The 56,142-nt window shown below is 65.6% G+C and carries 58 protein-coding genes and 3 pseudogenes (1 of these 61 only partly in view); 27 read left to right on the top strand and 34 right to left on the bottom strand.

The window, feature by feature from the left end; all coding sequences use genetic code 11:
- The 21 genes and pseudogenes from fliM to G582_RS15920 all read left to right on the top strand — a co-directional run.
- Positions 1-191, top strand: partial view of a flagellar motor switch protein FliM gene (gene fliM / locus G582_RS0107595; protein WP_028839324.1) — the final stretch only. 805 nt of this gene lie to the left of the window's left edge; only the last 191 of its 996 coding nucleotides appear in the window; its start codon lies beyond the left edge, outside the window; its stop codon occupies positions 189-191.
- The gene (fliN, locus tag G582_RS0107590; RefSeq protein WP_028839323.1) at positions 188-544 is read left to right on the top strand and encodes a flagellar motor switch protein FliN; all 357 of its coding nucleotides are present in this window, start codon (positions 188-190) and stop codon (positions 542-544) included. The genes fliM and fliN overlap by 4 nt, the downstream gene beginning before the upstream one ends.
- 241 nt (positions 545-785) lie before the next feature.
- Complete coding sequence (gene fliO, locus G582_RS0107585) at positions 786-1,187, top strand: flagellar biosynthetic protein FliO (RefSeq protein ID WP_425476542.1); 402 nt, start codon at positions 786-788, stop codon at positions 1,185-1,187.
- A complete protein-coding gene (fliP, locus tag G582_RS0107580; RefSeq protein WP_028839321.1) occupies positions 1,184-1,981 on the top strand; it encodes a flagellar type III secretion system pore protein FliP in 798 nt (265 codons plus the stop codon). The genes fliO and fliP overlap by 4 nt, the downstream gene beginning before the upstream one ends.
- 13 nt (positions 1,982-1,994) lie before the next feature.
- Positions 1,995-2,264 (top strand): flagellar biosynthetic protein FliQ, encoded by a 270-nt coding sequence (locus G582_RS0107575; protein WP_028839320.1) that lies wholly within the window; start codon positions 1,995-1,997, stop codon positions 2,262-2,264.
- Between the two features lie 10 nt (positions 2,265-2,274).
- Entirely contained in the window at positions 2,275-3,063 is a 789-nt protein-coding gene (gene fliR, locus G582_RS0107570) for a flagellar biosynthetic protein FliR (protein WP_028839319.1), read from the top strand.
- A gap of 6 nt (positions 3,064-3,069) precedes the next feature.
- Positions 3,070-4,212, top strand: coding sequence for a flagellar biosynthesis protein FlhB (gene flhB, locus G582_RS0107565; protein WP_028839318.1), 1,143 nt, complete (start codon positions 3,070-3,072; stop codon positions 4,210-4,212).
- A 59-nt stretch (positions 4,213-4,271) separates the two neighbouring features.
- Positions 4,272-6,299 (top strand): flagellar biosynthesis protein FlhA, encoded by a 2,028-nt coding sequence (flhA, locus tag G582_RS0107560; RefSeq protein WP_425476541.1) that lies wholly within the window; start codon positions 4,272-4,274, stop codon positions 6,297-6,299.
- 37 nt (positions 6,300-6,336) lie between these two features.
- Positions 6,337-7,845, top strand: coding sequence for a flagellar biosynthesis GTPase FlhF (gene flhF, locus G582_RS15945; protein ID WP_083961062.1), 1,509 nt, complete (start codon positions 6,337-6,339; stop codon positions 7,843-7,845).
- Positions 7,832-8,689, top strand: coding sequence for a P-loop NTPase (locus tag G582_RS15940; protein WP_038053333.1), 858 nt, complete (start codon positions 7,832-7,834; stop codon positions 8,687-8,689). Before flhF ends, G582_RS15940 begins: the two co-directional genes overlap by 14 nt.
- The gene (locus G582_RS0107545) at positions 8,686-9,438 is read left to right on the top strand and encodes an RNA polymerase sigma factor FliA (protein ID WP_425476540.1); all 753 of its coding nucleotides are present in this window, start codon (positions 8,686-8,688) and stop codon (positions 9,436-9,438) included. Before G582_RS15940 ends, G582_RS0107545 begins: the two co-directional genes overlap by 4 nt.
- A 98-nt stretch (positions 9,439-9,536) precedes the next feature.
- Complete coding sequence (cheY, locus tag G582_RS0107540; protein ID WP_028839315.1) at positions 9,537-9,929, top strand: chemotaxis response regulator CheY; 393 nt, start codon at positions 9,537-9,539, stop codon at positions 9,927-9,929.
- Entirely contained in the window at positions 9,926-10,543 is a 618-nt protein-coding gene (locus G582_RS0107535) for a protein phosphatase CheZ (protein ID WP_028839314.1), read from the top strand. Before cheY ends, G582_RS0107535 begins: the two co-directional genes overlap by 4 nt.
- 2 nt (positions 10,544-10,545) lie before the next feature.
- A complete protein-coding gene (locus tag G582_RS15935) occupies positions 10,546-12,312 on the top strand; it encodes a chemotaxis protein CheA (protein WP_051246977.1) in 1,767 nt (588 codons plus the stop codon).
- Between the two features lie 9 nt (positions 12,313-12,321).
- Positions 12,322-13,062, top strand: a complete 741-nt coding sequence (locus tag G582_RS0107525; protein ID WP_028839313.1) for a flagellar motor protein — start codon at positions 12,322-12,324, stop codon at positions 13,060-13,062.
- Positions 13,063-13,074: 12 nt separating this feature from the next.
- Positions 13,075-13,897, top strand: a pseudogene (gene motD, locus G582_RS15930) (flagellar motor protein MotD); the annotation flags it as partial.
- A gap of 88 nt (positions 13,898-13,985) precedes the next feature.
- Positions 13,986-14,750, top strand: a complete 765-nt coding sequence (locus G582_RS0107515) for a ParA family protein (protein ID WP_028839312.1) — start codon at positions 13,986-13,988, stop codon at positions 14,748-14,750.
- Positions 14,747-15,619 carry a chemotaxis protein CheW gene (locus G582_RS15925; protein ID WP_051246975.1) on the top strand — a complete coding sequence of 291 codons (873 nt, stop codon included), beginning with the start codon at positions 14,747-14,749 and terminating at the stop codon, positions 15,617-15,619. The genes G582_RS0107515 and G582_RS15925 overlap by 4 nt, the downstream gene beginning before the upstream one ends.
- 110 nt (positions 15,620-15,729) lie before the next feature.
- Complete coding sequence (locus G582_RS0107505) at positions 15,730-16,014, top strand: STAS domain-containing protein (RefSeq protein ID WP_038053331.1); 285 nt, start codon at positions 15,730-15,732, stop codon at positions 16,012-16,014.
- A complete protein-coding gene (locus G582_RS0107500; protein ID WP_028839310.1) occupies positions 16,011-16,376 on the top strand; it encodes a response regulator in 366 nt (121 codons plus the stop codon). Before G582_RS0107505 ends, G582_RS0107500 begins: the two co-directional genes overlap by 4 nt.
- Before the next feature lie 17 nt (positions 16,377-16,393).
- Positions 16,394-18,379 (top strand): annotated as a pseudogene (locus G582_RS15920) (chemotaxis protein CheA); the annotation flags it as partial.
- A 150-nt stretch (positions 18,380-18,529) separates the two neighbouring features.
- On the opposite strand, the gene G582_RS0107490 reads toward G582_RS15920, so the two are convergent.
- From G582_RS0107490 to G582_RS15915, 5 genes are all read right to left on the bottom strand, one after another.
- A complete protein-coding gene (locus G582_RS0107490; RefSeq protein ID WP_028839309.1) occupies positions 18,530-18,850 on the bottom strand; it encodes a DUF3817 domain-containing protein in 321 nt (106 codons plus the stop codon).
- A 523-nt stretch (positions 18,851-19,373) separates the two neighbouring features.
- The gene (gene acnB, locus G582_RS0107485; RefSeq protein WP_028839308.1) at positions 19,374-21,965 is read right to left on the bottom strand and encodes a bifunctional aconitate hydratase 2/2-methylisocitrate dehydratase; all 2,592 of its coding nucleotides are present in this window, start codon (positions 21,963-21,965) and stop codon (positions 19,374-19,376) included.
- Positions 21,966-22,006: 41 nt separating this feature from the next.
- Entirely contained in the window at positions 22,007-22,405 is a 399-nt protein-coding gene (locus tag G582_RS0107480) for a type II toxin-antitoxin system VapC family toxin (protein ID WP_028839307.1), read from the bottom strand.
- Positions 22,402-22,602 (bottom strand): AbrB/MazE/SpoVT family DNA-binding domain-containing protein, encoded by a 201-nt coding sequence (locus G582_RS0107475; protein ID WP_028839306.1) that lies wholly within the window; start codon positions 22,600-22,602, stop codon positions 22,402-22,404. Before G582_RS0107475 ends, G582_RS0107480 begins: the two co-directional genes overlap by 4 nt.
- Before the next feature lie 155 nt (positions 22,603-22,757).
- Entirely contained in the window at positions 22,758-23,582 is an 825-nt protein-coding gene (locus G582_RS15915) for a GGDEF domain-containing protein (RefSeq protein WP_169380585.1), read from the bottom strand.
- A 125-nt stretch (positions 23,583-23,707) separates the two neighbouring features.
- Between G582_RS15915 and acnA the strand changes: the two genes are divergently transcribed.
- Positions 23,708-26,464, top strand: coding sequence for an aconitate hydratase AcnA (acnA, locus tag G582_RS0107465; protein ID WP_028839305.1), 2,757 nt, complete (start codon positions 23,708-23,710; stop codon positions 26,462-26,464).
- Between the two features lie 31 nt (positions 26,465-26,495).
- Here the strand turns inward: acnA and G582_RS0107460 are convergent, their stop codons facing one another.
- Positions 26,496-26,948 carry a DUF4440 domain-containing protein gene (locus tag G582_RS0107460; RefSeq protein ID WP_156880351.1) on the bottom strand — a complete coding sequence of 151 codons (453 nt, stop codon included), beginning with the start codon at positions 26,946-26,948 and terminating at the stop codon, positions 26,496-26,498.
- 132 nt (positions 26,949-27,080) lie between these two features.
- Here G582_RS0107460 and G582_RS0107455 point away from each other — a divergent pair, with 132 nt between their 5' ends.
- The 3 genes from G582_RS0107455 to G582_RS0107445 all read left to right on the top strand — a co-directional run bounded on the left by G582_RS0107455 (position 27,081) and on the right by G582_RS0107445 (position 30,621).
- Positions 27,081-28,760 (top strand): long-chain fatty acid--CoA ligase, encoded by a 1,680-nt coding sequence (locus tag G582_RS0107455; RefSeq protein ID WP_028839303.1) that lies wholly within the window; start codon positions 27,081-27,083, stop codon positions 28,758-28,760.
- Positions 28,761-29,031: 271 nt separating this feature from the next.
- A complete protein-coding gene (locus G582_RS0107450; RefSeq protein WP_028839302.1) occupies positions 29,032-29,331 on the top strand; it encodes a helix-turn-helix transcriptional regulator in 300 nt (99 codons plus the stop codon).
- A gap of 6 nt (positions 29,332-29,337) precedes the next feature.
- Positions 29,338-30,621 (top strand): type II toxin-antitoxin system HipA family toxin, encoded by a 1,284-nt coding sequence (locus tag G582_RS0107445; RefSeq protein WP_028839301.1) that lies wholly within the window; start codon positions 29,338-29,340, stop codon positions 30,619-30,621.
- Positions 30,622-30,627: 6 nt separating this feature from the next.
- On the opposite strand, the gene G582_RS15910 is transcribed toward G582_RS0107445, so the two are convergent.
- Together G582_RS15910 and G582_RS0107435 are read right to left on the bottom strand one after the other, a co-directional pair.
- Entirely contained in the window at positions 30,628-31,902 is a 1,275-nt protein-coding gene (locus tag G582_RS15910; RefSeq protein ID WP_051246970.1) for a type II toxin-antitoxin system HipA family toxin, read from the bottom strand.
- Positions 31,899-32,210, bottom strand: a complete 312-nt coding sequence (locus G582_RS0107435; RefSeq protein ID WP_211219317.1) for a type II toxin-antitoxin system Y4mF family antitoxin — start codon at positions 32,208-32,210, stop codon at positions 31,899-31,901. The genes G582_RS15910 and G582_RS0107435 overlap by 4 nt, the downstream gene beginning before the upstream one ends.
- A 160-nt stretch (positions 32,211-32,370) precedes the next feature.
- Here G582_RS0107435 and G582_RS0107430 point away from each other — a divergent pair, with 160 nt between their 5' ends.
- Positions 32,371-32,637 (top strand): type II toxin-antitoxin system TacA family antitoxin, encoded by a 267-nt coding sequence (locus G582_RS0107430; protein WP_038053325.1) that lies wholly within the window; start codon positions 32,371-32,373, stop codon positions 32,635-32,637.
- Entirely contained in the window at positions 32,634-33,116 is a 483-nt protein-coding gene (locus G582_RS0107425) for a GNAT family N-acetyltransferase (RefSeq protein ID WP_028839298.1), read from the top strand. The genes G582_RS0107430 and G582_RS0107425 overlap by 4 nt, the downstream gene beginning before the upstream one ends.
- Positions 33,117-33,202: 86 nt before the next feature.
- On the opposite strand, the gene G582_RS0107420 is transcribed toward G582_RS0107425, so the two are convergent.
- From G582_RS0107420 to G582_RS18320, 26 genes and pseudogenes are all read right to left on the bottom strand, one after another.
- A complete protein-coding gene (locus tag G582_RS0107420) occupies positions 33,203-33,499 on the bottom strand; it encodes an addiction module antidote protein (RefSeq protein ID WP_028839297.1) in 297 nt (98 codons plus the stop codon).
- Complete coding sequence (locus G582_RS0107415; RefSeq protein WP_028839296.1) at positions 33,496-33,795, bottom strand: type II toxin-antitoxin system RelE/ParE family toxin; 300 nt, start codon at positions 33,793-33,795, stop codon at positions 33,496-33,498. The genes G582_RS0107420 and G582_RS0107415 overlap by 4 nt, the downstream gene beginning before the upstream one ends.
- A 59-nt stretch (positions 33,796-33,854) precedes the next feature.
- Positions 33,855-34,226 carry an HVO_A0114 family putative DNA-binding protein gene (locus tag G582_RS0107410; protein ID WP_028839295.1) on the bottom strand — a complete coding sequence of 124 codons (372 nt, stop codon included), beginning with the start codon at positions 34,224-34,226 and terminating at the stop codon, positions 33,855-33,857.
- Positions 34,223-34,504: a toxin-antitoxin system TumE family protein gene (locus tag G582_RS0107405; RefSeq protein WP_038053322.1), complete on the bottom strand. Its 282-nt coding sequence runs from the start codon at positions 34,502-34,504 to the stop codon at positions 34,223-34,225. The genes G582_RS0107410 and G582_RS0107405 overlap by 4 nt, the downstream gene beginning before the upstream one ends.
- Positions 34,505-34,568: 64 nt before the next feature.
- On the bottom strand, positions 34,569-35,579 hold the full coding sequence (locus tag G582_RS0107400; protein ID WP_028839293.1) for an NAD-dependent epimerase: 1,011 nt from the start codon (positions 35,577-35,579) through the stop codon (positions 34,569-34,571).
- Between the two features lie 13 nt (positions 35,580-35,592).
- Complete coding sequence (locus G582_RS0107395) at positions 35,593-36,246, bottom strand: acyltransferase (protein ID WP_156880349.1); 654 nt, start codon at positions 36,244-36,246, stop codon at positions 35,593-35,595.
- A 149-nt stretch (positions 36,247-36,395) separates the two neighbouring features.
- On the bottom strand, positions 36,396-37,061 hold the full coding sequence (locus G582_RS0107390) for a sugar transferase (protein ID WP_028839291.1): 666 nt from the start codon (positions 37,059-37,061) through the stop codon (positions 36,396-36,398).
- Between the two features lies 1 nt (position 37,062).
- On the bottom strand, positions 37,063-38,250 hold the full coding sequence (locus G582_RS0107385; protein WP_028839290.1) for a UDP-N-acetylglucosamine 4,6-dehydratase: 1,188 nt from the start codon (positions 38,248-38,250) through the stop codon (positions 37,063-37,065).
- On the bottom strand, positions 38,237-38,767 hold the full coding sequence (locus G582_RS0107380) for an RES family NAD+ phosphorylase (protein WP_051246968.1): 531 nt from the start codon (positions 38,765-38,767) through the stop codon (positions 38,237-38,239). The genes G582_RS0107385 and G582_RS0107380 overlap by 14 nt, the downstream gene beginning before the upstream one ends.
- Positions 38,764-39,135: an antitoxin Xre/MbcA/ParS toxin-binding domain-containing protein gene (locus G582_RS0107375; RefSeq protein ID WP_028839288.1), complete on the bottom strand. Its 372-nt coding sequence runs from the start codon at positions 39,133-39,135 to the stop codon at positions 38,764-38,766. The genes G582_RS0107380 and G582_RS0107375 overlap by 4 nt, the downstream gene beginning before the upstream one ends.
- Before the next feature lie 42 nt (positions 39,136-39,177).
- Positions 39,178-40,365, bottom strand: coding sequence for a LegC family aminotransferase (locus G582_RS15905; protein WP_051246966.1), 1,188 nt, complete (start codon positions 40,363-40,365; stop codon positions 39,178-39,180).
- Entirely contained in the window at positions 40,355-41,509 is a 1,155-nt protein-coding gene (locus G582_RS15900) for a glycosyltransferase family 4 protein (RefSeq protein WP_038053319.1), read from the bottom strand. The genes G582_RS15905 and G582_RS15900 overlap by 11 nt, the downstream gene beginning before the upstream one ends.
- The gene (asnB, locus tag G582_RS0107360; protein WP_028839287.1) at positions 41,506-43,434 is read right to left on the bottom strand and encodes an asparagine synthase (glutamine-hydrolyzing); all 1,929 of its coding nucleotides are present in this window, start codon (positions 43,432-43,434) and stop codon (positions 41,506-41,508) included. Before asnB ends, G582_RS15900 begins: the two co-directional genes overlap by 4 nt.
- The gene (locus G582_RS17490) at positions 43,434-44,498 is read right to left on the bottom strand and encodes a glycosyltransferase family 4 protein (RefSeq protein ID WP_083961055.1); all 1,065 of its coding nucleotides are present in this window, start codon (positions 44,496-44,498) and stop codon (positions 43,434-43,436) included. Before G582_RS17490 ends, asnB begins: the two co-directional genes overlap by 1 nt.
- A gap of 8 nt (positions 44,499-44,506) precedes the next feature.
- Complete coding sequence (gene rfbC / locus G582_RS0107355) at positions 44,507-45,073, bottom strand: dTDP-4-dehydrorhamnose 3,5-epimerase (protein ID WP_028839286.1); 567 nt, start codon at positions 45,071-45,073, stop codon at positions 44,507-44,509.
- Between the two features lie 4 nt (positions 45,074-45,077).
- Positions 45,078-45,965, bottom strand: a complete 888-nt coding sequence (gene rfbA, locus G582_RS0107350) for a glucose-1-phosphate thymidylyltransferase RfbA (RefSeq protein ID WP_028839285.1) — start codon at positions 45,963-45,965, stop codon at positions 45,078-45,080.
- Positions 45,962-47,017 (bottom strand): dTDP-glucose 4,6-dehydratase, encoded by a 1,056-nt coding sequence (gene rfbB, locus G582_RS0107345; RefSeq protein WP_028839284.1) that lies wholly within the window; start codon positions 47,015-47,017, stop codon positions 45,962-45,964. The genes rfbA and rfbB overlap by 4 nt, the downstream gene beginning before the upstream one ends.
- Positions 47,018-47,056: 39 nt before the next feature.
- Positions 47,057-48,211, bottom strand: coding sequence for a hypothetical protein (locus G582_RS17895; protein WP_028839283.1), 1,155 nt, complete (start codon positions 48,209-48,211; stop codon positions 47,057-47,059).
- 2 nt (positions 48,212-48,213) lie between these two features.
- A complete protein-coding gene (locus G582_RS18545) occupies positions 48,214-49,122 on the bottom strand; it encodes a glycosyltransferase (RefSeq protein WP_282705139.1) in 909 nt (302 codons plus the stop codon).
- Positions 49,123-49,448: 326 nt separating this feature from the next.
- Entirely contained in the window at positions 49,449-50,414 is a 966-nt protein-coding gene (locus tag G582_RS17485) for a glycosyltransferase (protein WP_169380579.1), read from the bottom strand.
- Position 50,415: 1 nt separating this feature from the next.
- The gene (locus G582_RS15895; protein ID WP_083961051.1) at positions 50,416-51,921 is read right to left on the bottom strand and encodes an O-antigen translocase; all 1,506 of its coding nucleotides are present in this window, start codon (positions 51,919-51,921) and stop codon (positions 50,416-50,418) included.
- Positions 51,922-51,925: 4 nt separating this feature from the next.
- Entirely contained in the window at positions 51,926-53,020 is a 1,095-nt protein-coding gene (locus G582_RS0107330) for a DegT/DnrJ/EryC1/StrS family aminotransferase (RefSeq protein WP_028839282.1), read from the bottom strand.
- Positions 53,017-53,937 carry a WxcM-like domain-containing protein gene (locus tag G582_RS0107325; protein WP_028839281.1) on the bottom strand — a complete coding sequence of 307 codons (921 nt, stop codon included), beginning with the start codon at positions 53,935-53,937 and terminating at the stop codon, positions 53,017-53,019. The genes G582_RS0107330 and G582_RS0107325 overlap by 4 nt, the downstream gene beginning before the upstream one ends.
- A 103-nt stretch (positions 53,938-54,040) precedes the next feature.
- On the bottom strand, positions 54,041-55,342 hold the full coding sequence (tviB, locus tag G582_RS0107320) for a Vi polysaccharide biosynthesis UDP-N-acetylglucosamine C-6 dehydrogenase TviB (protein WP_028839280.1): 1,302 nt from the start codon (positions 55,340-55,342) through the stop codon (positions 54,041-54,043).
- The gene (locus tag G582_RS15890) at positions 55,339-55,740 is read right to left on the bottom strand and encodes a MarR family EPS-associated transcriptional regulator (protein ID WP_051246962.1); all 402 of its coding nucleotides are present in this window, start codon (positions 55,738-55,740) and stop codon (positions 55,339-55,341) included. Before G582_RS15890 ends, tviB begins: the two co-directional genes overlap by 4 nt.
- Positions 55,741-55,866: 126 nt before the next feature.
- Positions 55,867-56,142 (bottom strand): annotated as a pseudogene (locus tag G582_RS18320) (IS1595-like element ISBeb2 family transposase); the annotation flags it as partial.

Here is a 56,142-nt window from a genome sequence, read left to right as displayed (position 1 = left end):
GCCTGCGCGAACTCAGCAAGCTGAAGGTCGGCGACGTGATCCCGATCGACCTCAAGCCCGACATCCCCGTGCACGTCGAACACCTGCCGCTGTTCTCCGGCGAATTCGGCGTCCACAACGGCAAGAACGCGGTGAAGATCACCGAAGTGCACGCCACCCGTTCCCCCCAGAATCCGGTACCGACGCTATGACATCCTCCGACGAAGCCGCCCAACTCGCCGCGTTCGAGGCGTTGACCGCCACCAGCGCCAGCAAGACTTCCAATGCGACCGGCGAGAAGAACGACCTCAACCTAGACGTCATCCTCGACGTGCCGGTGACCCTGTCGCTGGTGGTCGGGCATGCGCGCATCCCGATCCGCAACCTGCTGCAGCTCAACCAGGGCTCGGTGGTGGAGCTGGAACGCGCCGCCGGCGAACCGCTGGACGTGTACGTCAACGACACCCTGATCGCGCAAGGCGAAGTGGTGGTGGTCAACGACCGCTTCGGTGTGCGCCTGACCGACGTGGTCAGCCCCAGCGAGCGCATCAAGCGCCTGCGCTGAGCCGATGGACAACACCGCACTTCCCGGCAGCGCACCTGCGCAGAACGCGCCGCGGCCCGCACCCGCGGGCGCCGCACTCGTGCAGGACGCCAGCACTCCGGCCAATACCGACTCCGCAAGCATGCAACCCGCGCAGCCGCAGGCGCCAGTCGCGGCAGCCGCGACCGATGCGCAGGCCACCCCTGCCACGACCGTTGTCGCGGCGCCGGTCAGCGCACCGCCGGCCACCGCGGCCAGGACCATCGCCGGCATCCCGGCGCGGCCCGCCAAGACCGGCGCGACCGTGCAGCAACCGGCGCATGCGTCCCCGCCCAGCGCGGCCGGCAGCATCGGCGGCACCGTGTTTGCGCTGGCACTGGTGCTGGGGCTGATCTTCGGGCTGGCCTGGCTGGCGCGGCGGATGCCGGGGATGACCGGCCTGCGCGGCAATTCCGGCCTGCGGGTGGTGCGTTCGCTGGGACTGGGCGCGCGCGAGCGGCTGGTGGTGGTGGAAGTGGGCGGTACCCAACTGCTGCTCGGCACCGGCGCCGCCGGCACCCGCCTGCTGCACACCCTGGAAACTCCGCTGCACGACGACGCGCCGGTGCAGCCGACCCCGTTCGCCCAGCTGCTGGCACAGCGCCTCGGGAAAAAACCGGCATGAAGCTGTCCCTGCCCCGCCCGCGCACGCTGCTGATCCTGTGCGCCCTGGCCTGCTGCCTGTTCGCCGGCGACGTGTTCGCGCAAGCCGCGCAAGCTGCACCGGCAGTGGCCCCCGCGTCGCCGTCGCTGCCGGACGTGAACGTCGGCCAGATCGGCAACCAACCGGTCAGCATGCCGATGCAGGTGCTGCTGCTGATGACCAGCATCACCCTGCTGCCGGCGCTGCTGCTGGGGGTGACCGCGTTCACCCGCATCATCATCGTGCTCAGCCTGCTTCGGCAGGCGCTCGGCACCGGCCAGGCGCCGTCCAACCAGGTGCTGCTGGCGCTGGCGCTGTTCCTCACCGTGATGGTGATGCAGCCCGTGTTCGACCAGTCGTGGAACGCCGGCATCGCGCCCTACCTCGACAAGCAGATGGATTTCCGCACCGCCTGGGAGGCGGCATCCGGGCCGTTCCGCGCCTTCATGCTGGCGCAGGTGCGCGAAAACGACCTGATGACCTTCGCCAACCTGTCCAACACCGGCCCTTACGCCACCCCGCAGGACGTGCCGTTCGGGGTGTTGGCCGCGTCCTTCCTCACCAGCGAGCTGAAGACCGCGTTCGAGATCGCGTTCCTGATCTACATCCCGTTCGTCATCATCGACCTGGTGGTGGCCAGCGTGCTGATGTCGATGGGCATGATGATGCTGTCGCCGATGCTGATCTCGGCGCCGTTCAAGATCCTGCTGTTCGTGCTGGTGGACGGCTGGGTGCTGGTGGTCGGCGCGCTGGCCGGCAGTTTCAACACGATCTGACCGGAGCCCGCCGATGAATCCGGAAACCGCCCTCACCCAGCTGTCCCAGGGCCTGTACATGGCCCTGCTGCTGGCCATGCCGCTGCTGTTGGCGGTGCTGGCCACCGGCGTGGTGGTGGGCATCCTGCAGGCCGCCACCTCGATCAACGAGCCCACCGTGGCGTTCGTGGCCAAGGTCATCGCGCTGGTGGCGGTGGTGGCGCTGACCGGCAATTTCCTGCTGGGGCGGCTGGTGTCGTTCACCACCGAGCTGTACCAGCAGATCCCGCACCTGATCGGCTGACGCCGCCGACATGGACGACGTCACCTTCATCAGCGCGCAGGGCGTGAACCTGTTCGCGATGCTGGGCACGGTGCTCTGGCACTCGATCCGGATCGGCGCGGCGCTGCAGGTGCTGCCCTTCGTCGGCGGCCAGGGCATGCCGGCGCGGGCGCGGCTGATCATCACCCTGGCGGTGTCGGCGGCGCTGTCCGGGATGCTGCCGGTGCCGCCGCCGGCGGCGGTGGACGCGCTGACCGCGTTGAACGTGCTGCGCGAGTTCGCCATCGGCATTTCCATCGGCATGGTGCTGCGGCTGGCGTTCGAGGTCGGCATCCTGGCCGGCCAGTTCATCTCGCAAGACATGGCGCTGTCGTTCGCGACCATGGCCGACCCCGCCAACCAGAGCCAGATGTCGGTGCTGTCGGTATGGTTCTACCTGTGCTTCGGCCTGATCTTCTTCACCCTGGACGCCCACCTGGTGCTGTTCCGGTTGCTGGCCAACAGTTACATGATGCAGCCCATAGGTGCGCCATTCGCCGATTTTTTCGCTTTTTTGTCGGTGGTTCCCGACTTTTTCACCACCGTCCTGCGCGCCGCCGTGCTGCTGTCGCTGCCGGTCACGGTGGCGATGCTGGCGGTCAACATCGTGGTGGGCGTGCTGTCCCGCGCCGCGCCGCAGTTCAATCCCATCCAGATCGGCATGCCGCTGGCGCTGCTGGTCGGCCTGACCCTGCTGGTGGTGCTGGTACGCGAATTGCTTCCCCCCGTTGAGGCGTTGTTCGGGCAGGCATTCGAGGCCGCCCGCGCCATCACGGGTTGAGTTGGAATGAGTGAATCGGCGGACCGCGAGGACCGGACAGAAGCCCCCAGCCCCAAACGCCTGCGCGAAGCCCGCGAGCGCGGCGACGTGCCGCGTTCGCGCGAGTTGGCCAACGTGGCGGTGCTGGGTGCCACCGCGGTCGCGATCCTGGCCAGCAGCGGCTACATGGCGCGCACCGCGCTGGGCTGGATGCAGGGCGCACTGAGTTTCGACCCGACGCTGGTTGGCCACCCCGACCGCCTGGCCAAACACGCTGCCCTGCTGGTCGCCGGCGCCACGCTGCCGGTGCTGCCGCTGCTGGCGGTGGCGCTGCTGGCCTGCTTCATCGCGCCGTTGGCGATGGGCGGTATCGTGTTCAGCAACCAGGCGCTGCAGCCCAATTTCGAGCGTCTCAGCCCGATGGCGTGGCTGCGCCGCACCTACGGCCAGGAAGGCGCGGCCGAGCTGGTCCGGCAGATCCTGCGCATCCTGATCATCGGCGCCATTGGCGCGTGGGCGGTGCATCGCGCGCTGCGCTTCATCCCGCAGCTGCAGAAGATGCCGCTGGAAGCGGCGGTGTCCGAGGGCATGGGCTTCATGCTGCACGTGCTGGTGGCGGTGGTCGGCGCGATGGGCCTGCTGGCCGCGGCCGACGTGCCCTACCAGCACTGGAACTGGCGGCAGAAGCTGAAGATGACCAAGCAGGAGCTGCGCGACGAACACAAGGAAAACGAGGGCAACCCGGAGGTCAAGGGCAAGGTCCGCCAGCTGGCCCGGCAGATGTCGCAGCGGCGGATGATGGAAGCGGTGCCCGAGGCCGACGTGATCGTCACCAACCCCACCCACTACGCGGTGGCGCTGAAGTACGAGGCCGGCAGGATGCGCGCGCCCAAGGTGGTGGCGATGGGGGTGGACGAGATCGCGCTGAAGATCCGCGAGATCGGCAATGCGCACCGGGTGGCGACGGTCGCGGCGCCGCCGTTGGCACGCGCCTTGTATCGGAACGCCAAGCTCGATCAGGAAATCCCCGTGCAGCTCTACGCCGCCGTCGCCCAGGTGCTCTCCTACGTGTTCCAGCTGCGCCGCTGGCACCCTTCGCACGGGCCGATGCCGCAGCTGGCCACGGTTGCCGTGGATCCGTCGCTGGATGACGGGAAGTCGCCGCGATGAGCGCCGCCCCCGACAACCGCGCGCAGGGCGCCAGCTCGCTGTCTTCGCTGCTGCAGTCGATGCGCAGCGGCGCCGCCGCGCCGGTGGTGGTGCTGGCGATGCTGTCGATGGTGGTGGTGCCGCTGCCGCCGTTCCTGCTCGACCTCCTGTTCACCGTCAACATCGCGATGTCGCTGATGGTGCTGTTGGCGGTCGTCTACGTGAAGCGCCCGCTGGAGTTCTCGGTATTCCCCAGCGTGCTGCTGATGGTCACCCTGCTGCGGCTGTCGCTGAACGTGGCCTCCACCCGCGTGGTGCTGCTGCACGGCCACCAGGGCGGCGCCGCGGCAGGCCACGTCATCGAATCGTTCGGCAACTTCGTGGTCGGCGGCAGCTATGCGGTCGGCATCGTGGTGTTCGCCATCCTCACCATCGTCAACTTCGTGGTGGTGACCAAGGGCTCCGGGCGCATCTCGGAAGTGTCGGCGCGCTTCATCCTCGACGCCCTGCCCGGCAAGCAGATGGCGATCGACGCCGACCTCAACGCCGGCCTGCTGACCCGCGAAGAAGCCAAGCTGCGCCGCGAGGAAGTGCGCAACGAAGCCGATTTCTACGGCTCCATGGACGGCGCCAGCAAGTTCGTCCGCGGCGACGCCATCGCCGGCCTGCTGATCCTGTTCATCAACCTGATCGGCGGCGTGCTGATCGGCATCCTGCAGCACGACATGGCCTTCGGCGATGCCATGCAGACCTACACCCTGCTGGCGATCGGCGACGGCCTGGTGGCGCAGCTGCCGGCGCTGCTGGTGTCCACCGCGGTGGCGATGCTGGTCACCCGTGCCACCCGCGAACAGGAAATGGGCGCGGCGGTCAGCGCGCAGGTGTTCGGCCAGCGCCGCGCGCTGGTGGTGGCGGCCGCGCTGATGGGCCTGATCGGGATCGTGCCGGGCATGCCCAACCTGCCGTTCCTGCTGTTCGCCGGCATCCTCGGCTATGGCGCCTGGCGGCTGAAGAAACACGAGGACGCCGAGGCGGCGCCCGCCGCTCCGGAATCGGTTGCGCCGGGCTCCAGCGCGGTGGCGGAACTGAGCTGGGACGAAGTGGCGCCGGTGGAGCCGCTGGGCCTGGAAGTGGGCTACAAGCTGATCGCGCTGGTCGACAAGGCACAGGGCGGCGAGCTGTTGACCCGGCTCAAGGGCGTGCGCCGCAAGCTGACCCAGGACCTGGGCTTCCTGATCCCGGCCGTGCATGTGCGCGACAACCTCGAACTGGCGGCCGGCCAGTACCGCGTCCTCGTCCACGGGGTGCCGGTGGCGGGCGGCGACCTGCACCCGGACCGGATGCTGGCGCTGGACCCGGGCCGGGTGTTCGGTCCGCTGGAAGGCATCCCCGGCAAGGACCCGGCCTTCGGGCTGGATGCCACCTGGATCCTGCCCAGCCAGCGCGCCCACGCCGAATCGCTGGGCTACACGGTGGTCGATGCCGGCACCGTGGTCGCCACCCACCTGTCGCATCTGGTGCGCGAACGCGCCGCCGAACTGCTGGGCCATGACGAAGTGCAGCAGCTGCTGGGCAGCGTCGGCAAGGCGTCGCCCAAGCTCGTCGAAGACCTGACGCCGAAGCTGCTGCCGCTGTCGGTGATCGTGCGGGTGCTGCAGTCGTTGCTGACCGAGAAGGTGCCGCTGCGGCAGATGCGCCGGATCGTGGAGGCGCTGCTGGAGCACGGCATCCACACCCAGGACCCGTCGGTGCTGACCGCCGCCGTGCGCACCGCGCTGGGCCCGTTCATCGTCCAGGAGCTCAACGGGATGGCGCCGGAGCTGCCGGTGTTCACCCTTGCCCCGCAATTGGAACGCATATTGCAGGACTCGGTCAGCGGCCAGGGCGCCGCGTTGGAACCCGGACTCGCCGAGCGGCTGCACCAGAACCTCAGCGAGTGCGTGGCCCGGCAGGAACAGCGCGGCGAACCCGCGATCCTGCTGGTCCCCGGCGGGATCCGCGCGGCGATCTCGCGGCTGGTACGCCACAGCGTGCCGCAGCTTTCGGTGCTGGCCTACGGCGAAGTGCCTGAAGACAAGCGGTTGCGGTTGCTGGGGGCGGTTGGCTGAGCTTGGCACTCCACAGACTGGATAGCGGATCGACACCATGAGAATCAAACGCTTCATCGCCCCAGACATGCGCACCGCACTGCGCATGGTGCGCGACGAACAGGGCCCCGACGCGGTGATCCTGTCCAGCCGCCAGGCCGCCGAAGGCGGCGTGGAAGTGGTGGCCGCCACCGATTACGACGAAGCGCTGGTGCAGCAGACCCTGCGTACCATGAACGTGCCCACGCTTGCCGCCGAAGCGCCGGCCCGCACCCCGCCGGCCCGCGCGGTGTTCCGGATCGACGGCGTGGAAGTGGCGGCGCTGGAAAAAGCCGCGCCACCGGAACGCCAGAGCAGCCGGCTGGAACAGATGATGGCCGCGTTCAAGCCCGCCCGCGCGCCGGCTGCCGCCGCGACCAGCCCGGCGCGGGCGCTGCCCGAACCCGCCGCTGCCGCGAAGGCGCCGCGCATCGACGTGCGCATCGACGACGAGCAGACCGACCAGCCCGTCGATTTCGCCCAGGCCCTGCGTCGCGCCACCGCCCCGCCGGCACCGGCCGAGGTGGCGAACGTGCCGATCCAGGCGCCCGTCGCCACCCCCGCACCGCAGGCGCCGGCAACCATCGATGCCTCCCCGACCCTGCGAGTGATCGAAACCGATCCCGCGGTGTCCGCGCTTCGCGCCGAACTGGCGGCGATGCGCAAGGTGATCGAGCGCGAGATGGGCCAGTTCGCCAGCGAACGCCTGCGCGGTTCGCCCGCCCGCGCCGCCGCGCTGGACGCGCTGGCCGCATTCGGATGCGACGATTCGCTGGCGCAGCGGATCGCCCAGCGCCTGGACCCGACCCTGCCGACCGAAGCCATCCTCGCCCCGCTGCGCGAAGCGCTGGCTGCGGAGCTGCCGGTTGCCGCCGAAGAACTGCTGGAGCGCGGCGGCATCGTCGCCCTGCTCGGCCCCACCGGCGCCGGCAAGACCACCACGATTGCCAAACTGGCCGCCCGCTACGCGGCGCGCCACGGCACCCGCGACGTGGCCCTGGTCAGTGCCGACAATGAACGCGCCGGCGCCCGCGAACAGCTGCATGTGCTGGGCCGCCGGCTGGGCGTGACCGTCTGCGATGCCGACGGCCCGGAAGCCCTCGCCCACGCGCTGGAGCAATTGGCGGACTATCCGCTGGTGCTGGTCGATACCGCCGGCTACGGCCTGCGCGACCGCGCCCTGCTGCGGCAGATCCTGTGGGTGCGTGCCGCCAGCAACGTGCGCAGCCTGTTGGTGCTGCCGGCGAACGCGCACCCGGCCGACCTCGGCGAACTGCTGCGCCGCTACCGCCCGGCGGCGCCGGAAGCGGTGATCCTGACCAAGCTGGACGAAAGCATCCGCCCGGGTGCGGCACTCTCGGTACTGGTGCAGCATAATCTGCCTATGGCCTACACCACGTCGGGCCAACGGGTACCCGAGGACATCGAGCTGGCCGACGCGGAACAACTGGCCAGCACCCTGGACTTCCCGCGCCGCGACAGCGCCGCCAGCCCCCACCAAGACGAAGGCCGCCATGCATCCGCTTGAGTCCCACCGCCCCGCGAACGCCAATGCCGCGCCCCGCGTGATCGCCGTGACCGGTGGCAAGGGCGGCGTGGGCAAGACCACCACCTCGATCAACCTCGCCATGGCGCTGGTCAATGCCGGCCAGCGCACCATGCTGCTGGATACCGACCTGGGGCTGGCCAATGTCGACGTGATGCTGGGCCTGTCGCCGCGCTTCACCCTGGCCGACGTGTTCGCCGGCCGCTGCGAGCTGCGCGACACCGTGATCGAAGGCCCGCGCGGCCTGATGGTGGTGCCGGCCGCCTCCGGCAAGCGCCACATGACCGAGCTGCTGCCGCAGCAGCACGTCGGCCTGGTCAACGCCTTCTCACACCTGGACATCCCGCTGGACGTGATGATCGTGGACACGCCCGCCGGCATCAGCGACGGCGTGCTGACCTTCTGCCAGGCCGCGCAGGACGTGATCCTGGTGGTCTGCGACGAGCCCGCCTCGGTCACCGACGCCTACGCGCTCATCAAGGTGCTCAGCCGCGACCGCGGCGTGAACCGCATCCAGGTGCTGGCCAACCAGGTGCCCAACGTCAACGAGGGGCGCGCGGTGTTCGACAAGCTGGAGCGGGTGACCTCGCGCTTCCTCGACGTCACCCTGTCCTACCTCGGCGCCATCCCGCGCGACGAATGGCTGCGGCTGGCGGTGCAGCGGCAGGAATCGGTGGTCGATGCCTTCCCCACCGCGCCCGCATCGCTGGCGTTCCGCGATATCGCCCGCAAGATCGGCCAGTGGCAGGCCCCGCAAGGTCCGCGTGGCCACGTTGAATTCTTCACCGAGCGCCTGGTCGCCGCCCAGGGGAGCGCCTGTGCATGATGAATACCGGGGCCGCCCAGTACCGCGCCCAGCAGACCGGTGACGCTGCCGCCATCGTCGCGCGCCACGCCGAACTGGTGCGCCGGATCGCCCACCACCTGGCGGCGCGGCTGCCCTCCAGCGTCGACATCGACGACCTGATCCAGGCCGGCATGATCGGCCTCATCGAAGCGGCGCGGAACTTCCAGTCCGACCAGGGCGCCACCTTCGAAACCTATGCGTCCATCCGCATCCGCGGCTCGATGATCGACGCGATCCGCGCCGGCGACTGGGTGCCGCGCTCGGTCCACCGCCGCTATCGCAACGTGGTTGCCGCCACCCGCAACGTGGAACAGCGCGAAGGCCGCGCCGCCACCTCGCAGGAAATTGCCGAGGCGCTGGAGATGAGCGTCGACGACTACCACCACGTGCTGCAGGACGCCGCGCGCGGCCAGCTGCTGAGCCTGGACGAATACGCCGAGGAGCACGATGGCGAGCCGCGGCTGGAACAGCAGGACAACATCACCCCCGCCCGCCGCTTCGAGCAGGGCGCGTTCCGCACCGCCCTCGGCGATGCCATCGAAAACCTGCCCGAGCGCGAACAGCTGGTGCTGTCGCTGTACTACGAGCAGGAACTGAACCTGCGCGAAATCGGCGCGGTGCTCAACGTCAGCGAATCGCGGGTCTGCCAGATCCACGGCCAGGCGATGCTGCGGCTGCGCTCGCGGCTGACCGACTGGCGCAGCGAAGTCGACGCCGAAACGGCCTGAGGCGGTGCGTCCCGGGCTGCATCCCCGGCGTGGATGCGGCACCATCAAGATTCCCGGTCGCCGACCGTTACCGTTACCGAATATCCACAGGATCCACTATGGACAAGGGCATCCGCATCCTCATCGTCGACGATTTCTCGACCATGCGCCGCATCGTCAAGAACCTGCTCAACGACCTGGGTTTCACCAATACCGCCGAGGCCGACGACGGCACCACCGCGCTGGTCGAACTGCAGAAGACCAAGTTCGACTTCGTCGTGACCGACTGGAACATGCCCGGCATGGCCGGCATCGACCTGTTGAAGGCGATCCGCGCCGATGAATCGCTGGCCAAGATCCCGGTGCTGATGGTCACCGCCGAGGCCAAGCGCGAACAGATCATCGAAGCGGCGCAGGCCGGCGTGAACGGCTACATCATCAAGCCGTTCACCGCCGCCACGCTGGAAGACAAGCTGGCCAAGATCTTCGAACGGATGGAGAAAGCCGCATGAGCCTGCCGCTGCGACCGCCGTCCGTGCCCGCCGGCGACGCCCAGGTCATCGAGCGCCTGCACGGCGCCATGGCAGCGCTGGAACAAGGCGATGCCGCCGCCTGGAAGCACCATCTGGATTCCCTGCTGGAATGGCGCCGCCAGCCGGTGGTGGAAAGCCTGGTCAAGCTGGCGCGCGAACTGGACGACCTGGAACGCGCCATCGACGTGCGAATCCCTGCCGCCGCCAAGGCGTCCGCCGGCGGCCTGCCGGACGCCTGCAGCCGGCTGGAGCACGTGGTCAAGATGACCGAGGAAGCCAGCATGCGCACCCTCGATCTGGCCGACGAGTGCCGCACCCTGCTCGGCACCATCGGCGCCGAACACGAGGCCACCGTCGATGCGATCCGTTCGCGGCTGTCATCGATGGTCGAGGCGCAGAGCTTCCAGGACCTCACCGGCCAGATCATCCAGCGGGTGATCCAGCTGATCCGCTCGCTGCAGTCCGGCCTGGGCGACATCCAGGCGCTGCATGGCGAGGACAGCAGGGGCAACGGCCCGGCGGTTTCCGGCGTCGACGCGCCGGCGGCCACCCAGGACGAGGCCAACGACCTGCTGGCCGATCTCGGGATCTGACCATGTCGGCGGACGGCTACGACGCCCGCGCGGACTTCCTGGTCGAAGCGCGCGAAATCCTCGATCGCCTCGGCGAGCAGGTCGTGGCGCTGGAGCAGCAGCCCGGCGACCGCGCCACGCTGGACGCCGTGTTCCGCGGTTTCCACACCATCAAGGGCGGCGCGGGCTTCCTCGACCTGCCGCCGATGGTGCATCTGTGCCACGCCTTCGAGGACCGCATCGACGCCGCCCGCAGCGGCACCTGCGAACTCGACGCCGCCGCCTTCGACGGCGCCCAGCGCGCGGTGGACATCCTGCTGGACATGCTCGACGGGCTGTGCCGCGGCGAGGAGCTGGACGAAGTCGATCCCGCTCTGCTGCAGCAGGTGCGGGGCGCCGACGCAGCGGCCGCGCCGGTGGCCGAAGCGGCGTTCGACATGCCGGACGACCTCGACGACCTCGACTTCGACGCCCTGCTGGACAGCCTGCACGGCGAGGGCGCCATCCCCGGCGCCGCGCCGCCGCCACCGCCGAAACCGGCACCGGCGCCCAAACCGGCGCCGGCCAAACCTGCGGCGACGGAAAAACCCGCGCTAGCACCCGCCGAGGCCGAACACACCGTCCGCGTCGACGTGCGCCGGCTGGACGCGCTGGTCAACCTGGTCGGCGAACTGGTGCTGGCGCGCAACCGGCTGAAGACGCTGCGGCCGGATCTGCACGACGAACATCTCGACCGCGCGGTGACTGCGCTCGATACCGTCACCGCGCGCCTGCAGGGCGCGGTGATGTCGGCGCGCATGCAGCCGGTCAGCCGGGTGTTCACCCGTTTCCCCAAGCTCGCCCGCGACGTCGCGCGCCAGCTCGACAAGCAGGTGGAGCTGGTGGTCGAAGGCGGCGACACCGAGCTCGACCGCAATCTGGTTGAAGCACTGGCCGACCCGCTGGTGCACCTGGTGCGCAACGCCATCGACCATGGCATCGAAATGCCCGCGGTACGCCACGCAGTCGGCAAGCCGGAGCAGGGGCGCGTGCGCCTGGCCGCGCAGCAGGAAGGCGACCACGTCGCCATCGAGGTCAGCGACGACGGTGCCGGCATCGACGCCGAGACGATCCGCCGCAGCGCCATCCGCAAGGGCCTGATCGACAGCGAAAGCGCCGGCCGGCTGTCGGAGGACGAGTGCCTTTCGCTGCTGTTCCTGCCGGGTTTCTCCACCCGTACCGAGGTCTCGGACCTGTCCGGGCGCGGGGTCGGCATGGACGTGGTGCAGTCCAAGATCCGCGAGCTGTCCGGCCAGGTGCAGATCCAGTCGGAGCTCGGCCGCGGCTCGCGCTTCATCATTCGCGTGCCGCTGACTCTGGCCATCCTGCCCACCCTGCTGGTGGAACTGGATGACGACGTCTATGCGCTGCCGCTGGTGCGGGTGATCGAAGTGGTCACCCATGACGACAGCCAGGTGATGTGGATGGACGGGCAGAAGATCCTCGACCTGCGCGAACGTCCGCTGCCGGTGCTGTCGCTGCGCGAGTGGCTGGGCAAGGGCAAGGGCGTGACCGATGCCACCCGCGGGGTGGTGCTGCAGGCCGGCGAACAGCGCTTCTGCATGCTGGTGGACCATGTGCTGGGCCGCGAGGAAGTGGTCATCAAGGCGCTGCCGCGCAGCCTGCGCGGACTGCCCGGTTACGCCGGTGCCAGCCTGGTCGGCGACGGCCGCATGGCGTTGATCCTGGATGTGGACGCACTGCTCGAATCCGCGCAGCGCGGCTCAAGCGCCACCGCGCGCAGCCGTTAGCGTGGACATATGGATATCCTCAGTGTCATCGGCGCGATCCTCGGACTGGTCGCCCTTGTAGGCGGCAGCATCCTCAAGGGCGCGGGCCTGTCCGGCCTGTGGTCGCCCGCCGCCTTCATGATCGTCATCGTCGGCACCATCGCCGCGATCCTGCTGCAGACCCCCATGCACACCTTCCGGCGCGCGCTGGGCATCGTGCGCTGGGTGTTCTTCCCGCCGCCGCAGGACCATGCCGGCCTGATCGCGCGGATGGTGGAATGGAGCACCATCTCGCGCAAGCAGGGCCTGCTGGCGCTGGAGCCGGTACTCGACCAGCTGGCCGATCCGTTCCTGCGCAAGGGCCTGCAAATGGTGGTGGACGGGGTGGAGCCGGAAACCATGCGGCAGATGCTGGAGATCGAGGCTCAGGCGCAGCAGCACCGCGACACCGCCGCCGCCAAGGTGTTCGAGGGCATGGGCATCTATTCGCCGACCATGGGCATCATCGGCGCGGTGCTGGGCCTGATGGCGGTGATGAAGAACCTCAGCGACCCCAGCAAGCTCGGTCACGGCATCGCCGCTGCGTTCACCGCCACCATCTACGGCATCGGCGCGGCCAACCTGATGTTCCTGCCGATGTGTTCCAAGCTCAAGGGCGTGATCCATCGCCAGCAGGTCGAGCGTGAAATGCTGATCGAAGGCCTGATCGCGATCGCCGAAGGCGAGAACCCGCGCAACCTCGAAAGCCGCCTCAACGGCTTCCTGCACTGAGGGGCCGCAGCCATGGCCCGCCGCCCCAGCCACCAACACGAAGATCACCTCAACCACGAAGCGTGGGCGATCCCGTATGCCGACCTGCTCACCCTGCTGCTGGCGTTCTTCGTGGTGATGTACGCGATCTCCTCGCTCAACGAGGGCAAGTACCGGGTTGTGGCGGACTCCCTCTCCGCCGCGTTCGGCGGCCCGCCGCGTTCGATCAAGCCGGTCCAGGTTGGCCAGGTGCAGCTGCGCGGCGGCGACTTCGACCATCCTTCGGTGATCGACACCGGCGCGCGCCGCGGCCCGGCCCAGCCCAGCCGCGTCGAGGTTCCGATGCCGGTCAGCCGGCGCGAACAGCAGAACCAGCCGCAGGCCGCCGCCAATGCCCAGGCCAGCCAGGCGCAGCTGCAGGCGCTGGGCGACGAGATCGAAAAGGCCCTGTCCGGCCTGGTCGCCAGCGGCCTGGTACGGGTGCGCCGCGGCGCGAACTTCCTGGCGGTGGAAATCCAGAGCGACCTGCTGTTCGCCAGCGGCGTCGCCACCCCCAGCGCCGCCGCGCTGGGCACCATCCGCCAGCTTGCCGGCGTGCTGCGCAAGGCGCCGAACGCAGTGCGGGTGGAAGGCTATACCGACAACCAGCCGATCCGCACCGCGCAGTTCCGCTCAAACTGGGACCTGTCGGCGGAACGCGCCACCAATGTGGTCTACGAGCTGATCGATTCCGGCATTGCGCCAGAGCGGCTGGCGTCGATGGGCTATGGCGAATACCAGCCGATCGCCGACAATGGCACCGTGGCCGGCCGCAGCGCCAACCGGCGGGTGGAACTGGTGATCCTTGCCAGTTCGCGCGGGGTCGACAGCGTGATGGAAGGCCTGGACATGCGCGGCGCGGCCCAGCCCGCCGGCGCCGCGGCCGCAATCGGGAGCAAGCAGTGATGCGCGTGTGGGCGATCGCCAACCAGAAAGGCGGGGTAGGCAAGACCACCAGCACGCTGTGCCTGGGGCGCAGCCTGGCCGATGCCGGCAACCGCGTGCTGCTGGTGGACCTTGATCCGCACGGCTCGCTGACCCGTGCCTTCGGCGTGCCCACCGAGCCGCCGCCGGTGGGCACCTACGAGCTGTTCAACGACAAGAATATTTCCGAGGTCGCCCGGCCCAGCGGCTACCCGGGCATCGACCTGGTCGCCGCGCAGCCAGCCATGGCCACGCTGGAACGGCGCAGCGCCACCCAGCCCGGCCTCGGCCTTGCGCTGGGACGTGCGCTGCAGGCCGAACCCGACGGCCACGACTACGCCCTGCTGGACTGTCCGCCCACCCTCGGCCTGCTGCTGGTCAACGCGCTGGCCGCCTGCGACCGCCTGATCGTGCCCACCCAGACCGATCCACTGGCGCTGCACGGCCTGGCCGGCATGCTGCACACCGCGGCGATGGTGGAACGTTCGCGCGCGCGCCCGCTGCTGCGGCAGATCCTGCCCACCCTGTTCGACAAGCGCACGCGCACCGGCCAGCAGACCCTGGAACAGCTACAGTCGCACCCCGGTGCCGGCGCCTGTCCGCACCCGATCCCGGTCGACACGCGCCTGCGCGACGCCGACGCGTTGGGCAGCCGCGAACACATGTACGGGCGCGGCCTGATCGCCTACGAACACGCCATGCAATGGCTGCTGGACACCGCCCCCGCCGAACAGGAGGCCGCATGAGCGCGCAGGCAACCATCCTGGCCAGCCAGCAGGACGACGGCGCGATGGTCGATGCCTACGTCGACTCGCTGCTGGCGATGCCGCTGTCGCCGCCATCGCCCGCGGTCGAAGCACCCACCGCGCTGGCCGAACCGGAACCTGAAGTATTGCCGGCGTCGGACGCCGGGTGCGCGGACGCACCGCAACGCCCCGTCGCGATGGAAGCCGAGGCCGCCATCGACGTCGATGCGCTGCCCGAAGCCGATGCGCGCGATCTTCCCGAGCCGGACGTCGACGCCTGGCCAGACGACGACGTGGTGTTCGATTGCGTGCAGCCGTCGCCCGCCGTCGCCGCGATCTCCGCCGGCCCCGAGGCGGCATCGCAGCCCCTGCAGCAGGCCATCCCCGCCGCGCGTGCGCCAACGCCCATGCCACCGATGGCCGAGCCCGAGGAGGACCGGGTGGCGGTCGCCGCGCCGGTCGGCCAGCGCTGGCTGCGGGTGGCGGTGGGCGACGACCGCTATGCGGTCGAGCTGCTGCGGGTGCAGGAAGTGGTGCGGCTGGCGCCGGTGATCGCGGTGCGCGGCGCGGTGCCGTCGCTGCTGGGGGTCATGAACCTGCGCGGCCGGGTGGTGCCGGTGCATGACCTTGGCCGCTGGCTGCGCCGCAGGCCGGTCGAGCCCGACGAACGCGCCCGCATCGTGGTGCTGGAACACCAGGACGAGCTGGTGGGCCTGATGGTGACCGCGGTCACCGACGTGGTCACCCTCGACACCCCGCAGATCGAGCCGCCGCCTCCCGGCGTGCGCGACCGCATCGGCATGGGCATCGCACGCACGCCGGGCGCACCGCCCACCGTGCTGCTGGATGCACGCGTGGTGTTCGACTGAGGCCGGGCAGTGCAAACTGTGCACTGACGCGCAGTTCGTTCCGCCCCCCTCAAGTCGCGGCGCGCCGCGCCGTTAAACAGTCCGGGATCAAGCCCCTCACGAGACGTCCAATGCCATTGTCACTGCAAGCCGACCTCGGCATCGAACAGGTCGCCGACCTGCAAGCGGCGCTGCAGTCGCACTTCGACGACGAAGTGCTGGAACTGTCCGGCGCCGAGGTGCGCCGCGTGCACACTGCCGGGCTGCAGCTGCTGCACGCCTTCATGCGCGACCGCGCCGCGCGCGGCCGCGTCACCACCATTACCCTTCCCTCTCCCACCCTGGTGGAAGCCGCGCGCCAGCTCGCGCTCGCGGCCAGCCTGGGTGTCGATCCCGCCCCCGGAGACACCGCGTGAGTGCAAACCTTCTGATCGTCGACGATTCCACCTCCATGCGCCAGATGGTGGCCTTCGCCCTGTCCGGCGGCGGCTACAACGTCAAGGAAGCGGAGGACGGCATTGCCGCGCTGGAAGTGGCCAAGACACAGAAGTTCGACGCGGTGATCACCGACGTCAACATGCCGCGGATGGACGGGATCGAACTGATCCGCCAGCTGCGCGCCCTGCCCAGCTACAAGTTCACCCCGCTGCTGATGCTCACCACCGAGTCCGGCGTCGACAAGAAGAGCGAAGGCAAGGCCGCCGGTGCCACCGGCTGGCTGGTCAAGCCGTTCGATCCCGAGCAGCTGCTCGCCACCGTTCGCAAGGTTCTCGGCTAAGCCGTCTCGGGGCATCCATGGACATCACCCGCTTCCACGCCACCTTCTTCGAAGAAAGCCGCGAAAACCTCGCCGCCATGGAAGCCGGACTGCTGGACATGGAATCCGGCGGCGGCGGCGGCGACACCATCCACGTGGTGTTCCGCGCCGCGCATTCGATCAAGGGCGGCAGCGCCACCTTCGGCTTCACCGCCATCGCCGACCTGACCCACCTGCTGGAAACCCTGCTGGACGAAGCCCGCAGCGGCAAGCGCACGCTCGAGGGCGTGGCCATCAGCGCCCTGCTGGGCTCGGTGGATGCGCTGCGCATGCTGCTGGCCGCAGCCGAACACGGCGACGCCATCGACCAGGCCATGCTGGCGCGCGCGCGCGCCGAGCTGGAGCGCCTGCTGTCGGGCGCAGGCGCCGCTGCCGACATCGCCGCGCCGATCGCGGCGGCAGCCGCACCGGCCGCGAGCGCCGACCCGCAGGGCTGGTCGATCAGCTTCGAGCCGGAGCGCTCGCTGTTCCTCAGCGGCAACGACCCGCTGCGCATGCTGCGTGAACTGGAGCAGCTGGGCGAACTGAAGGTCGCCTGCCGCGACGACGCACTGCCGCCGTTCGCCGAACTCGATCCGTTCGAAGCCTGGCTGGCCTGGGACCTGCAGCTGATCGGCAACGTCAAGCGCTCGGCCATCGAAGACACGTTCGCGTGGGTCGAGGATCAGTGCACCCTCAATATCGAACCGCTGGCGGCTGCCGCAACTCCTGCAGCGACGCCGCCTGCCGCGGCAGTGGCCGCCGCCGTGCCTGCCGCGGCGGAAGTGCCCGCGCCTGCCAGCGCCGCGCCTGCGGCAGCTGCAAGCAACGCCCGCCATGACGCCGGCGAAACCACCATCCGCGTGGCGGTCGACAAGGTCGATGCACTGATCAACCTGGTCGGCGAGCTGGTCATCACCCAGGCCATGCTGGCGCAGCGCTCGGCCGAACTCGATCCCGGCCTGCACGAGCAGCTGCTGGCCGGTCTCGGCCAGCTCGATCGGAACACCCGCGACCTGCAGGAAGCGGTGATGTCGGTGCGCATGCTGCCGGTGGATTTCGCGTTCAGCCGCTTCCCGCGGATGGTGCGCGACATCGCCTCGCGGCTGGGCAAGAAGGTCAACCTCAAGACCTCCGGCGAAGGCACCGAGCTGGACAAGGGCGTGATCGAGAAGATCGTCGACCCGCTGGTGCACCTGGTGCGCAACGCCATCGACCACGGCCTGGAAACCACCGAGCAGCGCATCGCCGCCGGCAAGCCCGAGGCCGGCACGGTGACCCTGTCGGCCGCGCATCAGGGTGGCCACATCATCATCGAAGTGGGTGACGACGGCCGTGGCCTCAACCGCGAGCGGATCCTGGCCAAGGCCACCGAGCGCGGCATCCCGCTGCCGGAAAATCCCACCGACGCGCAGGTGTGGGATCTGGTGTTCGCGCCCGGTTTCTCCACCGCCGAAGCGCTCACCGATCTGTCCGGCCGCGGCGTCGGCATGGACGTGGTGCGCAAGAACATCAACGCGCTGGGCGGGCAGGTGGAAATCCGCAGCCGCCACGGCGAAGGCACCACCGTCTCGATCCGCCTGCCGCTGACCATGGCCATCCTCGACGGCATGACCGTGGCGGTGGGTGGCGAAGTCTTCATCCTGCCGCTGAACGTGGTGGTGGAATCGCTGCAGCCCGCGGCCGACCACATCAAGACGGTGGCCGGCGACTCGCGCCTGCTGCGCGTGCGCGAGGACTACGTGCCGCTGCTCGACCTCGCCAACCATTACGGCCTGCCCGCCACCCGCACCGACGCCCAGCCGATCGCGGTGGTGGTGGAGAGCCAAGGCCAGCGGCTGGCGCTGGAAGTGGACGAGCTGCTGGGCCAGCAGCAGGTGGTGGTCAAGAACCTGGAGCGCAACTACCGCCGCATCGCCGGCGTGGCCGGCGCCACCATCCTCGGCGACGGCCGGGTGGCGCTGATCGTGGACGTGGGCAGCCTGTCCACCAAGACCCAGGCCGCGCCCGTGGCGATCACCGAGGAATACCTGCAGGGCGAGATGGCCAAGGTCATCGAACTGTCCAAGCGCGTGCGCAAGGTCGCCTGACCCGTACGCGCAACGTCTCGCGGCAGCGCCGCGAGGCACGTGGCTTCAACGGTTGGACAGCAGCCCGCGGTGCCGATACCAGAGTTCCAGCGGCCAGGTGACCAGCGGCGGGATCGCCGCCAGCACGGCCAGCAGCAGCGCCCACATCGGCCAGCGCAGCCGCGAACCGACGATGAAACAGATCACCACGTAAGCCAGGAACGCCGCACCGTGCAGGCGCCCGAACAGCCACACGCCCAGATCGGTGGTGCCGCTGACGTACTTCAGGTACATGCCGACCAGCAGCCCGGTCCAGGTCAACGCCTCGATCAACGCGATGGCAACGAACAGTTTCCCGGAGGGGGCGAGCGGCGGCCTGGTGGTCATTGCGGAGTCGTAGGGTGTGGTCTGGCAAACGGCCGCACACCATACCTTGTTCGTTGCGGGATGGCTGCGTCGTGATTCGCGGATTGCGACGCGTCTCTATCGCAGCGTGCGCTGGCCGGCAGGTACAGCGCCGAATGTCCCCCGGCATCGGCGCCGGCGCCGCTGCCTCCTCCTTGATTTCGGCGCCGCACCCACCCGCCACCGCACGCACCCGATGAAATCGCGATCCGGAGCAACGTCACACACCCCGCCCATTGATCAGGCGATACCGTCATCAGGTGAGAAACACCGCCCTCCCCTCCGCCGCCACGTAATTCCGTGACGTTCCCCGTCGGGCCGGCGCTGCTGCGAAATCAAGGAGGAGGCAGCGGCGTTCACGCCGATGCCGGAGGACATTCGCAGCGGCGCCGGCCCGGCGGGGAACGCTGCGGGAACCCACGACAGCCCGCGCTGATCACCAGTCGCCAAAAGAAACGCCCGGCAATGCCGGGCGTTTGCTTGTCCCACATGGAGCGGAGAACGCTTACGCCGCGACCGTCGCCGCCACCTGCTGGTAGTCCGCGATCTGGTCGAAGTTCATGTAGCGGTAGATCGCATCGCCGTTCGCGTTGACCACGCCGATGTCGGCCAGGTACTCCTCGCGGGTCGGGATGCGACCCAGGCGCGCGCAGATCGCCGACAGCTCGGCCGAACCCAGGTACACGTTGGTGTTGCGGCCCAGGCGATTCGGGAAGTTGCGGGTCGAGGTGGACATCGCGGTGCTGCCTTCGCGGATCTGCGCCTGGTTGCCCATGCACAGCGAGCAGCCGGGCATCTCCATGCGTGCGCCGGCCGCGCCGAAGGTGCCGTAGTGGCCTTCGTTGGTCAGCTCGGCAGCGTCCATCTTGGTGGGCGGCGCGATCCACAGGCGGGTGGGGATGTCGCGCTTGCCTTCCAGCAGCTTGGCCGCGGCGCGGAAGTGGCCGATGTTGGTCATGCACGAACCGATGAACACCTCGTCGATCTGCGCGCCGGCCACGTCGGACAGGGTCTTGGCATCGTCCGGATCGTTCGGGCAGCAGACGATCGGCTCCTTGATGTCGGCCAGGTCGATCTCGATCACTGCCGCGTATTCGGCATCGGCGTCGGCTTCCAGCAGCTGCGGATCGGCCAGCCAGGCCTCCATCTTCTCGATGCGGCGCTGCAGGGTGCGGGCATCCGCATAACCTTCCGCGATCATCCACTTCAGCAGGGTCACGTTGCTGGTGAGGTATTCGATGATCGGCGCCTTGTCCAGGCGCACCGTGCAGGCCGCCGCGGAACGCTCGGCGGACGCGTCGGCCAGCTCGAACGCCTGCTCGATCTTCAGGTTCGGCAGGCCTTCGATCTCGAGGATGCGGCCGGAGAAGATGTTCTTCTTGCCCTTCTTCTCGACGGTCAGCAGGCCGGCCTTGATCGCGTACAGCGGGATCGCGTGGACCAGGTCGCGCAGGGTCACGCCCGGCTGCATCTCGCCCTTGAAGCGCACCAGCACCGATTCCGGCATGTCCAGCGGCATCACCCCGGTGGCGGCGGCGAACGCCACCAGGCCGGAGCCGGCCGGGAACGAAATGCCGATCGGGAAGCGGGTGTGGCTGTCGCCGCCGGTGCCCACGGTGTCGGGCAGCAGCATGCGGTTGAGCCAGCTGTGGATGATGCCGTCGCCCGGACGCAGCGACACGCCGCCGCGGGTGGAGATGAACTCCGGCAGGGTGTGGTGGGTCTTCACGTCCACCGGCTTCGGATAGGCGGCGGTGTGGCAGAACGACTGCATCACCAGATCAGCGCTGAAGCCCAGGCAGGCCAGGTCCTTCAGCTCGTCGCGGGTCATCGGGCCGGTGGTGTCCTGGCTGCCCACCGAGGTCATCCGCGGCTCGCAGTAGGTGCCCGGGCGCATGCCCTTGCCCTCCGGCAGGCCGCAGGCGCGGCCGACCAGCTTCTGCGCCAGGGTGAAGCCCTTGCCGGTATCCGGCGGCACCACCGGCAGGCGGAAAAGATCGGTCACCGGCAGGCCCAGCGCTTCGCGCGCCTTGGCGGTCAGGCCGCGGCCGATGATCAGCGGGATGCGGCCGCCGGCGCGGGCTTCGTCCAGCAGCACTTCGGACTTCAGCTCGAAGCTGGCGATTTCCTTGCCGTCCTTCAGCGCCTTGCCTTCGTACGGACGCAGCTCGATTACGTCGCCGTGGTTCATCTGCGAGACGTCCAGTTCGATCGGCAGCGCGCCCGCGTCTTCCATCGTGTTGTAGAAGATCGGCGCGATCTTGCTGCCCAGGCAGACGCCGCCATCACGCTTGTTGGGGATGTGCGGAATGTCGTTGCCGGTCCACCACAGCACGCTGTTGGTGGCGGACTTGCGGCTGGAGCCGGTGCCGACCACGTCGCCCACGTAGGCCACGGTATGGCCCTTTTCCTTGAGCTTGAGGATGGCGCCGATCGGGCCGCGCTTGCCATCTTCCTCCGGCACGAACGGCGCATCGGGGCGCTTGTTCTTCAACATCGCCAGCGCGTGCATCGGGATGTCCGGGCGGGTGGTGGCGTCGGGCGCCGGCGACAGATCATCGGTATTGGTTTCGCCCGGCACCTTGAACACGGTGATGGTCAGGCTCTGCGGGACTTCCGGCTTGCTGGTGAACCACTCGGCGTCGGCCCAGCTCTGCAGCACGGCCTGGGCGTTGGCATTGCCGGCCTTGGCCTTGTCCTGCACGTCGTGGAAGGCATCGAACACCAGCAGGGTGTGCTTGAGCGCATTGGCGGCCACGCCGCCCACTTCGGCGTCGTCCAGCAGCTGCACCAGCGGCGCCACGTTGTAGCCGCCCAGCATGGTGCCCAGCAGTTCGGTGGCGCGCGCGCGCGGGATCAGCGGGTTTACCTCGCTACCGAACGCCAGCGCGGCCAGGTAGCTGGCCTTGACCTTGGCGGCGTCGTCCACGCCGGCCGGCACGCGGTTGACCAGCAGGTCGAGCAGGAATGCACCCTCGCCTGCGGGCGGGTTCTTCAGCAGTTCGATCAGGTCGGCGGTCTGCTGCGGGGTCAACGGCAGCGCGGGGATGCCGAGGGCGGCGCGTTCGGCTTCGTGTTGGCGGTAGGCGGCGAGCATGTGGGGGTTTCCTTGGCAGGTGTTACGTGTGGAGAGGGCCGTCAGTCCCGGGGGACGATCAACTTCAGGCCCTTGAAGTAATCGCGATGGAACTCGGCGTCGAAGGTGATCAGCGCATCGCACTGCAGCAGCGCGTGGGCACCGACCAGGAAGTCGGAAATCGGGCGCGGTTCGCCGCCGCGCTGGCGCTGGCGGCGCTGCATCTCGCCGGCGCGCAGCGCCGACTTGGATTCCACCGCGCTGTAATGGATGCCCATTTCCTCCAGCGCAGCCAGTGCGTCGGCGCCGTTGCGCAGCGCGGCGGACAGCTGCGCCAATGCAGCGTCGCTGACCACCACCCGGCCGGCGCCCAGCGCTTGGCGCAGGGTCGTCTCCACGGCGTCGGCATGGACGCCGTCGGCCAGCAGCTCGACCAGCACCGGCGCGTCGACGGCGATCACGCGGGCTTGCCCTTGCCGCCGGCGTCCAGCGCGAATTTGCCGCGCACCCGCGAAATGGCGTCGTCGACATGCTTGCTCAGGACGATGCGGCCGCCGTCCAGTTCGACCTTGAGCACGCTGCCCTTGGTCAGCCCCAGGGCATCACGCACCGCCTTCGGCAGGGTGATCTGGCCGCGCTCCGCGACGGTGGCTTCCATGGGCAGCCCTGCGCTTTGGGTAGGCCCGAATTATACATACTTTTCGATGCATACTCTAAACCGCCCGGCAAGCGGAAGCCCGGCCGGCGCCTCACGCCATACGGTCACCTGCTCGATCTGCCGGCCGCCACGAAACCGCCCTGCCCCGCGCGAATTCAGCCCAGGCTGGTGCGGGCGCCGCCGGCGTGCTTGGCCAGGTACAGCGCCCGGTCGGCGCGCTGGCGCAGCTGCGCCGGAGCCATGTCGTCCTCGCCCAGCTGCACCAGGCCGGCGCTGAAGCTGACGTAGTTCGGGCCGGCCGCGGCGGTATGCCAACTCCTGCAGCTGGCGAAGGCGGCGTGCAGGCGTTGGCTGAAGCGCTTGGCGCCTTCCATGTCGGTATCGGTGAGGATCACCGCGAAGGCATCGCCGCCCAGCCGCGCCGGCAGGTCGGAGGTGCGGCAGACCGAGCGCAGCAGCCGCGCGGCCTCGGCCAGCACCTCATCGCCGATCGCATGCGACCAGTTGTCGTTGATCTGGCGGATGTGGTCGAGGTCCAGCAGCATCAGGCTCAGCGCCTGCCCATGGCGCTTGGAGCGGGCGAAATGATGGGCAAAGCCCTCGTCGAAGGCGCGCCCGTTGGGCAGCCCGGTCAGGCCGTCCTCATGGGCCTGGCGGCCGAACTCCACCGCCTGCTGCTGCAGGCGCTCGACCAGTCCTTCGCGTTCCCGCCGCGCCGCCTGCAGCTGTTCGCCCTGCTGGCGCATGCTGGTGGCGTATTCGTCCAGCTGCCCCTGCAGGCGCTCGCGCTCACGGCGCTCACGCAGGCCCCAGACCCACGCGGCCCCGGCCCCCGACAGCGCGAACAGCAAGAGTGCCCACGGCCACACGCTGCTGCCCTGCCCGCCCGCGGCGTGCGTGGGTGGCGCTGCCAGCAACACCGCCAGCATTGCGCCGGCACGTGGGCCGGTCTTGAAGTGGATTGCCCGCGTGGGTTTCATCACCGAACCTCGCCCCTTTTCAATCCGGCTTAACATTGGAACCGCAAGATGTCGCGGGGACCCCCCGCTTTTTTTCAGCGTCCGGATGCACGCGGACGCCGCCACGCATTTCCGGGAGCACGTCCATGAGCAATACCTTCGCCACCCGCGCCACGCTCAACGTTAACGGCCAAGACTACGCTTTCCATAGCCTGCCGGCGCTGGGCGAACGCTTCGACCTGAAGCACCTGCCCTGGTCGATGAAGATCCTGCTGGAGAACCTGCTCCGCCACGAAGACGGCGTGAGCGTGCTGCCAGCGCATATCGAGGCGGTGGCGAAGTGGACCCCGAAGGCGCTGCCGGACACCGAGATCGCGTTCATGCCGGGCCGGGTAATCCTGCAGGACTTCACCGGCGTGCCCTGCGTGGTGGACCTGGCCGCGATGCGCGACGCGGTGGTCAAGCTGGGCGGCCGGCCCGAGCAGATCAACCCGCAAATTCCATCCGAACTGGTCATCGACCACTCGGTGCAGGTGGACGCTTTCGCCCGCCCGGACGCGCTTGAAATCAACGGCCGCATCGAATTCGAGCGCAATGCCGAGCGTTACGGCTTCCTGCGCTGGGGCCAGAAAGCATTTGCAGACTTCAAGGTGGTGCCGCCCAACACCGGCATCGTCCATCAGGTGAACCTGGAGTACCTGGCGCGGGTGGTGATGACCCGGCAGATCGACGGCGAGCTGTGGGCCTTCCCCGACACCCTGTTCGGCACCGACAGCCACACCACCATGGTCAACGGCATCGGCGTGCTGGGCTGGGGCGTGGGCGGCATCGAGGCCGAGGCGGCGATGCTGGGCCAACCCTCGTCGATGCTGATCCCGCAGGTGGTGGGCTTCCAGCTCACCGGCCGGCTGCCGGAAGGTGCCACCGCCACCGACCTGGTGCTGACCGTCACCCAGATGCTGCGCCAGCACGGCGTGGTCGGGAAGTTCGTGGAGTTCTACGGCGACGGGCTGCAGCACCTGCCGCTGGCCGACCGCGCCACCATCGGCAACATGTCGCCGGAATACGGCGCCACCTGCGCGATCTTCCCGATCGACGCCGAATCGCTCAATTACCTGCGCCTGTCCGGGCGCAGCGAAGCGCAGATCGCGCTGGTCGAGGCCTATGCCAAGGCGCAGGGCCTGTGGCACGCGCCGGACAGCCCGCATGCGCAGTACAGCTCGATGCTGGCGCTGGACATGGCAACGGTGCGGCCCTCGCTGGCCGGCCCCAAGCGGCCGCAGGACCGGGTGCTGTTGCCGCAGATGCCCGACAACAGCCGCGCCGCGATCGCGGTGCTGACCTCCGCACGCGACAAGCGCAGCGAGGAGGTGGCCGACTTCATCGCCGAAGGCGGCGGCGCCGCAGTCGGCAACGAACAGCATGGCAAGGGCCAGGCCGACATCGCCATCGACGGCAAGCACATGCGGATCAAGGACGGCGCCGTGGTCATCGCCGCCATCACTTCCTGCACCAACACCTCCAATCCCGCGGTGATGGTGGCGGCCGGCCTGCTGGCCCGCAATGCCGCCGCGCGCGGGCTGACCCGCAAGCCGTGGGTGAAGACCTCATTGGCACCTGGCTCGCGGGTGGTGACCGACTACCTGCAGAAGGCCGGCCTGCTGGACGAGCTGGAGAAGATCGGCTTCTACACCGTGGGCTACGGCTGCACCACCTGCATCGGCAACTCCGGGCCGCTGCCGGTGGAAGTCAGCGCCGGCATTGCCGCCGGCGACCTGTGCGTGGCCTCGGTGCTGTCGGGCAACCGCAATTTCGAAGGCCGCATCCACGCCGAAGTGAAAATGAACTACCTGGCCAGCCCGCCGCTGGTGGTGGCCTACGCGCTGGTCGGCAGCACCACCGTGGATCTGACCAGCGAACCGCTGGGCAATGATCGCGATGGCAACCCGGTGTACCTGAAGGACGTCTGGCCGGCCAGCGCGGAGATCCATTCCACCATCGCCGCCACCATCGGCCCGGACATGTTCAAGTCCAACTACGCCGACGTGTTCAAGGGCGATGCGCGCTGGAACGGCATCGCCTCGCCCGACGGCCAGCTGTATGCGTGGAGCGGCGACTCCACCTACATCAAGAACCCGCCCTACTTCGACGGCATGACCATGGCGGTGGGCAGCATCGACGACATCGCCGGCGCGCGCGTGCTGGGCTATTTCGGCGATTCCATCACCACCGACCACATCAGCCCGGCCGGCAGCATCAAGAAGGATTCGCCGGCCGGCCGCTACCTGATGGCTCGCGGCGTGGCCCCGCAGGACTTCAACAGCTACGGCAGCCGCCGCGGCAACGACGACGTGATGGTGCGCGGCACCTTCGCCAACATCCGCATCAAGAACCGCTTCTTCGGCGGCGAGGAAGGCGGCAACACGCTGTATTTCGGCGCGCAGCCGCCGGAGAAACTGGCGATCTTCGATGCCGCGATGAAGTACAAGGCCGACGGCACGCCGCTGCTGGTGATCGCCGGCAAGGAATACGGCACCGGCTCCAGCCGCGACTGGGCCGCCAAGGGCACCCTGCTGCTGGGGGTGAAGGCGGTGATCGCGGAAAGCTTCGAGCGCATCCACCGCAGCAACCTGGTGGGCATGGGCGTGCTGCCGCTGCAGTTCAAGGACGGCCAGACCGCCACCAGCCTGGGGCTGAGCGGCACCGAGACCTACGCCGTCAGCGGCCTGGCCGACGGCAGCACCAAGACCGCCACCGTCACCGCCACCCGCATCGACGGCACCAGGATCGTGTTCGAGGTGGACGTGCTGCTGCTGACCCCAAAGGAAGTGGAATACGCCCGCCACGGCGGCCTGCTGCAGTACGTGCTTCGGCAGCTGGCAGCACGCCCGGCGAGCGCATAAGCGCCATCGACCGGTAGCGGAAGGCGGCGGCCTACAGCGCCGCCTTCCAGCCGGCGCTGCGCAATTTCCATTCGCCGTCGACATAGCGCCAGCCGGTTTCCACGCGATATGCCTGCCCGCGTTCCGGCAGCAAGCCGCCAACGCCGCCGGTGGCCAGCAGGTTGAAGCGGGCCACCGCATCGGCGTCGCCACGCAATTCCACTGCAACCGGGCCCAGCTTCGCCCCGACATCGCGGTAACGCAGGAAGATTCCTGCCGCCAACCGCTTGGCGCCGCGTCGATCCAACCCGTCGTTGCCGATGAAATCATCGGCCAGTAGCGCCTCCACGGCAGCGGCATCGCGCGCATCGATGGCGGCTTGCAGCGCCTGCAGCTGCGCGCGCACCGCCTGCTCCGGCGCCGGCTTGTTGCAACCGGTCAAGAACAGCGCCAGCAGCAGCGCGAACACGCCGAAGCGCCTTCCCATCGTTTGCAGGAAATTCACCGGATGCCGCACTGCAGCAGCCCCTTGCCCGTGGGCATCGCCTTGTCAGGCATGGGAGGCTATGCTCAAATCGAACGCAAATCCATACGCCGCCGCATCCGATGGCGGATCACACTCGCAGGGGAGCAGTGCATGAGTTTCGACCGTCCTTGGCTGGCCCATTACCCGGCCGGCGTGCCTGCCGAAATCGACATGAACGAGTTCGCGTCGATCAACGACGTGTTCGAAACGGCGCTGCAGAAGTATCGCGACAACACCGCCTTCATCAACATGGGCAAGGCGATCACCTACGCCGAGTTGGACCGCCTGAGCCGCGACTTCGCCGGCTACCTGCTGGGCGAGCTGAAGCTGAAGAAGGGCGATCGGGTGGCGATCATGATGCCCAACTGCCTGCAATATCCGATCGCCCTGTTCGGCGTGCTGCGCGCCGGTCTGACCGTGGTCAACACCAACCCGATGTACACCGCGCGCGAGCTCAAGCACCAGATGGTGGACTCCGGCGCCAGCGTACTGGTGGTGCTGGACAACTTCGGCAAGGTGGCGCAGGAAGTGCTGGCCCAGGTACCGGGCGTGCGCGCCATCACCACCGGCCTCGGCGACATGCTGGGCTTCCCCAAGGGCAGCATCGTCAACTTCGTGCTCAAGCACGTGAAGAAGATGGTGCCGGACTACGCCATCCCGGGTGCGGTGCGCTTCCGCGACGTCCTCACCCTGGGCCGCATGCACCAGCTGCCGCAGATCAAGAACGCACCGGAAGACCTGGCCTTCCTGCAATACACCGGCGGCACCACCGGCGTCTCCAAGGGCGCCATGCTGACCCATCGCAACATGGTGGCCAACATGCAGCAGGCCGCGGCGTGGGTGGGCACCAACATCAAGCCGGGCGAGGAGAAGATCGTCACCGCGCTGCCGCTGTACCACATCTTCGCGCTGACCGCGAACAGCCTGGTGTTCATGAAGTTCGGCGCAGCCAACCTGCTGATCACCAACCCGCGCGACATGCCCGGCTTCGTCAAGGAGCTGAAAAGTTCCGGCTTCACCGCCATCACCGGCGTCAACACCCTGTTCAACGGCCTGCTGCACACGCCCGGTTTCGATGAGGTGGATTTCTCGCGCCTGCACCTCACCCTGGGCGGCGGCATGGCGGTCCAGCGCGCCGTGGCGGAAAAGTGGAAACAGGTCACCGGTGTGACCCTGGCCGAAGCCTACGGCCTCACCGAAACCGCGCCGGCGGTGTGCATCAACCCGCTGGACCTGCGCGAGTACAACGGTTCCATCGGCCTGCCGGTGCCGTCCACCGACGTCTGCATCAAGGGCGAGGACGGCAGCATCCTGCCGATGGGCGAGATCGGCGAGCTGTGCGTGAAGGGCCCGCAGGTGATGAAGGGCTACTGGCAGCGCCCCGAGGAAACCGCCAAGGTCATGGATGCCGAGGGCTGGCTGCACACCGGCGACATGGCGAAGATGGACGCGCAGGGCTACTTCTACATCGTCGACCGCAAGAAAGACATGATCCTGGTGTCCGGTTTCAACGTGTATCCGAACGAAGTGGAAGACGTGATTGCGATGATGCCGGGCGTGCTGGAAGTCGCCGCCATCGGCGTGCCGGACGAACACTCCGGCGAGACGGTGAAGGTGTTCATCGTCAAGAAGGACCCCGCGCTCACCGCCGAGCAGGTGAAGGCGTTCTGCCACGAGAACCTGACCGGCTACAAGCGTCCGAAGCTGGTCGAGTTCCGCAACGAACTGCCCAAGAGCAACGTCGGCAAGATCCTGCGCAAGGAACTGCGCGAGCCGGTCAAGGCGGGCTGACGGGTCTGGGGCACAGGGATCGCGGCGCACGCCGCGATTCCCTCCCCCGTGCGGTGCCACCCGCATGGCGTGGCCTCCACGGGCAGCCGGGACCGACCCGACTGGCCGAAAAGGCACGCAAAGACGATCCAGATAAGAGGCACATTTTCGCCTCTTATCCTCATTAATCCAATTTGTAGGCAGAATTCCGCCCTTATTGGACACTTCAATTTTTTGGCGTTATCCTGCCCTCAACGATGGCCACGGCCGCGTAGAGGCAGGAATCCGCCCCATGGCTACTCCATCCTTCCAAACCCCGGAAGAGATCCAAACGGATCTGGGCCAGCGGCTGCGGCAGTTGCGGCTGGGCCAGCGCCTGACCCAGGCCGGGCTGGCCAGCCGGGCTGGCGTCTCGCCGCGGGCACTGCGCGGGCTGGAAGCTGGCGAAGGCTCATCTCTGATCACCGTGATCCGCGTGCTCAAGGCCCTCGGCGCGCTGACCAGCCTGGACGCGCTGGCGCCGCAACCCACGATCAGCCCGATGGCCCTGCTCGCCGGCAACCGCGCGCGCAAACGCGGCACCCGCCACTGATCGCGCATGAAACACGTCGACGTCATCGAGGTGCGGATATGGGGCAAGCGGGTCGGCGCCGTGGCGCAGGATCCCAGGCTGGGCGCGTACGTGTTCGAGTACGCGGACAGCTGGCGCCGCACGGGCATCGCGCTTTCGCCTTTCATGATGCCGCTGGATCGGGCCGAGGGCCGCTTCGCCTTTCCCGCGCTGGATCCCGATGCCTTCCATCGCCTGCCCGGCCTGCTTGCCGACGCATTGCCCGACGATTTCGGCAACCAGCTGATCAACGGCTGGATGGCCAGCCACGGCATCCGGCCGGAGGAAGTGACCGCGCTGGACCGGCTGGCCTACATGGGCCGGCGCGGGATGGGCGCGCTGGAGTTCCGCCCCACCCGCGGCGGCAACACGGAGACCGCAGCCCCGATCGAGATGAAGGCCCTGGTGGAGGTGGCGCGCAAGGCGGTCCACGGCGGCCTTGCCGGCGACCCGGAGGCGCAGGCGGCGCTGGCCAGCATCATCCGCGTGGGAACCTCCGCCGGTGGTGCCCGCGCCAAGGCGGTGGTGGCGTGGAACCCCGCCATCGGTGAGCTGCGCAGCGGACAGTTCGACGCGGCGCCGGGCTTCGAGCACTGGCTGTTGAAGTTCGACGGGATGGGCGCGGACCAGGAACTGGGCCAGAGCCAGTGCTACGGCCGGCGCGAATACGCCTACCACCTGATGGCCACCGCCGCCGGCATCACCATGAGCGCGTGCCGGCTGCTGGAGGAGAACGGCCGCGCCCACTTCATGACGCGCCGGTTCGACCGCGACGGCAACCGCAAGATCCACATGCAGACGCTGGCCGCGCTGCAGCACATGAGCCACAAGCAGCGCCGCACCCACGCCTACGAATCCCTGTTCATCACCGCCCACGGTCTGGGCCTGCGAGGGCGTGACATGGAGCAGCTGTTCCTGCGCATGGCCTTCAACGTTGCCGGCAAGAACCATGACGACCACACCAAGAACTTCGCCTTCCTGCTGCGCGAAGGCGGGGCTTGGGAACTCGCGCCCGCCTACGACGTGACCCACGCCTACAATCCCGCCGGCGAATGGACGCAGCACCACTTGATGAGCGTGGCCGGCAAGTTCGACGACATCAACGCCAACGACCTGCGCGAAGTCGCCGCGCGCTTCAGCATCCGCAACCCGTCCACGCTGATGGACCAGGTGGACGCGGCCATCGCGCGCTGGCCCGGGTTCGCGCAAGCGGCCGGATTGCCCGCTGCGGATCGCGATGATGTGGGCAGGTTGCTGATCCGGTTGCGGTAGAACCCGTCAGTGCAACCCCACGCTGCCGATGTTGTCGGCAATTGCTGTTTCGATACGCTGCACGCGCTCCCCATCGCCCCCCTGGTTCACGATGCCGGCAGCCACCGCGGGCAGCAATGCCAGCATCCGGCTGGACATCCAGCGCACCCGCTCAAGCACGAAGGCCTTGCGATACCCCGCGTCCTCCGCGAACACGGCCCAGTCGTCCGGGCCGATGCCGTCGATGCGCGCCGCACGGCCGATGCGCATGGCCGGCGCACGCTCCACCAACGAAGTGGGCAGGTAGACCGTCGGCACCAGGTCGTACAGGGGCGCCAGCCGACGCCGACCGTCGCGGCCGCACAGCAGCGCCAGATTCTTGGCGTGCGCGTCGGCATTGCCAAGCAGCGCATTGAACACCACCCAGTCCAGCAGGCCCTGCACCGCCGCGGGCCCAAGCGCCAGCCTTCGGATCAATGCGGAACACGCCGCCAGTCCCGGCCCGCCATGGCCCTCGTACTTCATGCGTTCCGGGTAGCCGAGCGCCTGACAGAAATCCTCCTGATGGAGCCGTTGCACTTCACCCCCCGGCGCGCGCGCGCGGTCATAGCGTTCGATCAGCAGCGCCGGCCGGCCCAGTACATCCACCAGACGGCCGTTCGCCGCATCCAGGCCCACCTTGCGCGCCAGCGCCAGTCCCAGCGCCTCGGCATCGCGCAGCCCGCGGAAGCGGCGGCTGTCCGGCTTGAGAATATGGGTGCTGGGCTCATTCGCGCGCGGCAGACGCAAGCGCCCATCGGCCTCGGCCACAACCGCCAGCTTGTCCTGTGCCCCAGCCAGCGACAATCGCAGCGGCGTTCCGGCCAGCGCCCAGCTGCCTTCGCCAGCGTCATCGCCCTGCAGATACAACAGGGTTTCCAGATCCGTTTCACCTGCGTCCTGCGGCGCTTCCACGCGCTCCGAAGCCGTCAATCCGGGCACCCGCAAGCTGACGGCGCCCGCACACTCACCGCCGATCGCCGCCAGCAAACCGAAATCGTCATCAAGCGCCAGGCGCAGGCGCCCGGCGATGGCTTGCCGCACCGCGCCCTCCGGCAGCAGGTTGCAGAACCAGTTGCGCACCACGGCGCCAGTCCAGGGCGCGGCGCGCACCGGCATGCTCACCGACAGCGCGGGCGGCCCGGATTCGACATAGGCAGGGCTGTAGGCAAACGCCCAATCCTCCGGACTGCGCAGCGGCCCTGAAACCGCCAGCACGCCAACCGGTTGCCCGAACAGTTCGACCTCCAGCCGGTCGGTCATGTCGCCTCCCCGCTCAACAGCAGCCGCAAGCCCAGCACCGCCAACACATCCAATACCTTGCCGAACTCCACGCCAGGCTTGCCGCGCTCCAGGTCGCCGATGAAACGCGGCCCGGTCCCGGCCAGACCCGCCAACCCCGTTTGCGTCAAACCGCTCGCCTTGCGGGCGCGGCGCACCGCCTGCCCCAGCCCCTTGGCATCGGAAAGGACGAGGGGCGACCCCGTATGGGAAGAAAGTCCGTTCATGGCGGCAGCAATGGAAGAAATATTCCCGAACGGGAAACTGCGCCTGCAGAACAACGATGTCAAGCGAAAATATTACCGTTCGGGGTCATTCATGACGGCATGGAGGACAGCGAACGGTACGGATGCGGTCTGGTGTGGATCTTGCGCGCCCCGATTGTATTGACAACAGATATACACATCGCCACTATCTGTATATCTGTTGTATCCACAACTGGAACCATATATGCGTGCCGCCGCCATCAATCTCCGTGCGTTGCCGGAACAGCGCGACCTCATCGACCAGGCCGCCCATCTGCTGGGCAAGAATCGTTCGGACTTCATGCTGGAGGCCGCCTGCGAGCGTGCCCAATCGGTGGTGCTGGACCAGGTTCATTTCAGGCTGAACGCCGACAGCTTCCAGCAGTTCGTGGACCTGCTCGATGCGCCGCCCGCGCCCAATGCCGGGCTGGAGCGCCTGCTCGCCCTGAAGCCCATCTGGGACAAGGCATGAGCCTTGAGCTTGTCGCGCCGGAACCACTGGCGCCCAAGCACCACGTGTCCGGTTTCGCCTGTGGCGAGCCCGTACTGGACGACTGGCTCAAGCGCCGGGCGATGGCCAACCAGGCTAGCGGAGCCAGTCGCACGTTTGTCGTTGCCGATGCGCGGCACAGCGTTCTCGGCTACTACGCGGTGGCCGCCGGTGCGGTATCGCACGCACTGGCCACCGGTGGCGTGCGCAGGAACATGCCCGATCCCGTGCCCGTCCTGATGCTGGCCAGGCTTGCGGTCGACCAGCGCGCCCAAGGCATCAAGCTGGGCAGCTCACTACTGCAGGATGCGGTCAACCGTGCGTTGACCGTTGCGCAGAACACCGGCGTTCGTGCCTTGTTGGTACACGCCCTGCACGAACGCGCCCAGCGCTTCTACCAGCACTACGGGTTCCAGGCTTCGCCGGTTGACCCGATGGTGCTGATGCTGCGCGTGCGCTAGATGCGCGGAAACCCGGATGTGATGATCCTCATGATCATGAGGAGTTCGGCAGCATCTATCCCCGCATACCTCGCCCCGTTTTGGTTTCAGACCTGTCCCACCGGGTTTGGCTGCGCATGCAATTCAATGCCAAGTGCACGCACAAGCTTGATGACAGTGTCGTAGCGGGGCTTCGCGCCGGGTGCGAGCGCCTTGTACAGGCTTTCGCGGCCAAGGCCGGTATCCCTGGCAAGCTTGGTCATGCCGCGGGCCTTCGCAACGTCCGCGATTGCCTGAAGAAAGACATCCGGATTCGCGTCCTCCAGCGCAGCATTCAGGTACTCCGCAATGACAATGTCATCGTCCAGATAGTCGGCTGCATCGAAAGCGGCTATGTTTTTCATGAAGATTCCAACCCCTTGAGCAGGTCCTTGGCAGTGCGTATATCCCTTGGCTGGGTGGACTTGTCGCCAGCGCACAAGAGTAGATAGGTGATTTCGCCACGTTGGCAGTAGTACAGCCTGTAACCCGGACCAACGTGGATCCGCATCTCGGAAATCCCGTCACCTACAGGCGCACAATCCCCGAAACTCCCCGCCTCCGCCGAACGGATACGGGCAATGACGCGGGCTTTGGCTATCGGATCGCGCAAAGCCTTGAGCCAAGCATCGAAGGCAGCCGTGCGTAGAAACGTGGCCATGCCGCAGCGTATCCGCATGGATACGCTGTCGTCAAGACTGCGTCGCCCCCACCGGAACCCTACGCAGCCTTGTGCTGCAGGGGCAAGCGCAGGTCGATCTCGTCCCAAGGGACGGAAACCAGACCGCGATCATCGCGTTCGATCGCCATCCACTCCGCAAGAGCGGCCACGTCGCCATGCACGTTCTTGTAGTCGCGCTTCAGCGCACGGGCAAGCGCGGCGACAGTCATGGGCCCGTTCTCGCTGAGATAGGCCAGCAGCTCCCACCGACGAGGTGTGAACACGGCCAGCAACTGCGGCAGGGATGTGAAGTTGATGCCGAAGTGGGGTTCGGGTGCCTGCCCGCGCTGCAGTGCCTCCATGGCTTGCCGGGCGCGTTCCAGACTCGCCTCGACAGGCTCGGCTACCTTGATCCGCAAGATATTGGTCATGGTGTTGCCCTCTTCACATCGTTCCAGAAATCACCGATCAGGGTGGCCACGTCCGTGAAGGTATAACCCTGCTCGTCCCCGCCCAGATGCTTGTGATCGCCTTTGCCGCGCTCGTTGTCGTAACCGACTATCCGCGCTCCTCCGACCAGATAGACCATCCGGTACTTGAACGGATGCTCCGACGGCGGCACGGGTTTGGGCACCTGCCAGACGATCAATTCCACAACGCCAGCGCCGAAGGCGAATTTTTCGTGCAGGACGCGAGTGGCGGAGGGCATATGGTGTATCACACCATGCCCTACATATGGTGTCAAGCGCCATATATGAGAGAAGGGTGCACCCTCAAACCCCGTAATACCCCCGATACCAGCGCACGAAATTCGCCACGCCCTCCTCCACCGGCACCACCGGGCGATAGCCCACGTTGGCGATCAGGTCGGACACGTCGGCCTCGGTGTCGGGCACGTCGCCCGCTTGCAGCGGCAGCATCTCCATCACCGCCTTGCGGCCCAGGCAGTCCTCCAGCACCTCGATGTAGCGCAGCAGCTCCACCGGCTGCTCGTTGCCGATGTTGTAGAGGCGGTACGGCGCCACGCCGCTGGTGGCCGGGTCCGGATGCTGGCCCGACCAATCCGGGTCCTTGCCCGGCACCCGGTCCAGCGTGCGCACCACGCCCTCCACGATGTCGTCCACGTAGGTGAAGCTGCGCTTGTGGTGGCCGTGGTTGAACACCTTGATCGGCTTGCCCTCCAGGATCGCGCGTGTGAACAGGAACAGCGCCATGTCCGGCCGGCCCCACGGCCCATACACGGTGAAGAAGCGCAGCCCCGTGCACGGGATGCCGTACAGATGCGCATAGCTGTGCGCCATCTGCTCGTTAGCCTTCTTGGTGGCCGCGTACAGGGTCAGCGGATGCTCGGCCGGCGCGTGCTCGGAAAACGGCATCGCCCGGTTTGCGCCGTACACCGAACTGGTGGAGGCATACACCAGGTGCTGCACATCGTGATGACGGCAACCTTCGAGGACGTGCAGGAAGCCGGTGACGTTGCTCTGCACGTACACGTGCGGGTTCTCCGCCGCGTAGCGCACCCCCGCCTGCGCGGCCAGGTTCACCACCCGCGCCGGCCTGTGCGTCGCAAACGCCTCCTCCACCGCCGCCCGATCCGCCAGATCGGCGCTGATGTGGGTGTAGCCCGGCTTGTCCAGCAACCGCGCCAGCCGCGCCTGCTTGAGACTGACGTCGTAGTAGTCGTTGAGGTTGTCGAACCCCACCACCTCGTCGCCCCGCGCCAGCAAGACCTGCGCCACGTGCGACCCGATGAAACCGGCGGTGCCGGTGACCAGAACCTTCATTTCATTCCCTCGATCAGTTGTCCGGCCACTTGACCGGCTGGCGCTCGCCTAATTGCTGCGTTTTCGCCCCTACGTAAATCCCCCACGGAGCCGTGTCCTTGGCCACTGTGACGCCGGCCCCAATGACACTACCGCGCTCGATGGTTACGCCCGGCAACAGAGTCGCGTTTGCGCCAATGAACGCATCCTTCCGTATCAACACCCTTCCTCGAAATACGTTCCGTTGATCTGCGCTGACCATCGGGCCGGAGCAGCGCGCGCCATCCTTCAACACCTCCGTTGAGGTGATGATGTTCGAATTGGTTGCGATGCAGGCGTAGTCTTCGATCTCGAAATCCCCGCCGCCGCTGACAAAGACGCGAGGCGCGATGTGGACACGCCGCCCGACCTTTGCAGTCCGACTCATGATGATCACGTTCTTGTCGATGTAGCTGAACTCCTTGAGCTCCACTTCTTTGGGGTAGGCAAAGAACACGCCCTGATCGATGAAGACGTTTGGCTCCATCAGGCCCAATTTTTCTCGGTAGTACAGCCCCCTCACATACATACCCAAGAAGTGGGGCAAGCCGCGCATCCCAGTTACCAGCGCATAAACAATAGAACTGTAAATTGGAACCGGGAGGGCGAGCACGAACCCGACAACATGCTCCACGATACCCAGCGGCACCGAAACCCAGCGGCACCGAAACCCAGCGCCGTTGCAGCAACCACTCCACAAGAGTCATCGCGCGTGACGCTCGCCCACGCTCCTTGATGGCGGACTCGTTGATGTGCTGGAACATTCGATGATCAAAGACGAGTCGCATCGCTTCCCCCTCAAACCGCCCCAACCAGTTCCGCCGGCACCGCCGGCAGCTGCGGGAACACCCGCCACGCCAGCCTTGACTCCGGGAACAACACCACCCACGCGGTGACGAAGATTGCCGCCAGATACGTCCACAGCCCCTGGTGCGCCACGTACCATTCTTCCAGCGCACCCTTGTACGGCATGATGACCTCGTCATAGAAGCGCTCCGGCTCCTTGCTGGCGTGCATCAGCTCTTCCTCGTCGCGGAAGACGATGGAGCCGATGCCGGACAAGCCTGGCCGCACCTTGATGATCTCCGCCTGCGAGCGCGCCGGGAACGCGTCGAAGCAGCGCTGCGTCTGCGGGCGCGGGCCGATGATGCTCATGTCGCCCTTGAAGATATTGAGCAGCTGCGGCAACTCGTTGATCTTCGTCTTACGCAGGAAGCGTCCCAGCGGCAGCACGCGCGGATCGTTCTTGACCGTAACGGTGCCGGTGCCCAGGTTCGGGCTGTTCTTCAGCATGGTGGCGAACTTGTAGAGCCCGAACGGCTGCCCGCCCCGCCCCACGCGTTGCTGGATGAAGAACACCTCACCCTCGCCAGTGAGGCGCAGGGCGATGGCGATGGGCACCAGCAAGGGCGAAAGCACCACCAGGGCCAAGCCGGAAAAGACGATATCGAGTATGCGCTGCATGTTACATCCGGCTGTCGAGGTACTTGCCGGTGTCCTTGTGCTGGAACTCCGGGATCATGTGGTTGAACAAGGCCACCAGCTCGGGCTTGTCCCAGGTGGGCTGGGCACGCAGGCGTTCGATGGTGGCAAGGAAGTATTCCAGCTTCGTGTCGTCGTAAACCGGCGCGTTCTTGATCACCCCGATGCTCTCGAAGCGCGCCATGTCCAGCGTCTCGGTGCCGGTGTAGAACTCCTCGAAATCCTTCTCGCCGGTGGTGTCGCTGGCGAAGAAGTACACCGGCCACTGCTTGCGCGCGATCAACTCGCTGGCGCGGCCGCGGGCCTCGTCCTCGCTCGCGCATTCGTACGGTTCGAAGCCCAGCGCCTGCAGGTAGCGCACGGCGATATCGGAGAAGCGGGTCAGATCCAGCTGTTCGCTGAGCTTGGGGAAGAAGATGTCGCGGTTGTCCCCCAGCAGACAAGACGACAGGCACAGCTCGCCGGATTCCTGCGGCGTGACGAAATACCGGCGCACGTCGTTGGGCGCGGAGATCGGTTGGCGCTTGGCAAAGCGCTGGTTGAAGCCGTGCAACAGCGATCCATCGGAGAACGCCACGTTGGCGAAGCGCGCGGTGGAAATGGGGAGCGATTCGCTGGCACGCATCAGGAACATCTCCATGATCCGCTTGCTGGCTCCCATCATGTTGACCGGGTTTGCTGCCTTGTCCGTAGACACACAAAAATACTTGCGCGCCCCGCCGGCCCTTGCCTGCGCAATGGTGCTGATGGTGTTCAGCACGTTGACCTCAATCAACCGCATCAGGGTGAACGGGTCTTTTTCGCTGCGCACGTGCTTGAGCGCGGACAGGTTCAACACGTAGTCGTAGCCGGCTTCCGTGGCCAGCAGCGCCGCGAACTCGCGGCTGCCGCAATCGATGGCGAACGTTCGGAAATCACCGTCGATGTAGCCCAGCGTGCTGCGGATGTCCCGCACCAGCTCGACCATGTTGTTCTCGCTGATGTCCACCACGTGCAGGGCACGCGGCTTGCGCTTGAAGATCTCGCGCGTCACCGCCTGGCCGATGGAGCCGGCGCCGCCGATCACGAGGAAGCGGCTGGACTGCACCAGGGCGGAAAGCTCCGCCTCGTGGCGCTGGATGTCGGTGTCGAAGAGCGGCGCGGTGCGGCCGATCAGGTCAAGGATGTTCATGTGGGTCCTGCGGCAACCTGCCGTCCGGGTCGTAAACGCTCAATTGGTGGGACAGGCGCAGGGAGCTGGCGTAGATCACCAGGTTGGTGCCACCGGGGCGGGCCTGCGAAGGGAAGAGGATGCCGTCCAGCCCTTCTGCCACCACGTCGTCGGCCATGTACCAGGTGGGCGGCTCGGTGCGGCGGCCGAACCATTCGGCGCGCCAGTCCAGCGCATGGTCCGCCCAGAGCAGGGGCCAATGGGCCGGGTCGAAGCCCGCTGCCAGATCAGCCACGCGCAGCCCCTCGACAAAGTAGGTGCACAGGGTGCCGGGCGGCAGCCAGGGGTTGTCCTGCTGGTACTCGGCCAAAGCGGTGGCTGTCTCCATGGCAAGGTAGAGCGCCTCCTGTCCCGGCCGGTTGAAACGGCCGCCTTGGCGCGCGGCCCCCATGCCGGAACAAGGCGTGCGTGCGTAAGCCGGCACGATCACGCGGTACCACGCCGGATGCGTGGTCCGCGCCAGGGTGCGCTGGATCATCCGGCGGCACCGCCGGCCAGCGACTCCAGATAGGCCACCACGGCGTCCGCCCGGCCTTCCTGCACCAGCGTGTCGGCCGTCTTGTAACCGAACGCCGCCAGCGGCTCGTTGCGCAGCAGGAACACGGCGCGGGCCTCGTCGCCGGTCATGGCGGTGGCGGCGGCCAGCACGCGGATCATCTCCTGCAGGTACCTCTGCAACTGGGGGGCATTCGGGCGCGCGGTGGGCGTGTTGCGGTGTACGTGCGCGCGTTCGGCCAGGTCCTGCACGCGCAGCCCGAACAGCGCCCCGACCCGCCCCGGCGACAGGAACGGGGTGTTGGGCTCGCGAAACCGTTCGGCAAGATCCAGGTTGAGGACCGCATTCATGGTGCATCTCCATGCCACCTACATGCCGCCATCATGCACTTTTTATGCACCGCCAGCAACGTGGGGGAATGCTGCCATCGCCCCGTCCGGCACGCTGGACGGCAGGTTGACCACCCGCGCCTCCAGCCAGTGCGAATTCTCCAGCCCGTCGTGCTGGCAGTGCTTGAACATCTCCAGCCGTGACATCAACCGCCAGATCGGCCGGGTCATCACGCCCTGGGCGTTGGTGTACTCCAGCAAGGCATCGCGCGCCGCCTCGTCCTCCAGCACGATGGCGTTGAGCCACCAGTTGGCGGTGGTGCCTTCGATCGGCTGCACGAAGCGGATGCCGCTGCCTTCGAAGAAGTCGGCATAGCGCCGGGCCACCTCGGCCTTGATGGCCAGCATCTCCGGCAACCGCTCCATCTGCGCGCAGCCCAGCGCCGCATTGAGATTCGGCAGGCGGTAGTTGTAGCCCACCTCATCGTGCACGAACTCGTACGGGTGCGGCACCTTGGCGGTAGTGGTCAGGTGCTTGGCGCGCCTGGCCAGAACCTCATCGTCCGTGATGATCATGCCGCCGCCGCCGGTGGTGATGACCTTGTTGCCGTTGAAGCTGAGCGTGGCCAACTTGCCGAAGGTGCCGGTGTGCTGGCTGCCTACGTAGCTGCCCAGGGATTCGGCGGCATCCTCCACCACGGGGATGCCGTATTCGTCGCACACTGCCACCACCTCGGCAATGCGCAGCGGGAAGCCGAAGGTGTGCATGGGCACGCAGGCGGCGATGCGCTTGCCCGTGGTGCGGTTGTACGCCTGCCCTTCGCGGACGTCGGCATTCGCAGTCAGCCAGCGGCGTAGCGCCTCTGGACTCAGGCCCAGGGTGTCACGGTCTACGTCGATGAAGACAGGCTCAGCGCCGGCGTAGGTTAGCGCATTGCAGGTGGCGATAAAGGTCAGCGCCTGGCTCAGCACCTCGTCGCCGCGCTGCACGCCGGCCAGTTGCAGCGCCACATGGAGGGCGGCGGTGCCGTTGACGGTAGCCACGGCGTACTTGGCGCCGGTGAAGGCGGCGATGCGCTCCTCGAACTCCGTGACCTTGGCGCCGACCGAGGAAACGAAGTTGGAGTCGATGCAGTCGACCAGGTACTGGCGTTCGTTACCTTCGAATACGGGGCGGTGGAGGGGGATGAAGCCATCGCCATAGATGGCCCTGACCTGCTGGATCAGCGCGGGAAACAATTCAGGCTGCATGAGCATTCTCATCCTGCGGCGGAGCGATGCCCATTTCGCGCAGCATCACGGCGTTGACCTTGTGCACGTCGTATTTCTCTTCAGCGATCTCGCGAGAGCGCCTACCCATGCGCGGCGCGAGCGTGGGATCTCCGATGAATTTCAGCATGGCCTCGACCAGGGCGTCGACCGACTTCACGGGAACCAGAAAGCCGTTCTCGCCGTCGATGACTGTTTCCCGGCAGCCTGGCGCGTCAGTCGTGATGATCGGGCGGCCCATGGCCATGGCTTCCAAGACGGTTCTGGGCGTGCCTTCGCGGTAGGACGGCAGCACGTAGACGGTGCTGGCTGCGATGGCGGGACGTACGTCATCCAGTTTCCCGAGGAATTCAATCGCCCCTTCGGCGATCCATGCATCAAGTTCGGCTTGAGGGATTGCATCGGGGTTACTGTCGATCCAGCCCACAAGCTGAAACCTGACACCCGGCACGGATGTCTTGATGCGACGGGCTGCTGCTGTGAACTCACGTACGCCCTTGTCGCCCAGCAACCTTGCAATCATCAGGAATTGTCGCGCTTGGCCGGCAATTGGCTGGAACGCGTAGCAACCCACATCCACTCCAGAGCCACTGACAACTACAGATGGGACCGATTCCGGCAGGATGCCGAGTTTTCGGAACAGCCGTTCATCATCGGGGTTTTGGAAGAACACCTTGTGGGTCTTGGAAAGTGCGAAGCGGTAGAGACCGTGCACCAGCTTCGTCAGGACACCCCCACGCGATCCTGTGAACGCATACCCAAGGCCCGAAATCAGCGCATAGCGACCCGGCACCCGCGCTATCCATGCGGCCAAAGTCCCGTAGATCACGGGTTTAATCGTGTAAGGCAGCGTAGCTGTTGGCGAACGGCGCCTTATCAGCCGAAGAATGGACAGAAACAGATTGATATCTGCGAAAGGATTGGTCCCGGTGCGGCGTAAGGGGAGATCATGAAACCCCACACCCAACCCACCCATCGCGTCCCGCAGTTCCGGCAAAGTTCCGACGCCTGGACCCGCTATATCGACGCTTGCGCCACTGCTTCGGATCGCCTGGATCAACGGGCCACGGAACTTCGTGACTGACTCTGCGAAGCTCGCAATTAGCAAAACGCGGTTCTGTCTCATTGCGGTTGGCTCTGGTCCGCTAACCACGCCTGGAACATGAGGATCGACCAGAGCCGATAACCGTAGTCTCCCTCGCCAGACAAGTGTGCGCGCCACGTCCATTGAACCCGATCGGGGTTTAAGAATCCTTCCGACTCGAGCCGCGTTTCAGCAAGCAAGTCACCTGCCCACTCGCGCAAAGGCCCTCGAAGCCATTCATCCAATGGAATTCCGAAGCCGTGCTTTGGGCGCTCTATTAGCGCTCGCGGCACATAGCGATCCAGCAATTGACGCAGGATCCACTTGCCCTTGCCATCCCTAACCTTCATGTGCATTGGCAGGCGCCAGGCGAACTCCATCACATCCCGATCCAGGAAGGGCGCGCGGGTTTCCAGCGAGACCGCCATCGAAGCACGGTCGACCTTGGTCAGGATGTCATCGGGCAGGTAAGTCAATCCGTCCAGAGCCATCATCCGGGCTACAGGGTCATGTACCCGGGGCCAACGCTCGCGGTCATCCAGCAAGTTAGGTGGCATGTGTCCGCCCACCACCATACCAGCCGGATCCTCCCACTCACCGACCAACGTCACGTAAAGGTCATCCACGCTTCCTGCTGGCCCACGGAAAATTCGTCGCACCTTCCCGATCTTCTGGCCCAAGTGACTTGCGCCAAGGGCCTTCCCCAAAAATTCTGGCGCTAGACCTGCAATGGCAAGTCCGCTATCCCTCAAGGGCTTGGGCCAGTTCCCCAACGCGGACCAGACCTTCGGCAAGAACATATAACGGTTGTATCCACCGAAGAATTCATCACCGGCATCGCCGGACAGTGCCACCTTGACGTGCTTGCGGGCCACCTGCATCACCAAGTGGGTGGGCAACTGCGAGGAATCCGCGAACGGCTCGTCGTACATCGAAGGAAGCTTCGGGATCAGCGCCAGGGCATCGTTGGCGGACAGGCGCAATTCGGTATGGGCGGCACCCAGGTGCTCCGCAACCGCACGCGCATGCGATGCCTCGTCGAACGCCTTGTCCTCGAAGCCGATGGTAAAGGTACGGATAGGCTGGTTGCTATGCGCCTGCATCAGCGAGCTAATGAGTGAGGAGTCGATCCCACCCGAGAGCAGCGCACCCAGCGGCACGTCTGCCGCTTGTTGGCCGGCCACGGCGTTGCCGATCAGGCGAGCCACCTCGTCCACCGCTTCTGAATCACTGCCCTTGAACGGATCGGCCATGCCGCGCTCGGCGACGTGTGCCAGCGACCAGTACGCCCTGGGTGTTGCGTCCCGCTGGCCTGGTCCGAGTTCGAGCCACGTCCCGGGTGGCAACTTGAAGATGCCTTGGTGGATCGAATATGGCGCCGGGATGTAGTTATGCCGGAGAAATAGGACAAGTGCGCCGCGATCGACTGCGGCGTTGAAGGCCGGATGCGCGCGCAGGGCCTTCAGCTCGGAGCCGAAGAGGAAGGTATTGCCCTGCCAGCCGTAGTACAGCGGCTTCTCACCTGCCCGGTCACGCGCCAGCACCAGGGTGGTTTCCTGCCGGTCCCACAGGGCAAACGTAAACATGCCGACGCTGCGCCCCAGTGTAGCTTCCAGACCCCACGCCTCGATGCAGGCCAGCAAGGTCTCGGTATCGGACTGGCCACGCCAAGCTGGCGCAGCGTTTACCAAGCCAAGCGCCTCCCGCAGCTCGAGATGGTTGTAGACCTCTCCGTTGTAGGCCAGCACATAACGGCCGCTGGCCGACTGCATCGGCTGGTGCCCGGCTGCACTCAGATCAACAATCGAGAGGCGGCGATGGGCAAGCGCTAGCCCCGATGTCTCATCGACCCAGACACCACCGTCATCTGGCCCACGATGCATTAGTCGATCGCCCATGGTGCGGGCGAATCGCGTCAGGTCCTCAGGCCCGGTGTCCTGTTGCCAGAAACCCGTAAATCCGCACATCAGGACCGCCCCAAATCGCGCAGCAACGCCGCCAAGCGAGGGGCTTGCGCTTGCACGCAGTAGGTCTCTTCCACACGCGAACGCCCCGCTTCACCCATCTCCTGCCTCAGTTGCGGATCAGCCAGCAATCGACCTAGTGCCTCCAGCCACTCTGCCTCAGTATTGGCCAAGAAGCCGTTTGACCCATGCGAGACGATGTCCTGGTTGACCCCAACGGGGGATGCGACGACTGGCAGTGAACCGGCCATGTACTGGATAAGCTTGTAACCACACTTGCCACGCTCCCAAGGACCGTCTCTCAAAGGCATTACTCCAAGGTCAAATTCTTGCAGCTGATCAACTTCAGTCGATTCGGTCCAAGGCCTGCTTTCGAATGGAGTTCCACTAACCTGATCTGCACGAGCGCCTATCGCAATGAACTTGACCGAGTAACGTTCCTTGAGTTTCACTGCTGCTGGTGCCAGCTCGTGGAGATACTGCGCCGTCGCAGGCGATCCAATCCAACCAACAATCAACGGACCCGCTCTAGACTGTCGCTTGGTGACAGGGTAACGCTCTAGATCAATGACGGTAGGTAAAAACTCGACTCTCCGGCAACCCGCTGCACGGGCTCGTTCCGCAAGATATGCGTTTCCTGCCGTAACTATCTCCGCGCTCGCCATAAGCCTGTCGATTTTTCCGCCGAGAATTTTTTTCACCCACCAAGAAGAATGAAGATCGTAATTGTGAAACACGGCATCGTCATAATCGACTAGCCATTTAGCGCGACGGGGAGCTATCGCCCGGGCAACCCAAACTGGCAACATTGGGAAGTACTCTTTTTCTACCCAGATGACATCGTATGCTTGGCCTTGGATTAAATGCACGACGCGTTGCGCATACGCACGCAGCACCGCTCTCCAAGATTTCTGACCCGCATACATCCGCTCCAAATACGCATCGTCTAGAAGCGGACAGACATCAAATTGGAAGCCTTCCGCCTGCAGACAAGGAAGATATTGGAGATGACGAAGGCGACTGCTCGCCCCGAGCCTGGAGTAACGCGTAAGCAGTAAAATCCGCATAGTAATGTTCAGCAATCATTCGTGTAGATGGGCAGTCGCTCGGCCGCCACCTCCGCCAGCAGCGGCGCCGCCGCATCCTTGGGTGACAGCGCGACATCCGCCAACGGCCAATCAATTGCCAGCTGAGGGTCGTCCCAGCGGATCGAATTGTCGCTGGCGCGATCGTAGGGCGCGGTGCACAGGTAGGTGAACACGGCGCTCTCGCTCAGGGTCAAAAAGCCGTGGGCGAAGCCTTCCGGCACCCAGAAATGACGCTTGTTGTCCGCGCTCAGGATCGCCGCCGCATGCTGGCCGAAGGTCGGCGACCCACGGCGGATATCCACCGCCACGTCGTACACCTCCCCTTCCAGCACGCTGACCAGCTTGCCCTGCACGTTGCCCGGCCACTGGTAGTGCAGGCCGCGCAGCACGCCACGCTGCGAGCGCGACACGTTGTGCTGGACGAACTGCGTGGGCAGGCCATGCTCGGCGAAGCGCGCGGCGTTCCAGCCTTCGTAGAACCAGCCGCGCTCGTCGCCGAATACCGCCGGCTCGATCACCACGCAACCCGGCAGTTTCGTTTCGATGATCTTCATGCGGTCACTGGATCCTGCCGTGCTCGAGCAGGCTCAGCAGGTACTGGCCGTAACCGTTCTTGGCCAGCGGGCGGGCCAGTTCGCGCAACTGGTCGGCGTCGATCCAGCCGTTGAAGTAGGCGATCTCCTCCGGGCAGCACACGCGCAGGCCCTGCCGCTTCTCGATGGTCTCGATGTAGGTCGAGGCCTCGACCAGCGATTCGTGGGTGCCGGTGTCCAGCCAGGCGTACCCGCGTCCCATCTTCTCGAGCTGCAGCGAGCCGTCCTCGAGGTAGCAGCGGTTGAGGTCGGTGATCTCCAGCTCGCCGCGCGGCGAAGGCGCAAGTCCGGCCGCGAAATCGCTGGCGCGGCCATCGTAGAAATACAGGCCGGTGACCGCGTAGTTCGACTTCGGCTGCGTGGGTTTTTCCTCAAGTCCGACCACTTTCCCGGAGCCATCGAACTCGGCGACGCCATAGCGTTCCGGATCGCGCACCCAGTAGCCGAACACGGTGGCGCCCTGCTCCCGCGCATTGGCGCGTTGCAGCAGGTCGGTCAGGCCGTGGCCATAGAAGATGTTGTCGCCGAGCACCAGGCAGCTCGGACCGCCGGCGAGGAATTCGCGGCCGATCAGGAACGCCTGCGCCAGCCCGTCCGGGCTCGGTTGCGCGGCGTACTCGATCTTCATCCCCCACTGCGAACCGTCGCCCAGCAGGTGCTGGAACAACGCCTGTTCGTGCGGGGTGTTGATCACCAGCACCTCGCGGATCCCGGCCAGCATCAGCACGCTTAGCGGGTAATAGACCATCGGCTTGTCGTACACCGGCAGCAGCTGCTTGCTGATCGCTTTGGTGATCGGATACAGCCGGGTGCCGGAGCCGCCCGCCAGGATGATTCCCTTGCGCGGCGTCATGCCGAAGCCCCGATCCGTTCCAGGCGATACGAGCCATCCAGCACCCGCTGCACCCAGTCCTGGTGGTCCAGGTACCAGTCGATGGTCTCGGCGATGCCGCGCTCGAAGTCGTACTTCGGCTCCCAGCCCAGCTCGTCGCGCAGCTTGGAGGCGTCGATCGCGTAACGGCGGTCATGGCCGGGCCGATCCGCCACATAGGTGATCTGCGAAGCCCGCGGCAAGCCGTCTTCGCGCGGCCGGCGCTGGTCGAGCAGCGCGCAGATCGCGTTCACCACCTCGATGTTCTGCTTCTCGGCATTGCCGCCGACGTTGTAGGTCTCACCCACCCGGCCCTTCGCCAGCACGGTGCGGATCGCCTCGCAATGGTCGGCGACGAACAGCCAGTCGCGCACCTGCTTGCCGTCGCCGTAGACCGGCAGCGCCTCGCCGGCCAGCGCCCGGGCGATGACCAGGGGGATGAGCTTCTCGGGGAAATGGTACGGACCGTAGTTGTTGCTGCAGTTGGTGGTCAGCACCGGCAGCCCGTAGGTGTGGTGGAACGCGCGCACCAGGTGGTCGGACGCCGCCTTGGAGGCCGAATACGGCGAGTTCGGCGCGTACGGCGTTTCTTCGGTGAACTTGCCGGTCTCGCCCAGCGAGCCGTAGACCTCGTCGGTGGAGACGTGCAGGAAGCGGAACGCGTCCCTGGCCTCGCCCTGCAGCGACTTCCAGTGGTCGCGCACCGCCTCGAGCAGGGCCAGGGTGCCGACCACGTTGGTCTGGATGAACGCCGCGGGCCCGTCGATCGAACGGTCGACGTGGCTCTCCGCGGCGAAGTTCACCACCGCATCAGGGCGATGCTCGGCCAGCAACTGCGCGACCAGTTCGCGATCGCCGATGTCGCCGTGCACGAACACATGGTTGGCGTCGCCGTCGAGCGACGCCAGCGTGTCGCGGTTGCCCGCATAAGTGAGCGCATCGAGGTTCACCACCTTGATGCCGTCGCGCACCGCGCCCAGCACGAAATTGCCGCCGATGAAACCGGCGCCGCCGGTGACTAGCCAAGTTCTCATAATCCCCTCAAAGTCGCGGGCAAGAATGCGGTATGCCCCCTATCGAATGCGAAACAACGGACCAGCATCACGCCGAACACCGAGTATCGAAACAAGAATGAATATTACCATCGGTACAAACATCCACTTCTGACGCACTGATATCCCCAAATTCGCAGTCGTGGAAGACAGCAGGACCCAACTAAACAGGACGTACGTAAGCATAAAAATCCAATTCGCACCAACGAGATTCCACTTGCCTCGCCCAAGCCCCCAACCCGCACAGCAGAACAACCCTAGCAGGATGACGTTATCTAACGAGGCCGCCAGAGAAGGAATATTATTCGCCTCGAATGGCAAAGGCCTAAACAAGTAAGAGAACATCTGCATCGGAAGCGACATTGAGCCAATATCAATCCCCCCACCACCATCCATGTTGTAACCCTGCCTCATCTCCACATAATCACCAACAGCCCCAATGCCTCCGACGGAGTCCAGCCCCGAAGTGCCAATCACCAAGGGAACCAGAAAAACGCTTGCCGCAATGGCGACAATCCCCATAGCCCCACGACGCGGAATCGAAACTCGAGAGTCGAGCATGACTGAAATGGCCAAGGCTGAACTCAAGAGCACGGCCATATGCGGACGAACGACAAGCATTAAGGCGACAGCCAACATCATCAGGAAAAATCTCCTTCGCATGTCGATTGCTGCCCATAGAGCCAATCCTACCGAAGCAAATGCGATTGCATCCTTACCAATTGCGGAGGACCAAAAACTAATTGATGGCAAGAAAACCAGGGCTGAAGCAGTGCGCCGAACCCAAAGACTCTTCCCCTCGGCGCTATATCGCAAAGCACCGTCAAGAGCGAGAAGCCCTATGAATCCGACGATGTTGAATACCAAGAAAACCCCAAGAATTGAAAATCCCAACCCGTGGTTCATAAGACGAGTGATGTAAAGGACCACAGACGTCCCAAGCGCCAGATCGACACTACCGTGCAAAGACGAATCGAAGTACATCAGCGCATCACCGCCGCTACTCGCCACATAAAACATATAGACGAAACAGAAGACAGTGTGCCAAAGGTACAGAATCAAGGAACGCCTCTGTCTAACCCTGAATCGCATGCTTATTTTTATGCTAATAAGCGCGCCAAGTAGAAATACCATCGACGCGCTAATGACACTCCATGCCGTCGGAATGAGTTCCATACTCAATCTCCCGACATGACATTAAGGCCCGTCAACGCCTCTTCATAAGAATTAATACTCGCGGCGAGCGAAAATCTCTCCACACCCAACCCTCTGCATCGTCGACGGAAGCCTTCACGGTCAGCCAGCACTGTCCGGACAAACCAGTCCGCAACACCTTCAAGAGCTTCGTTATTAACGTCATCGACAACAACTCCGCAATCGGCTTCGATTCTCCTCGCGTCTCCAATCCCTGAGGTGGTCACGACCGGCACGCCGGACAGCAAGTACTCTCCCCATTTGATCGGAGCAACGGCGGTCATTGAGTAGCATTGCTTAATTAGCGCAACACCCAAGTCCATACACTCCACTAAGGCGGGAACATGGGAAGGTTCAGCGCTCCTGACATGTACTCGATCAACCAACTCAGCCTTTAGCTTCACGACAGCAAGAACTTGCTGGGGATCGTTCGTTAGAATGAGGAAGTGAGAATCCGCGCGCTTTCTTAGTACCAATTTGAACAGCTCGAGCATCTCGGGAAGAAGGTACTTTGGTCCCATCGATCCGACGTAGCCAAGTAACGGTGCTGAAGGCTCTAGACCAATCGCCGCTCGCGTCTTGTTACGCCTATCAACAGAGGACGGCTCAAACACCGCCGGATCCCTGCCGTTACCAACAACATGAAACTTGGATTCGGAAACCCCGGCCCCGGCACGTGATACGAGGACATGAATTGCACCTCGGGATCGAACGAGTACGCGGTGGGCACGACGTACAATTTCAGCTTCTACATCCCTAAGGATACGAAGGATCAGGCTAGAGCCACTTTGCCCCCCAAACTCTATCCTCTCATCGAGGGGCAACCCGTCTGCGTCATAAACAATTGAAACATCCGTGCCTACGCGCCCCAAGAGAACCGCCAGAGCTGGCATAGTGCTTCGAGGGAGGAGGACATTGATCCCGAATTGCCGGATGTGCTTACGTATCACCAGCGCTCCGCGAAACGTGGTTATGAACTGGCCGATCGAACGCGGCTTCCGGAGAACCGACACCGAGTTATATGTAATTCCAACCCGAGCGCAGGCCACCCTATTGCGCTCCCTTACCTCTGGGCCTCCCCATGTGAAATGCAGCACATGAAACTTTTTGTTCGACGAGGCTAAACCCTCTAATATTGGTAGAAACAGACTTTCGAGGTAGTTCGACTGCGGGCTATCCCAAGTAATAAAAAGCACTCGCATAGGGCGAATTTGTATGTTCATAAGGGGCGATACCTTATAGCCCGAACGAAAACTTTCGCAATTTCAGGGTCCATGAGCATATGAATCATAAGCCTCCATGGCACAGCCGGAAATCCATCGTATGCTTTTAGTCGACGAATTATCCTACGCTCAAGAGAGGCCAACTCCCCACGCATGATCTGGGCGTGCGAGACCGACACTTTTCCTCTGGTGACGGCCAACGCCAGATCGCGTCGCCTTTGGGCCACCCCCGCGAGGGCCCACCTATTTCTTTGTGAAGCCCCCGCATACAAAGATGCAATATTGTCGTTCTTCACGTAATTCGTAATGTTTTGCGAATGCGTTCTGTACCGAACAAGACTTTCATTAAGGTACCTAATGCCGCCAAGAAGATAACTACGGAATGAAATGGCATTGTCTTCGAACATGACATCATTCATTAGGGGACCAAAAAAATCAAACACGCCCCTCCGCCATGCGTGCGTCGCTCCAATTACCGGAGACTCGTTCCTAATAATCGACCGTGGTGTATACCCATCAGGATTTCCGGGGAATTTGCGCCCAACAATATCTCCATGCTCGTCAACATATTCTGCTCGGCTCCAGATGGAGCAGGCGGAATCTCCGAAAGACTCGAAGGCGTCTACGATGCGCTTCGTCCTGTTAGGCAACGAGAAATCATCCCCAGCCGCGACAATCACAATCTCACCGCGCGCAAGGCTCATGATCTTATTTACATGAGCACCGATCCCGAGATTCCTCTTGTTTTGGTTTAGAAGAACATTGTGAGGCCCGCGATATTGCTCTATAACCTGACGCATTTGCTGAAATGTCGAATCAATCGATCCATCATCTGACAAAATCACCTGGAGCCTCGGATAGTCCTGCGAAAGGGCCCCGAGCACAGCCTCTCGTATATATTTTTCTTGGTTGTACGCAAACAACGCGAACGTCACCAGCGGATACTGCGATTCTTCCGTCATCTCACACCCCCACCACGTGCCGCATGCCAGGCACGCGTCGCATCCAATGCACCAGCCGGTGGCCAGCGCCCAACCGCAGCGCCAGGCCGCGCAAGCTCCATACCACACCCACCAGCGCGACCAAGCCACCCAGCAACATCGCATGGACGTCCGGCAACAACCGGTTGGCAGCGAACGCCGCGCTCATTAACACGCCTGACACCACCATCATTCGGAGCACAGACGCAGACCAGCGAAACCCGATCAGGCGATGTCCGACCCACGCCATGCCCGTTGTGTACAACAGGTAGCAGAGCGCGAACGCATATGCTGCACCGATGACGCCATGCCGCCGCACCAGCCATGTCGCCAGTAATGCCTGGACGGCCAGGAACGTGGCCTCGGTCGCCATGTACCAGCGCCCCGCCCCCAGCGACAGTTGGATGAAGCCCATTGGCCAGGACAGCACGCGCCCGAACACCCCCAGGACCATCCACACCAGCAGATCCGCCGCAGACGAGAACTGGGCGGAATACAGCGCCCATACCACCCACTTCGCGAACGCCAGCGTGGCGAGCAGCCCCGGCACCGCCAGCAAGATGCCGATTTCGGTCTGCTCGTTGACTGCACGAACCGCGGCCGCTCGGTCATGGATCACAGAGGTCAGGCGCGGGTAGAAGTCGGTACCCATCGCGCCCAGCACGAAGCCGGCGAACAGGCCGGATAGCGCCCATGCGGCCTGGTAAATCCCGGCCGCATCCACGCCCAAGGTGCGTGAGATCAGGGTGCGCGTGTACAGGTCCAGCGTGAGGGTCAGGACTCCGCTCCACATCATCGCCACGCCCAGCCCCAGCAACGGCTTGGCTTCCGCGATTGCCAGCGACCAGTCCATCGCCACGGCCGGCACTTCGACCCGCCGTGCAAACCACCAACTGCACAGCAAGGTGATCGCCGCGTTCGCCAGCAGCACCGGCACAATGCCGTCCTCGCGCAGCCAGGCGTACAGGCCGATGGTGACTGCCGTGTTCAGTACCGCCGCAGCCACCTGCACGCGGGCGATGTCGCCGATCCGGCGCAAGCCTTGCAACAGGCCCAACTGCCCATTGCTGACCGCGGTGAGCAGCAGCATGCCGCCCAGCACGGCAAGCGCCCATGCATGCTGCGTGGACTCGAACATCAGGCGGCTCAAGGGCAGTGCCAGCGCGATGGAGGCCAGCCAGCCCAACAGGCCGGTGGCCCAGACCAGCCGCCGCAACATCCGGATGGTGCGTGCGACCGCCAGCGGATCGTCCTTGCCCTGCGCCTGGGCGATGGCGCGCACTGCGCTGCCCTGCAAGCCAAGGCCGGTGACGGTGCCCAGCAGACTGGTGGCCGAGGTATACAACCCGATCACACCCACGCCCGCCGGCCCCAAGAGCACCGCCACCACCTTCACCCGCAACAGGGCGACGAGGTAATGGATCGCCTGCGCGCCGCCCATGATGGAAGACGAACGCAGAATTTGGCCGTAGGAATTGCCTTGGGACATGGGATCAGGCGGCTGCCCGGACCGCCCTGATCACCCGGGCCACGTCATCCATCGCTAGATTCGGCCCTATCGGCAAGCTCAACACCTCATCCGCAATTCCCGATGCGATCGGAAACGCTTCCGGCGCAAAACCGCCATCCGAATACGCAACCTGCCTGTGCGGGGGAATCGGGTAATGGATCAACGTGTGGACACCCGCCTCTTGCAGGCGCTGCTGCAATTCATCGCGCTGCGGGTGCCGCACCACGAACAGGTGCCAAACTGGCACGGCCCACTCCGGCACGTGCGGCATCACCAGCCCACTCCCTCCCAGGCCTTGCAGATAGGCCGCTGCCACGTCGGCACGCCGCGCATTCCATGCATCCAGATGCGCCAGCTTGACCCGCAGCACCGCGGCTTGGAGCGGATCCAGGCGGCTGTTGTAACCCTGCACCTCGTTGACGTATTTCACCCGCGAGCCGTAGTTCCGCAGCACGCGGATGCGATCCGCAAGTTCCGGATCATTCGTAGTGACCGCACCGCCATCGCCCAGCGCGCCCAGGTTCTTGCCGGGGTAGAAACTCCACGTCACTGCATCGCCATGCGCACCGATGCGCTGACCCTTGTAGCGGGCGCCATGTGCCTGCGCGCCGTCCTCCAGCACCCGCAGGCCGTGCTTGCGGGCAATAGCCAGGATCGGATCCATGTCCGCCGGCTGACCGTACAGGTGCACCGGCAGGATGACCTTGGTGCGCGGAGTGATAGCGGCCTCGATCAGTGACGCATCAATGTTGTAGGTGCGCTCGTCCGGCTCAACTGGCACCGGCGTCGCCCCGCACTGGCTGACTGCAAGCCAGGTCGCGATGTAGGTATTGGACGGGACGATGACCTCGTCGCCGGGACCCACGTCCATGGCGCGCAGGGCCAGGTGCAGGGCGTCTAGCCCGTTGGCCAAGCCGATGCAGTGGTGGGCTTCGCAATAGGCCGCGTACTCGGCTTCGAAGGCTTCGACTTCCGGGCCGAGGATGTACCAACCCGAATCCACCACGCGTGCGATGGCTGCGTTGATTTCCTCGCGCAGCTCGACATGCGGGGCTTTCAGGTCGAGGAACGGAATCATACCGACGCGCCCACGATCTTGCGGAACTCATCGTAGTCCCGGATGTAGTCGGCGTTGTTGTAGTAGTGGGAGGCGAAGACCAGCAAGACTGCGTCCGCCGAATACTTGTATTGGATCCCCCAGGTCAGTGGCGGAAGGTGCAGGCCGATGTCCGGGCGATCCAGGAGGAATTCGCGACGCGTCCTGCCGTCGTCAGCAACCACGCTCACCTGACCGTTGACACAGATCAGGAACTGATGGCATTCGCGATGCGCGTGCTCCCCGCGTGTCTCGACGCTGGGAACATCGAACACCATGAAATAGCGCTTGGCCAGGAATGGAATCGAGCGCTCGAACTCACCCACCGTCAGGCTGCCGCGGATATCGGCGACCTTAGGCAACTGGTGCAACCGTGGATCGCTCTGGACTAACGCCGACGCGGAGTCTTTCGCACCCGATGGCGCACCTGCCTCGGCGTCGACATAACCCACGATGCGCGCGGGATTGCCAACAACGATCGCGTTCGGTGGCACCGAGCGGGTGACCACCGAGCCGGCCCCGACCATCGCCTGCCGACCGATCCTGATACCCGGCAGGATGGTGGCGTTGGCGCCAATGGATGCGCCGGGATCGATTTCCGTCAGGGAGCAGGTTTCCGGGTAGTGCTTGCTGCGCGGGAATTTGTCATTGGTGAACGTGACATTGGGCCCAATGAAAACGTCATCGCCGATTCGCAGGCCGTCCCACAACTGCACGCCGGATTTCACCGTGACCCGGTCGCCGACGATCACATCGTTCTCGATCAGGCAGTTCGAACAGATGTTGCAGTCCTGGCCAATAACGGCGTTCGGCAGCACCACCACGTATTGCCAGATGCGGGTGCCGTTACCGAGGTTTGAGGATTGGACGTCCGCTGAGGGATGGATGCTGGGGCTCATGTTCATTACCGGGGTTCTTCAGGCAGAGGTCGCGGCGCGATCGTGCCCATGGGTACTGCTTCGTGGAAGGTGCGAAGCAAAAGCGTCGCGGCTAACGCCGCTCTTACAGGCGGCCGTCGACGGCGTCGCGCGGCAGCACGTACTTCACGTCATAGACGATGCTGGCTTCATGCTTGCCGAAGGCACGCACGCCCTCCCCACCCAGCGCGCAGAACTGCTGGTGTCCCACCGCCACGACGACCGCGTCGTAGCCGCCCTGCTCAGGCGCCGCGATCGGACTGATGCCGTATTCGTGCTGCGCTTCCGCTGCATCCACCCACGGATCGTGCACTTCCACGCGGGCGTTGTAGCCCTGCAGAGCGGCAACAATGTCCACCACGCGGGTATTGCGCAGATCCGGGCAGTTTTCCTTGAAGGCCAGGCCCAGGATCAGGATGCGGGCATTCACCGGGTTGATGCCCTTGCGCACCATCAGCTTGATGACCTGGTCGGCCACGTAGGCGCCCATGCCGTCGTTGGTGCGGCGGCCGGCCAGGATGACCTGCGGGTGGTGGCCCACTTCCTGCGCCTTGTGGGTCAGGTAGTAGGGGTCCACGCTGATGCAGTGGCCGCCGACCAGACCGGGGCGGAACGGCAGGAAGTTCCACTTGGTGCCGGCGGCTTCCAGCACGTCCAGGGTGTCGATGCCCAGCTTGTTGAACAGGATCGCCAGGTCGTTGACCAGGGCGATGTTGAGGTCGCGCTGGGTGTTTTCGATGACCTTGGCGGCTTCGGCCACCTTGATGGTGGGGGCCTTGTGGGTGCCGGCGGTGATGATGCTGGCGTAGAGGGCGTCGACGAAATCCGCGGTCTCAGGGGTGGAGCCGGAGGTCACCTTTTTGATGGTGGTGACGCGGTGGGCCTTGTCGCCGGGGTTGATGCGTTCGGGGGAGTAGCCGATGGCGAAGGTGTTTTCGCCCTCGCCGGCGGTCGATTCAAAGCGCAGGCCGGAGACTCGTTCCAGGATGGGGACGCAGATTTCCTCGGTGCAGCCGGGGTAGACGGTGGATTCGTAAACAACGGTGTCGCCGGGCTTGAGCACCTTGCCGATGGCTTCGCTGGCCTTGATGAGCGGGGTCAGGTCCGGGCGCTTGGCGGTGTCGATGGGGGTGGGCACCGTCACGATATAGACGTTGCAGCCGGCGATATCGTCCAGCTGGTCGCTGAAACGCAGCTGGGCGGCCTGCGCCAGCAGTTCCGGTTCCACTTCCAGGGTGCTGTCCCTGCCCTGCTTCAACTCGGCGATGCGCGCGCCGTTGATGTCGAAACCGGTGGTGGCGTACTGCTTGCCGAATTCCACTGCCAGCGGCAGGCCCACGTAGCCCAGGCCGACGATGGCGATGCGGGTGTCCTTGCGTTGCGTCATTCCCTGGGTTCCGGTTCCGTTTGGGGGTGGGACGGAGGCGCGGCCTGCGGCGGTTCGCCCGGCGCGGCCTCCAGTTCGTCTTGCAGGTGCTGGATTTCCAGCCGCAGGCGGTCGTACTCGTCCATCTTGCGGGCGAGGAACCTGCGGGTGAGCTGGAGCTTGGCTTCCAACCCGCTGGGGGTCAGCAGGTAGGCGTAGCCCAGCTTGTGCGGGTTGCGGCTGAAATTGCCGGCTTTCACCCAGCCCTTGTCGATCAGGGCGCGCAGGGCGTAGTTGATCTTGCCCAGCGAGACGCCGGTATCGCGCGCCAGTTCGCGCTGGCTGGCCTGCGGGCCTTCCGCCAGGCGCCGCAGCAGGGCCACGTCCAGTTCGTCCGCGTTGTGGGGCAGCGAGGGCATGCGTTCATCCGATGAACAAGCTGCTTACGTTACTGCGCCTTGGCGGTGGGGGCAAGTTTGGGCCCACGCTGCCCAGCGCGAGGGTGCAAAATTTGGCGCTGTTCGCGTTGATTGTGGACATGGAGGTCATGTCATCGCCAACCTGAGCAATGACGCGGGTCCTGCGCCGACTTGGGCATTCCGCTCCAGTGCCCGGAACCACCCCAGGTAGTTCGGCAGATAGGACGTCGCCACGCCCCGGAATCGGGCCATCCAGCCCTTCAGTCGGCTGTGGTGCGCATTGACATTCTGGACATGCCACGCACCTCGCTTGCGCTCGCCGCGCAAGGTGTTCAGGGCGTGGTGCTCAATTCCCAGATCCCTTGCCGCACTTGCCAACATGGCGCTGCCGTCGGTGCACAG

This window comes from Thermomonas fusca DSM 15424 (assembly GCF_000423885.1).
Classification (GTDB): domain Bacteria; phylum Pseudomonadota; class Gammaproteobacteria; order Xanthomonadales; family Xanthomonadaceae; genus Thermomonas; species Thermomonas fusca.
Note: the sequence above shows the minus strand (reverse complement) of the source record. Positions and strands in the feature narration are given on the sequence as shown.

Coding starts and splice junctions, on each gene's coding strand:
- flhB (WP_028839318.1), top strand. CDS start 3,070: ATGAGTGAATCGGCGGACCGCGAGGACCGGACAGAAGCCCCCAGCCCC.
- G582_RS0107505 (WP_038053331.1), top strand. CDS start 15,730: ATGCCATTGTCACTGCAAGCCGACCTCGGCATCGAACAGGTCGCCGAC.
- flhA (WP_425476541.1), top strand. CDS start 4,272: ATGCGCAGCGGCGCCGCCGCGCCGGTGGTGGTGCTGGCGATGCTGTCG.
- G582_RS0107490 (WP_028839309.1), bottom strand. CDS start 18,850: ATGACCACCAGGCCGCCGCTCGCCCCCTCCGGGAAACTGTTCGTTGCC.
- G582_RS15910 (WP_051246970.1), bottom strand. CDS start 31,902: ATGACCGACCGGCTGGAGGTCGAACTGTTCGGGCAACCGGTTGGCGTG.
- G582_RS0107475 (WP_028839306.1), bottom strand. CDS start 22,602: ATGGAAGCCACCGTCGCGGAGCGCGGCCAGATCACCCTGCCGAAGGCG.
- G582_RS18545 (WP_282705139.1), bottom strand. CDS start 49,122: ATGCCAGCTCTGGCGGTTCTCTTGGGGCGCGTAGGCACGGATGTTTCA.
- G582_RS15895 (WP_083961051.1), bottom strand. CDS start 51,921: ATGTCCCAAGGCAATTCCTACGGCCAAATTCTGCGTTCGTCTTCCATC.
- G582_RS15890 (WP_051246962.1), bottom strand. CDS start 55,740: ATGCCCTCGCTGCCCCACAACGCGGACGAACTGGACGTGGCCCTGCTG.
- fliP (WP_028839321.1), top strand. CDS start 1,184: ATGAAGCTGTCCCTGCCCCGCCCGCGCACGCTGCTGATCCTGTGCGCC.
- rfbC (WP_028839286.1), bottom strand. CDS start 45,073: ATGAAGATCATCGAAACGAAACTGCCGGGTTGCGTGGTGATCGAGCCG.
- G582_RS0107575 (WP_028839320.1), top strand. CDS start 1,995: ATGAATCCGGAAACCGCCCTCACCCAGCTGTCCCAGGGCCTGTACATG.
- fliN (WP_028839323.1), top strand. CDS start 188: ATGACATCCTCCGACGAAGCCGCCCAACTCGCCGCGTTCGAGGCGTTG.
- rfbB (WP_028839284.1), bottom strand. CDS start 47,017: ATGAGAACTTGGCTAGTCACCGGCGGCGCCGGTTTCATCGGCGGCAAT.
- acnA (WP_028839305.1), top strand. CDS start 23,708: ATGAGCAATACCTTCGCCACCCGCGCCACGCTCAACGTTAACGGCCAA.
- G582_RS15940 (WP_038053333.1), top strand. CDS start 7,832: ATGCATCCGCTTGAGTCCCACCGCCCCGCGAACGCCAATGCCGCGCCC.
- G582_RS15925 (WP_051246975.1), top strand. CDS start 14,747: ATGAGCGCGCAGGCAACCATCCTGGCCAGCCAGCAGGACGACGGCGCG.
- G582_RS0107425 (WP_028839298.1), top strand. CDS start 32,634: ATGAGCCTTGAGCTTGTCGCGCCGGAACCACTGGCGCCCAAGCACCAC.
- G582_RS0107420 (WP_028839297.1), bottom strand. CDS start 33,499: ATGAAAAACATAGCCGCTTTCGATGCAGCCGACTATCTGGACGATGAC.
- G582_RS0107545 (WP_425476540.1), top strand. CDS start 8,686: ATGATGAATACCGGGGCCGCCCAGTACCGCGCCCAGCAGACCGGTGAC.
- G582_RS15915 (WP_169380585.1), bottom strand. CDS start 23,582: ATGAAACCCACGCGGGCAATCCACTTCAAGACCGGCCCACGTGCCGGC.
- G582_RS0107455 (WP_028839303.1), top strand. CDS start 27,081: ATGAGTTTCGACCGTCCTTGGCTGGCCCATTACCCGGCCGGCGTGCCT.
- G582_RS15900 (WP_038053319.1), bottom strand. CDS start 41,509: ATGAGACAGAACCGCGTTTTGCTAATTGCGAGCTTCGCAGAGTCAGTC.
- G582_RS0107380 (WP_051246968.1), bottom strand. CDS start 38,767: ATGATCCAGCGCACCCTGGCGCGGACCACGCATCCGGCGTGGTACCGC.
- G582_RS0107325 (WP_028839281.1), bottom strand. CDS start 53,937: ATGAGCCCCAGCATCCATCCCTCAGCGGACGTCCAATCCTCAAACCTC.
- G582_RS0107450 (WP_028839302.1), top strand. CDS start 29,032: ATGGCTACTCCATCCTTCCAAACCCCGGAAGAGATCCAAACGGATCTG.
- rfbA (WP_028839285.1), bottom strand. CDS start 45,965: ATGACGCCGCGCAAGGGAATCATCCTGGCGGGCGGCTCCGGCACCCGG.
- asnB (WP_028839287.1), bottom strand. CDS start 43,434: ATGTGCGGATTTACGGGTTTCTGGCAACAGGACACCGGGCCTGAGGAC.
- G582_RS17490 (WP_083961055.1), bottom strand. CDS start 44,498: ATGCGGATTTTACTGCTTACGCGTTACTCCAGGCTCGGGGCGAGCAGT.
- flhF (WP_083961062.1), top strand. CDS start 6,337: ATGAGAATCAAACGCTTCATCGCCCCAGACATGCGCACCGCACTGCGC.
- acnB (WP_028839308.1), bottom strand. CDS start 21,965: ATGCTCGCCGCCTACCGCCAACACGAAGCCGAACGCGCCGCCCTCGGC.
- G582_RS0107330 (WP_028839282.1), bottom strand. CDS start 53,020: ATGATTCCGTTCCTCGACCTGAAAGCCCCGCATGTCGAGCTGCGCGAG.
- G582_RS0107525 (WP_028839313.1), top strand. CDS start 12,322: ATGGATATCCTCAGTGTCATCGGCGCGATCCTCGGACTGGTCGCCCTT.
- G582_RS15935 (WP_051246977.1), top strand. CDS start 10,546: ATGTCGGCGGACGGCTACGACGCCCGCGCGGACTTCCTGGTCGAAGCG.
- G582_RS0107410 (WP_028839295.1), bottom strand. CDS start 34,226: ATGACCAATATCTTGCGGATCAAGGTAGCCGAGCCTGTCGAGGCGAGT.
- G582_RS0107445 (WP_028839301.1), top strand. CDS start 29,338: ATGAAACACGTCGACGTCATCGAGGTGCGGATATGGGGCAAGCGGGTC.
- cheY (WP_028839315.1), top strand. CDS start 9,537: ATGGACAAGGGCATCCGCATCCTCATCGTCGACGATTTCTCGACCATG.
- G582_RS17485 (WP_169380579.1), bottom strand. CDS start 50,414: ATGACGGAAGAATCGCAGTATCCGCTGGTGACGTTCGCGTTGTTTGCG.
- tviB (WP_028839280.1), bottom strand. CDS start 55,342: ATGACGCAACGCAAGGACACCCGCATCGCCATCGTCGGCCTGGGCTAC.
- G582_RS0107390 (WP_028839291.1), bottom strand. CDS start 37,061: ATGCAGCGCATACTCGATATCGTCTTTTCCGGCTTGGCCCTGGTGGTG.
- G582_RS17895 (WP_028839283.1), bottom strand. CDS start 48,211: ATGGAACTCATTCCGACGGCATGGAGTGTCATTAGCGCGTCGATGGTA.
- G582_RS0107375 (WP_028839288.1), bottom strand. CDS start 39,135: ATGAATGCGGTCCTCAACCTGGATCTTGCCGAACGGTTTCGCGAGCCC.
- G582_RS15905 (WP_051246966.1), bottom strand. CDS start 40,365: ATGCAGCCTGAATTGTTTCCCGCGCTGATCCAGCAGGTCAGGGCCATC.
- G582_RS0107515 (WP_028839312.1), top strand. CDS start 13,986: ATGCGCGTGTGGGCGATCGCCAACCAGAAAGGCGGGGTAGGCAAGACC.
- G582_RS0107430 (WP_038053325.1), top strand. CDS start 32,371: ATGCGTGCCGCCGCCATCAATCTCCGTGCGTTGCCGGAACAGCGCGAC.
- G582_RS0107400 (WP_028839293.1), bottom strand. CDS start 35,579: ATGAAGGTTCTGGTCACCGGCACCGCCGGTTTCATCGGGTCGCACGTG.
- G582_RS0107415 (WP_028839296.1), bottom strand. CDS start 33,795: ATGGCCACGTTTCTACGCACGGCTGCCTTCGATGCTTGGCTCAAGGCT.
- fliR (WP_028839319.1), top strand. CDS start 2,275: ATGGACGACGTCACCTTCATCAGCGCGCAGGGCGTGAACCTGTTCGCG.
- G582_RS0107405 (WP_038053322.1), bottom strand. CDS start 34,504: ATGCCCTCCGCCACTCGCGTCCTGCACGAAAAATTCGCCTTCGGCGCT.
- G582_RS0107385 (WP_028839290.1), bottom strand. CDS start 38,250: ATGAACATCCTTGACCTGATCGGCCGCACCGCGCCGCTCTTCGACACC.
- G582_RS0107535 (WP_028839314.1), top strand. CDS start 9,926: ATGAGCCTGCCGCTGCGACCGCCGTCCGTGCCCGCCGGCGACGCCCAG.